Genomic DNA, 57,446 nt, shown 5'->3' on the forward strand with positions numbered 1-57,446 from the left:
TTTTGTTTTTGGTGGTCTTGTGTGTCGGCGGGGGCGGGGCCCCGGTTTTTTTTTTTGGCCTCGCCGGGGGGGGCGGGGGGGGGGGGGGGGGGGGGGGGGCCGCCGGGGGCCCCCCCGCCGCCGGCCGCGCAGCCTGCTCACCGGGCTGCCGGGAACGGCGGCCCGGTGAGCACGGGCGCACGCCCTACCACCAGTGGCGCACGACCAGACGCGGCGCGCGGCGCACGAGCCACGCGCTCAGCAGGCCGATCGCGGCCCCCGCGGCGACGTCGGTCGGGTAGTGGGCGCCCGACTGGACCCGCTCGACGGCCACCGCGGCCGCCGGAACGGCGCAGACCGCGCCCGCGACCGGCCACGTCGGCGCGATGGCCGCCGTGAAGGAAACCGCGGCCGCGGTGTGACCGGAAGGGAACGAGGAGGAGTCCGGGCGGTCCTCGACCTCGTCGTGCGGGATCCACTCCTCGGGCGGCCTCGGACGGTCGGCGAGCTGCTTGCACAGGCCGTTCGAGACCAGCTGCGCCAGCACCATGGCCCCCAGCCCCGCCGCCGCCGCCCTGCGCCCCCGCCAGCCGCCCAGCGCTGCCATCACGACCGCGGCCCCGCACCACAGCTTCGTACTCTCCGCGGCCTCCTCCACCGCCGACAGCACCTCGGCAACCCCCGGCGGCGTACGGGAAGCCGCCCGCTGGGTCAGTACTCGATCAGCTTCGAACAAGCCCATCAGCAACCTCATGAACTGCGAATATCCAAACAGGACGAAGTGAAGCGCCCGAACCGGGCCGGACGTGACCGGCGCCACGGGCGGTCATGCCCCGTCCAGCCGGCGCACGTCCTTCTCGGTCCACTTCCTGGTGTCGCGCGGCTCGGTGTAGGGCTCCTTGGCCGGGGGCAGGCCGCCCGCGACCGCCCGCTGCCGCACGATCTCCGCGTCGAACTCCAGGCCGAGAAGAACGGCCAGGTTGCCGATCCACAGCCAGAGCAGGAAGACGATGACGCCGGCCATCGTGCCGTAGGTCCGGTTGTACGAGGCGAAATGGGTCACGTAGAACGCGAAGGCCGCCGAGGCGAGCAGCCCGATCACCAGGGCGAGGAAGCTGCCGGGTGTGATCCACCGGAAGCCCTTCACCCGGGCGTTGGGAGTGGCCCAGTACAGCAGCGCGATCATGATCGTCATCAGGACCACCAGGACGGGCCACTTGGCGATGGACCACACCGTCAGCGCCGTGTCGCCGACCCCCAGGGCCGTGCCCGCCCGGCGGGCCAGAGCGCCGGTGAAGACGACGATCAGGGCGCTGAGGACGGCGAGCACCATCAGCGCGACCGTGAGCCCGACCCGCACGGGCAGGATCTTCCACACCGGACGGCCCTCCGGCATGTCGTAGACCCGGTTGGCCGCGCGGATGAACGCCGCCACGTACCCGGAGGACGACCACACCGCCAGGACGATGCCCACGACGGCCATGACCGACCCGATGCCGGCGTTGTCCTGCAACTGCGTGACCGCTCCGGTGATGATGTCGCGGGCGGAGCCGGGAGCGAACTGCCGGAGATCGTCCATCAGCGCGTCCGTCGTGGATCTGCCGGTGAGACCCAGCAGCGACACCAGGACCAGCAGGGCCGGGAAGAGCGACAGCAGGCCGTAGTACGTCAGCGCGGCCGCCCGGTCGGTCAGTTCGTCGTCGCCGAACTCGCGCAGACTGCCCTTCAGCACCGCCGCCCACGCCCGCCTCGGCAGCCTCGTCGGCCTGTCCGGCGCGCGCCGCTCGACCGCGGGCCCGGGTCCCACCTCCTCGGGTGGCGGAATCTCGCGTTCCGCGCTCCGGTGGCCGCCGTGACTCTCGTCCCGCCCGGGAAGACGCCGCTTCATCCCCGCCGGGTACCCGCGGACCCCCGTCCAACCGTGCCCGCAGGCGGTGTCAGGCCGCCTCGCCGTGCCGCGCCGAATGCCGCGCGGAACGGCGCCCGGCCGCGGGCCGGCCGCCGCTGCCGTGGATCAGGCGCAGATGGCGTCTGCGGGCGTGGCGGGCCGCACGCGGCCGCGCCGACAACCGGTCCTCGATGCGGTCCATGGCGTACAGCAGCACGCACAGGGCCGGCAGCAGCAGCACGGCGACAGCGATCACGGCCCCGTTCCCCTCCGGTCGGCGACCCCCTCCGGGTGCCCAGCAGGGGCCGGCTCGCAGCGCGGGGATGTGAGGGTCCGGTGACCACCGGGTGCAGGCGGCGTGCGGCCTGCGGCTCCGCGCACCGTCCGGGCATGGAACGCCGCGGACGAAGCATCCGACAGGGCATGGAGTGCGCGATCTACCGACAGCAGACCGGCGAACACGAGACGATCGACTGCCGGGGGGAGGACGGCGGGTGCGGGGCCACCCTCGACCGCCTGGCCGTGCTGAAGCCCGACGAGTTCGCCTGGATCCGGATGGACGATCCCGACCCCGGCGAACTGAAGCGGCTGGGGGAGTACCTGGACCTGCACCCCCTGGCGGTCGAGGACGCCGTCCAGGCGCACCAGCGGCCGAAGCAGGAGCGCTACGGCGACGTGCTGGCGGTCGCCCTGAAGACGCTGTGGTTCGTGGAGCGCACCGCGGACGTGGAGACCGGCGAAGTGATGATCTTCCTCGGACCGTCCTACGCCCTGACCGTCCGGCACGGCGCCGACGACCCGACGGTGGAGGCGGCCCGGCGGCTGGCCGACGCCCCGCAGATGGCGGAGCTCGGACCGGCGAGCGTCCTGCACGCGGTCACCGACGTCATCGTCGACGCCTACGCGCAGGCCGCCGCCCAGGTCCGCGCTGACCTCACCGACCTGGAACGGTGCGTCTTCTCGCCCGCCCGGGACGACCTGACCGAACAGATCTACTCGCTCAAGCGTGAAGTGGTGGAGTTCCGCGACGCCGTCCAGCCCCTGGTCCCCGTCCTGCACGACTTCACCACCCCCGGCGACGCCTGGCCGCGGCAGCTCGTGCCCTACTTCCGTGATGTCGCCGACCACGTCACCCGCACCGACACCGAGGTGCGCGCGCTGGACGATCTGCTCGGCTCCGTCCTCGACGCCCACCTGGCGAAGGTGAGCACCTGGCAGAACGACGACATGCGCCGCATCAGCGCCTGGGCGGCCATCCTGGCCATCCCCACCATGGTGGCCGGGATCTACGGCATGAACTTCGCCGACATGCCCGAGCTGAGCTGGCGCTACGGCTATCCCTGCGCGCTGGCCGTGATGGCCCTCGGCGCGGGACTGCTGTACCGGGCCTTCCGCCGCAACGGCTGGCTGTGACACCGGGACGCTGCCGTGGGTCGCTCCGCCTCACGTCCCTCACGAGGCTTCGTGCGAGGCGGAGGACCGCCAGAACGCGCGCAACGCGCCGACGAGCGCCTCGGGCGCGTCCTCGGCGATGTGATGACCGGACTCGATGGGGCCGCCCTCCAGCCGGTCACCGGCCCAGTCGCGCCACACGCCCGGCACGTCGCCGTACAGGTCCGCCATGTCGTCACCGGTGGCCCACAGCACCTGCAGCGGACAGGCGATGCGCCGGCCGGCCTGCCGGTCGGCCTCGTCGTGCTCCCGGTCGACACCGAGGCCGGCTCGGTAGTCCTCGCACATCCCGTGCACGGTGGCCGGATCGCGGATCGCGCGCCGGTAGTCCTCGTACGCCTCCGCGCCCATCTGCTCCGCGCTGCCCAGATACCAGGCGTCGGGGTCCGCGTTGATGAGGCGTTCGGCGGGCTTCTCCGTCTGGCCGAGGAAGAACCAGTGCCACCAGCTCGCCGCGAACGTCGCGTCACAGCGCCGCAGTGCCTCCCCGATGGGAACGGCGTCCATCACGGTGAGGGCGGACACGGACTCCGGGTGGTCCAGGGCGAGCCGGGTCGCCACGTACGCGCCCCGGTCGTGCCCGACGACGGCGAACCGGTCGTGCCCCAGCCGGCGCATGACCGCCAGGCAGTCGCCTGCCATGGCGCGCTTGGAATAGGGCGTGTGCCGCTCGTCGGTCGGGGGCTTGTCGGACGCTCCGTAGCCCCGCAGGTCGGGGCAGACCACCGTGTGACCGGCCGCGGCCAGCAGAGGGGCGACGCGATGCCAGGTCGCGTGGGTGCGCGGATGGCCGTGCAGGAGCAGGACGGGTGGGCCGCTGCCGCCGTGCCGCACCCTCAGGTGAACGCCGTCTCCCTCGCACCGTGCCACCTCGAACCCGTCGAACACGTGCCCTCCCGCGTCTCGGCGTCGCGGCACGTCTGCCCCGAAGGGCTCCCTCCACACGCCGGGAGGGCGGGAACCCCTCCATCGCCTCGCGCCGGTCACTCCACGGACGCCGCTCGTTGCCCCGTGCACCGCAGGACGTCCTCGGCCGCCATGCCCTGTGACCAGGCCGCGCTGTACTGCGCGGGGTCCAGTACCGCGCGCACCCGTGCCTCGGCGGCGACGTGCGCCTCGTGGAACGGGCGCAGGCCGATCAGCGCCACGCCCGTGTCGCGGCGCATGCGGTGGGCGGCGCCCAGCAGCCAAGCCGCCCGGGTCGCGTCACCGGTGGCCGCCACCGCCCAGGCCAGCGTCTCCAGACCCCACACCGGTCCCCAGCTGTCCCCGATACCGTGCTGCCGCACCAGAGCGGCCTGCAGCGGAGCCAGCGCCTTCTCCGCCTCTCCGTGCCGCAGTTCCACCAGCCCCGTGCACCACTGGGCCCAGGTGCGGGCCCACTCGGCTCCGCTCGCCTCGGCCTCGGCGACGTAGACGTCCCGAGCCGCCGACGCCGAGGCCCGGGTGCCGAGGAAGGCCTCCGCCATGGCCCACAGCATCGTCGCCATGTGCGCGTCGCCGGCCTGGCCGAGCGCGTGGAACCGGTCCCGTGCCTCGGACAGCAGCGCGATGCCGGCCGGGTCACCGCGGACGAGCAGGGCGTGCGCCCCCTCGATGTACGTCACCGCCGCCGCCGAAGGGGCGTCCGCCGACTCCCGGGCGGCCGAACGGCATTCGGACAGGAAGGTCTCCGCCGTGGGATTGTCGCCCTGGCACAGCGCGATCCAGGCCTTCATCGCCAGCGCGCCGACGACCGGCGCGGGATCCCGCGAGGGGCGAGGTCCGTCCGGGCCGGTGGCGAGCAGCCGTTCCAGCCAGTGCCGCCCCTCTCCCAGGGTGCTGCTGAAGAACCAGCACCGGGTGCGGGCCAGGTTGACGGCGATCTCCACCCCGGCCGCCACGAGGTCCCGCCGGCTCGCGCAATGGTCCAGGGCGGTGCGGAGGTTGGGCAGTTCGGTGCGCAGCCGGAGCAGCCAGTCCACCTCGTCCGGCCCGCACCACTCGCGGCCCGCCCGCACCGCCGTCAGCCGGTAGAACTCGGTGTGCCGGACCCGCAGTCGCGCCGTGTCACCCTTGTCCCCGAGCCGCTGCCCGCCGTACTGGCGGAGGGTCTCCAGCATGCTGTACCGGGCGCGGTCACCGTGGTGACTGACCGCCACGATCGACTTGTCGACCAACCCGGCCAGCAGGTCGAGGACCTCCTCACGGGCCACGCCCTCGCCCGCGCAGACCGCTTCCGCCGCCTCCAGGTCGAAGCCGCCGGAGAACACGGACAGCCGGTTCCACAGCAGCCGTTCGCCCTCGGTGCACAGGTCGTAGCTCCAGTCGACGACGCCGCGCAGGGTGTGCAGGTAACGGGCGGAGGTACGCGGCCGCGGCACGGACAGCAGGCGGAACCTGTCGTCGAGGCGCTCCAGGATCTCCTCGGCTGTCATCGCGCTGAGCCGCACCGCGGCGAGTTCGATCGCGAGCGGGATGCCGTCGAGCCGCAGGCACAGCTGGGCCACCGCCCGGCGGTTGCGGGAGGTGAGCCGGAAGGCGGGGGCGGAACCGGCGGCACGGTCCATGAGGAGCCGCACGGCCTCGGAGCGCAGCAGCGGGTCTTCCGTCCCGGCTCCGGCCGGGGCGCCGGGCGCGGCCGCGGACCGGGCCGGGACCGCGGTCCCGGCTGCGGGCTCGGTGCCCGTCAGCGCCGTGGTCCCGGCCGGGCCCGCGCCCCCGGCGCCCGTTCGCGCCACGGTTCCGGGCTCGGCCCGAGCTGTGCCGCCCGCTCGGTCGTCGACGTCCGGCAGGGTGAGCGACGGCACGGTCAGCACGTGCTCGCCGGGTGCTCCCAGGCGCTGTCGGCTCGTGGCCAGAACGCGCAGTCCGGGCGCGGCTCGCGCCAGCCTCACCACGAGAGCGGCCACGTGTTCCACGAGGTGTTCGCAGTTGTCCAGGACGAGCAGCAGGCGGCGGTCGCGCAGATGGCCGGCGATGGCGTCCGCGGCGGGCCGCGCGGACTGGTCGCGCAGGCCGAGCGCCTCCGACACGGCGCGGTCGAGCAGGTCCGGGTCGCTCAGCGGGGCGAGGTCGGCCAGCCGCACACCGTCGGCGAAGGCGGGCGCGATGTCCGCGGCGACCCGCAGCGCGAGCCGCGTCTTGCCCACCCCGCCCACTCCCGTGAGCGTGACGAGCCGGGCCGCCCCCAGCAGGCGCCGCACCTCGGCCGACTCCGCTTCCCGGCCCACGAACGTGGTCATCTCCACCGGCAGATCCCCGCCCCGCGATGCCGGAACGGCCCGCACCTCCCGTCCGTCGCCGAGGTCCGGGGCGGCCGCCAGCAGTCGCCGGTGGACCTCCCTCAACTCGGCCCCGGGTGCGACGCCCAGTTGGTCGGCGAGGAGCGCGGCGACCTCCCGGTAGCTCTCCAGCGCTTCGCCCTGCCGTCCGCAGTCGAAGAGCGCCAGCATCCGCTGGGCCCAGAAGTGCTCGCGCAGCGGATAGGCGTCGATGAGGCCGCGGAGTTCCGGCAGCACCCCGGCGGCCCGGCCCAGGGCCAGGTCCGCGTCGATCCGCAACTCCAGAGCGTCCAGGCGCTGTTCGTCCAGCGAGGCCACGACGCCCTGGAGCAGGTGCGCGGGCAGGTCGGACAGCGGCTCCCCGCGCCACAGCCCAAGGGCCTCGCACAGCAGGGGCGCGGCCCGTACGGCCGCGCCCTCCTCCAGGGCCGCACGCCCCTCGCGGACCAGGGCGGTGAAACGGTGCAGGTCGAGGGTGTCCGGCGCGGCTTCGATCAGATAGCCGTGCGGCCGGGTCAGCACGGGAGCGCCGCCCGCCGCGCAGCCCAGGGCACGGCGCAGACGCAGGACGTAGTTCTGCAGGGTGTTGCGGGCGCGGCCGGGCGGGCTGTCGCCCCACAGCCGGTGCACCAGCGTCTCCACGGTGACCACGTGGTTGGCGTCGGCGAGCAGAGCCGCCAGCAGCAGCCGGACCTTGGCCGCGTCGATGCGCAAGGGCCGCCCGTCACGCAGGACTTCGAGAGGCCCGAGGACCTTGAACTCGTACCGCGTGCTCACCGTTCCCCCGGTCGTTCGCCCCGGACGGCCGACGCGACATACGAGAAGTGACCGTCCAGGTACACATGGTAGCCATCGAGTGACCGGCGAGTGACCGGGCGGAGGCCCGGCACGGGGACGGTGGGACCAGCGTTCACGGCACACCGTCCTGGAGTCCGCACCATGGCCCTGAGCAATGTCCGACACCCGTACGACGCCCTCGGCGGGGGCACCCCGGCATCGGCGGGCTCCCGCGTGACTCTGGGCGAGCACCTGCGAGGCCAGGTGCGCCGCCTGTGCGAGGCGGCCGGCTTCGCGCCGCCGGCAGGTCCGTCCGGTTCGCCTCTGCTGGAGCTGCTCGACCTGCTCGGTCCCGCGGCCCTCCGCCCCCTCGGGGCCGGCCCGCCCTCGCCCTCGTTCGTGTGCGACGACCATTCCCCCGCCGAGATCTCCCTCGCGTGCTCCGCCGGGCGGCCGGTGGCCGTGCGCCTTCTGGTGGAGCCGGGCTGTGCGGCGGGCTCGCTGGAGGAGAACGCCCGCCAGGGCCTCGCGGCTCTCGGCGGGCTGGCCGGCCGCCGTGGCTTCTCGACCGAACCGGTGCGCCGGGTCGAGGACCTGTTCCTCCCGCCGGTGATGCACGGCCCGTTCGCGCTGTGGTGCGCGACGGAGCAGCGGCGGGAGCCGGGCGCGCCCGGGGGCGTCAAGGTCTACCTCAACCCGCGCGCACACGGGCGGGCGGCGGCCGCCCGGGTCACCGAGGAGGCGCTGCGCCGGTTCGGATTCGGCCGGGCCTGGGCCGCGCTCCGGGAGCGCGTTCTGCCGCGCGGCCCCGAGCGGGACGAGATCCGCTTCTTCGCCCTGGACCTGGGTGACTGGCACACCCCCCGGATCAAGGTCTACGTCGCGCACCACGACGCCACCGCGTCGCAGCTCAGGGACGTCGCACGCGTACTGCCCGGAGCGGCCGCCGAGCGGGCGGGCGCGTTCTGCCGCTCGGTGGGAGGCGACCCGGGGCGCTTCTCGCGCCGGCCGCTGGTGTCCTGCCTGGCGTTCACCGATCGGGACGCGGAAGGCCCCGGTGGCCACACCGTGCACGTACCGGTCCGTGACTACGCGCGGGACGACGGGGTCGCCCGGGAACGGGCCACCACCGCCCTGCGGCGCCTCGGCGTGGACGCCGGCGTCCTGGACGGCGCGCTGGCCGCGATGACGTCCCGGCGGCTGTCCGACGGTGTGGGGCTCATCGCCTACGTCTCCCTGGTGCAGAGCACCTGGGAACCGCCGCGCGTGAACGTCTACCTGTCGCCGGAGGCCTACACGGTCCGCCGTCCGCGCACCGCCGGCCGGAAGACGGGAGGACCGCGGTGATGGAGCCCTACCGGATCAAGGTCGTCGAACCGATCCCGGTGACGACGCGCGCCCAGCGTGAGCAGGCCCTGCGACGGGTGCACTACAACCTGTTCGGGCTGCGCGCCGACGAGGTCACCGTCGATCTCCTCACGGACTCCGGTACGGGCGCCCTGTCGGCGGCACAGTGGGCCGCAGGTGTGGCCGGTGACGAGTCGTACGCCGGTTCACGGTCCTTCTACCACTTCCGCGACGTGGTCCAGGACCTCACCTCCTACCCCTGTGTCCTGCCCGTCCATCAGGGCCGGGCGGCGGAACGCGTCCTCTTCTCCGCGCTGCTCACGCCGGGCCGGATCACCCTGAGCAACACCCACTTCGACACCACCCGCGCCAACGTGGAGCTCGCCGGCTGCCGGGCGGTGGACCTGCCCTGTGCGCAGGCCAGGGACCTGGACAGCGCAGAGCCGTTCAAGGGCGACATCGATCTGCGCGGACTGGATCAAGCCCTGCGGGGACCCGACGCCGGCCGGATCGCCCTGGTCATCATGACGCTCACCAACAACGGCGAGGCCGGACAGCCGGTGTCCATGGACAATCTGACCCGGGCCGCGGCCCTGTGCCGGAAGCACTCCGTCCCGCTCTTCCTCGACGCCGCCCGGTTCGCCGAGAACGCCTGGCTGGTCACCCAGCGCGAGGACGGGTACCGCCACCTGAGTCCACGCCAGGTCGCCGAGCAGGCGTTCAGGCTGGCCGACGGCTGTCTCATGAGCGCGAAGAAGGACGGCATCGTCCACATCGGTGGCTTCCTCGGCCTGCGTGACGCGTCCCTGGCCGAGCGATGCGAACTGCTGCTCATCGCCACGGAGGGCTTCCCCACCTACGGAGGACTGGCCGGCCGGGACCTCGACATGATCGCCCGGGGGCTGACCGAGGTCACCGATCCGCGCTACCTCCAGGCCCGTGCCGACGCGGCCCGGCACCTTGCCGGGCTCGCCCGCGACGCGGGCGTCGACATCGTCGAGCCCCCGGGCCTGCACGCCCTCTACCTCAACGCGGGGCGGCTCCTTCCGCACATCGCCGCGCACCGCTTTCCCGGGCACGCGCTCGCCTGCCAGCTCTACCTCGAAGGCGGCATCCGCTCGGTGGAGCTCGGCTCCCTCTACCTGGGCCGCGAGGACGAGAACGGCGACCCGGTGACCACGGCGCCCCACGAACTGGTCCGGCTCGCACTGCCCCGCCGGACGTACGGCCTCAGTCACCTGAACCACGTCGGCGAAGTCCTGGCGGCGACCGTCAGGATCAAGGACCGGATCCCCGGCTACCGGCTGACCGAGCAGCCCCCGCTCCTCCGCCACTTCCGCGGCAAGCTGGAACCCGTCGCCCTGCCGGACCGGCATAAAACTTGAGCCTTGCATTGTCAATGATCTGCGAGGTATAGGAGAAGTCCGGGGGCAGGTCATCAGATCGACGGGAGGTGTTCTCCGGTGATCACCGAGATCGCTGTCGAGCGGGTCGAGTTCACCTGTGGCTCGTGCTGGCACCGCTGGAGCGTCGACTACGACGTGCAGCGCCACCGGGACGCCCTGGACGCCGAATGGGAGTACTTCTACCGCGACAACCTGCCGGTTCCCTCGCCCTACACCCCCGATGGCGCACCGCCCTGCGCGCACTGCGGCCGCCACTGGGTCGGGCGCCTGGTGGCCCGTCGCCCCGTCCCCCTGTCCGGCGGCGACGCGGACGCGCCGCGCAGCCGGGTCCCGGCCGAGGGCGGTCACCGGCCCGAGCGGCACAGCGCGCCGATGCTCCACGCCTCAGGTCACCCGCAGCCTCAGGCCGAACCGTCCTGAGGAAGAAACTTGAGCCCACAAGTATCAACTTCCTCCACTCCGTACTTGTCAATCAACCCACGGTGAGCTATATCAAGTAGGCGATTCCCGTACGGAGTGAAGGGAGAAGTGGGGATGCTTGCGCGCACCGGCGTTCTGGGGGACCTGGACCGGGTCACGCGACAGCTCGCGCATGCCGGGGACGGCACCGTGATCCCGGTGGACGCCTGGCGCGACGACGACGTGCTCTTCGTCCAGTTCGACCTGCCGGGCATGGACCGCTCCAGCGTCGACCTCACCGTCGAGCGGGGCACGCTCGTCCTGAGCGCCGAGCGTCCGTCCCCGATCCCGGCCGGGGCCGAGCCCGTGCTCACCGAGCGCCCCACCGGCCGGTTCACCCGCCGCCTGATCCTCTCCGACGCCCTGGACGCCGACGCCGCTCAGGCGGTCTACGACAACGGTGTGCTCACCCTGCGCCTCCCGCTGGCCGCGCACGCCAAGCCCCGTAAGATCGCCATCTCCGGTGGCGGGCCCAAGCAGGTCACCGCCTGAGGAGCCGTCCGCACCGTCCGCACCGTCCGCACCGCCTTCGCCGGAGACCGGGACGCCGTACGGCCGCCGCGCCGGACCACGACGTCCGGGAGGACCGCTACCGCTGACAGCGTCTGCGGACGAAACGCTCTGGCCGATGACCGCAGTTGCCGATACGGTCGGGCTTCCGTCCGGCCGTATCGGCGGCCGTCTCGACCAGGAGCGATCCCGTGCACACCCAGCGAGCGACCACGACCCTGTGGCGTCCCACCGGTCCCAAGGAGCTGGATCTGGTGCGTGAGCTGGACTGGCGCGCCTGGCCGCCCCGGCTTCCCGAGCAGCCGATCTTCTACCCCGTGCTCGACGAGGACTACGCGGTGCGGATCGCGCGGGACTGGAACGTCAAGCACGACGGCGCCGGCTATGTCACGCGCTTCGAGGTCGAGTCCGCCTTCCTGCGCAGGTATCCGGTCCAGCAGGCCGGCGGGCGGACGATTCTCGAGCTGTGGGTGCCGGCCGAGGAGCTCGACGAGTTCAACGCGCACATCGTCGGCATGATCGAACTCGTCCACGAGTTCCACTGAGCCGAGCGGATCCACGGCGGTGGGCGCACCCGGAGGGCGGCGCGGCCCCGCCCTCCGGCCCTTCCTGCTCCGGTCCTACCTGCTCCGGTCCTACCTGCTCCGGTACGCCCGCAGGAAGGTCCTCACCCCCTCCACGATGAGCGTGCGGACGCGGCTGTCCTCCGCGGCGTTCGCCGAACCGAGCCGGTCCAGGGCGACGCCGAAGGTCAGTGCGATGAACTGGTCGGCCGCCAGCCGGGGATCGGGGACGTCCAGCAGTCCCGCCTCCCCGAGCGCGGCGAACCGCTCGGCGATGGCCTCGTCGGGCGTGTCGGCCATGGTGTTGTAGCCCTGGTGCGGCAGGTGGCCGGACTCCGCCCGGACCAGCCGCTGCAGCGTCGTGTACTCCGCCGAACCGAGCATGTCCGTGGCGATGCGCAGGCAGAACGCGACCAACGCGTCTTCCAGGCCGCCGTCCTCAGCGTCCTCGGCGAGTTCGACGAGCGTCTCGTCGAGGGTGCGCCGGATCGTGGTGATCAATGACTGGCCGATGGCGTCGACGACCGCCTGCAGCAAGGTCTGCTTGTCGCCGAAGTAGTCGTAGACCGTCCGCTTGGACACCTCGGCCCGGGCCGCGATCGCGTCGACGCTGGACCGGTCGAAACCGTCGGTGAGGAACAGTTCCCGGGCTGCCTGGAGGATGGCGGCCCGCTTCAGCGCGGACCCCTCGCGCAGTGTCTTCGTGGTCGGCATGGCGTCATCGTAACCGTTCTACACTGCACGGTGTAGTGTAGCCATGTCCGAGGCTCCTCCTCGGTGTGCCGTGCTGTCGGCGAAAGACGGAAAGGACCTCCATGACCACAACGTCGGCTCCTCCGATCCGCATCGGCAAGGCCGCTGTGGGTGCCCTCGGCGTACTGGCCGTCGCCACCGGTGCCCTGGAGTCGGTGGTGGCGCCGACCCTCCCGCTCCTGCAACGCGAACTGCGCATCACCCCGGCCGAAGGGGCGCTGCTCAGCATCGTGCTCCTCATCACCGGAGCGCTCGTCACTCCGGTCGCGGGCAAGTTAGGCGACCGCTACGGCGGAAAACGGGTCCTGATCCGGCTGATGGCGGTGGTCTGCGCCGGTGGCCTGGTGTCGGCCCTGGCGCCGAACCTGCCCGTGCTGCTGCTCGGTCAGGTACTGCAGGGGGCGATGGTGGGCGCGCTGCCGCTGTCGTTCATCCTGGTGCGCTCCCACCTCCCCGCCGGGGAGTCGAAGGTGGCCATCGGGGTGGTCAGCGGACTCTTCGTGGCGGGCGGCATGGCCGGGACGCTGTCGGCCGGACCCGTGGCGGAAAACCTGTCCCGGCACTGGATGTTCGCCCTTCCGACGTGCGCGGTCATCGGGGGCACCCTGCTCGTGAACCGGCTGATGCCCCACGACCCGCCGACCCGGGCGGACGGTGCCGGCATCGACTGGCCGGGCCTGCTGCTGCTGAGCGGGGCGCTCGTCACGCTCATGCTCGTGCTCGCTGTGGCCCCCGACATGACGGAGATGCCCTTCGTGCTCGGCGCCCTCCTGCTGGTCCTGGCCGGCTTCGTGACCGCCTGGACCGCGGTCGAGCGCCGGGCGGCGGCGCCGATGGTCGATCTGCGCATGCTGGCACGGCCCACGCTGTGGAAGTCGTGCGTGCTGACGTTCCTGACCTGCCTCGGCACCTCGCTGGCCGTGTACCTCGTCCCGCAACTGTTCGCGGTGCCCTCCGACGCGTACGGCTTCGGGGCCGGAGCCACCGAAACCGGCTTCTATCTGCTGCCCGGCGCCGTGGCCGCCGCACTGGCCGGACCGCTCGGCGGCATGGGGGCGCGGCGCTTCGGCTCGCGCGCCGTGGTCACCGCCGGCATCGCCCTCCTGGCCCTCGCCCTGCTCGCCCTGGCCCTCGCGCACGCGGAGATCTGGCACCTCGTCACCGCCAAGGTCCTGATCTCACTCGCCAGCGGCCTGTGCGTCACGGCGCTGGTGACCACCACCGCCACGTCCGTCGACAAGGGCGACACCGGCATCGCCACCAGCCTGGTCCTGGTCACGCGCGTGGTCGGCTACGCCGTGGGGGCGCAGCTCGGCGGTGCGCTCCTGACCGCCGCGACCCCGGCCGGGTCGGACGTCCCGGCCGAATCGGCCTTCGTCACCGGCTTCGTCGTCGCCGGCGCCGTCGCGGCGCTGTCCCTGCTCGTCAGCCGGACCATGAGCAAAGGAGTAGAGGAATGACCCGAACCGATCAGCCGCGGCACGGCCGCACCACGCGCAGACGCGACGTCCTGATCTCCGGGGCCAGTGTCGCGGGGCCCGCCCTCGCGTACTGGCTGAACCGCCACGGATACGCGGTCACGGTCGTCGAGAAGGCGGGATCGCTCCGGCACGGCGGCTATCCCGTCGACGTACGCGGCACCGCGGTCGAGGTCGTGCGCAGGATGGGGATCCTGCCGCGCCTGCGCGACGCCCACGTCGACCTGCGCCGGCTCACCTTCCTCGACGAGGACGGCGACGAGGTGGCCTCGGTCAGCCCGCACACCGTCAGCGGCGGCGCCGCGGGGCGGGATGTGGAGATACGGCGCGGAGACCTGACCGCCGCTCTCCACGCGGCGGTCCGAGACGACGTGGAGTTCCTGTTCGGCGACTCGATCGAGACCCTCGACCGGTCCGGATCCGGAGTCGACGTCACTTTCCGCCGGGGGAGCAGGCGTACCTTCGACCTGGTGATCGGCGCGGACGGCGTGCACTCACACACACGCGCGATGCTGTTCGGGCCCGAGGAGCGGTTCCACCGGTACCTCGGCTACTGCTTCGCCGTGTTCACCATGCGCAACACCCTCGGGCTCTCCCACGAGACCGTGATGTGGAACAGCCCCGGCCGGGCCGCGGCCCTGTACGCCGTGGGGGACGGCGACGAGGTGCACGCCTTCCTCAACTTCGCCCGCCCGGAGCCGCCGTTCGGCGCGTTCGGCGACCCGCGGGCCCAACGGGCGCTGGTCGAGGAGGTGTTCGCCGGCGCCGGATGGGAGGTTCCGGGCATGCTCGCCGCCCTGCGCGAGGCGGACGACCTGTTCTTCGACGGTGTGAGCCAGATCCGTATGCCCCGCTGGTCGAGCGGCAGGGTCGCCCTGGTGGGCGACGCGGCGTACGCCCCCTCGTTCCTCACCGGACAGGGCACCAGTCTCGCACTCGTCGGCGCGTACACGCTCGCCGCGTCCCTCGCCGGCGCGGCTCACGCCGAGGGCTTCGCCGCCTACGAACGCACCACCCGGGAGTTCGTGACGCTGAACCAGGACCTGGTGGGCCAGGGGGAGGCCACGCTGTTCCCCACCACCGCACGGGCCCTGCGGCAGCGCAACGAGATGCTGCGCGGTCTGCGTTCCCTGCCCTCGGCGGAGGGACGACCGGCCCACTCGGCCCTCACCCTGCCGGAACTCCCGCGCCGGGAGTGAGCCGCGTGACCCGGGGGCGCCGGGCACCGTCACCGCACCCGTCGCATACTGAACGGAGGTCGGACGGGGCGGGGAGCGGAAATGGACTGGTCGGCAGCGCTGCTCGCCCTCACAGCGGGCGCCCTCATCGCGCTGGTCACCGCGCCGGTCGGCGTCTCGGGCGCCGTGTTCCTGCTGCCCGTCCAGCTCAGCGTCCTCGGCGTCCCCAGCCCCGCCGTCACTCCCACCAACCTGCTCTACAACGTCGTCGCCGGACCCGGCGCGCTCCTGCGCTACCGGCACGACGGAAGCCTCTACGGCCCGCTGACCCGCCGTCTGATCGCGGGCACCCTGCCCGGCGTCGTCCTCGGTGCCCTCATCCGCGTCTTCGCCGTCCCCGGGCCGGCGGTCTTCCGGCTCCTGGTCGCCGTGCTGCTGCTCCCGCTCGGGCTCTGGCTGATCAGCCGCACGCTCCGCACACCGGCCGGGCCCCCACCGCACGAGCCCTCGCCGCGCACCGTCACCGCCCTGGCCCTGGCCGTCGGCACGATCGGCGGCGTCTACGGCATCGGCGGCGGCTCCGTCCTCGGCCCCCTCCTGGTCGGCCGGGGCATGCCCGTCGCCCAGGTCGCCCCGGCCGCCCTCGCCTCCACCTTCCTGACCTCCCTGGCCGGCGCCGGCACCTACGGGCTGCTCGCCCTCACCGGGGGCGACGACATCGCCCCCGACTGGCTCCTCGGACTGACCTGCGGACTGGGCGGACTGACCGGCGGCTACCTGGGAGCCCGCCTCCAGCGCCACCTGCCCGAAGGCTTCCTGCGTCTCCTACTGGGCACCCTCGCCGCCACGATCGGCGCCCTGTACGCGGTCCAGACGCTCACCTAGGGGGGCGGCGGACCCGCTCTCGCGGCGTGATCAGGAACGGTTCACGCCGCCCTCGCTAGACGCGCCGCGCCGCGACCACCGCAGAACTGGTCGGAGTCGTGAGTACTTCAGTGGCCTCCAGGGCGGGATGAGTGAGGTAGAACAGGCGGAGCTCATCCACTGCGCCGCCGAAACGAGGCGGCCAGTGGGGCGACGGGGTGAAGTCGTCCAGCACGAGAAGGCCACCGGGAGCAAGCAGCTCGACGACACCCTCGGGGTCGTCACGCTTGCCTCCGCCGTCGCAGAAGAAGACGTCGAAGGGCGCGTGCCGCTCGAGCAGCCGCCAGTCGCCGGTGAGCACGCTGACGCGGTCGTCGTCCGCGAAGACCTCAGCCGCTCGACGGGCCAGCTCCTCGTCACGCTCCACGGTGACCAGGCGGGCACCCGCGCCCAGCCCACTGTGCAGCCAGGCGGTACCCACACCCGAACCGGTGCCGCTCTCCGCGATGACTCCGACGGGTTTCGCAGCGGCCGCCAGCCTGAGCAGCCTGCCCACCTCAGGGATGCAGCTCTTCTTGAAACCCGCCGCGGAGGCGATACGCTCCGCGGCCACCACGCGAGGCGGGACCACACGCTCTGCCATGATCACGAATCCCCCTTCGTCGTGAGCATGACGTTACCGCCCGTCACTGGCGTCCGTACGGAGTTCGGCCTGTCCGATCACGGCGAACCTCCCCGGTCGGACACCCCTCCAGCGAGGAGCCCGCCGGGACGCCGGGCGGGCGCGGACCCGTGGACGGGTGACCGGCGGCCGAGCGCGTGCCGTCGGGTCAGCGGCCGGCGAGGAGGTGCAGCGTGTCGATCACGCGGTTCGAGAAGCCCCACTCGTTGTCGTACCAGGCGACCACCTTGACGTGGCGGCCGTCGACGCGGGTGAGGGCCGAGTCGAAGATGGACGAGGCGGGGTTGCCGGTGATGTCGGACGACACCAGCGGGTCCTCCGAGTACTCCAGGACGCCGGCCAGCGGCCCCTCCGCAGCGGCCCGGTAGGCGGCCAGCACGTCGTCGCGCGTCACGTCGCGGGCGACCGTCGTGTTGAGTTCGACGATCGAGCCCACCGGCACCGGCACGCGGATCGAGTCACCCGACAGCTTGCCGTCGAGGCCCGGCAGCACCAGGCCGATCGCCTTGGCGGCACCCGTCGTGGTCGGCACGATGTTGACGCCGGCGGCCCGGGCCCGGCGCGGGTCGCGGTGCGGCCCGTCCTGGAGGTTCTGCTCCTGCGTGTAGGCGTGCACCGTCGTCATGAACCCGTGCTCGACACCGGCGAGGTCGTCGAGGACCTTGGCCAGCGGCGCCAGGGCGTTGGTGGTGCAGGAGGCGTTCGAGACGACCGTGTGCAGCGCCGGGTCGTAGGCCTCGGTGTTGACCCCGTACGCGAGCGTGACGTCGGCACCGTCCGACGGCGCGCTCACCAGCACCTTGCGCGCCCCGGCGTCGAGGTGCGCCCGGGCGGCCTTCGCCGAGGTGAAGCGGCCGGTGGCCTCCAGGACGATGTCGACGCCGAGTGCGGCCCACGGCAGCTGCGCCGGTTCGCGTTCGGCCAGCACCGTGATGCGGCGGCCGTCGACGACGAGGGTGTTCCCGTCGACGGTCACCGGGCGCCCGAGCCGGCCGGCGGTGCTGTCGTAGGCGAGCAGCCGGGCCAGAGTGGCGGGCTCCGTCAGGTCGTTGACGGCCACGACCTCCAGGGCGCTGTCGCGCTCCAGCAGGGCGCGCAGCACGTTGCGTCCGATGCGGCCGAAACCGTTGATGGCGATGCGAGTCATGAGTGATGTCCCTTCCCTTCGCCACCAGGCTCGCCCGCCGCCCGCCCCCCGGACAGTGGCGACAACGCCACGGTTCAAAAGGATCCCGCCAGCCGTCCCGTCCGCCGTCCGGCCGGTCGTCCCCAGTCGCCCGGCCGGCCACCCGCCGGGCGGTGCCGGCGGGTCACTCGCCGCGGGTGAAGGTGCGCCGGTACTCGCTCGGCGTGGTGCCGAGGATGCGCTGGAAGTGCAGACGCAGGTTCGCGCCGGTGCCGAGACCCACGTCGTCGGCGATCTGCTCCACGCTGCGCTCGGAACGCTCCAGCAGTTCGCGGGCCAGGTCGACGCGGGCGCGCATCACCCACTGCATCGGGGTGTAGCCGGTCTCCTCCACGAAACGCCGGGAGAACGTACGGGCCGACACCCCGGCCTGCTGCGCCAGCAGATCCAGGGTGAGGGGCTCGCCGAGCCGGTGCAGCGCCCACTCGCGGGTGGCGGCGAACCGTTCGCCGAGCGGTTCCGGCACGCTGCGCGGCACGTATTGGGCCTGGCCGCCGCTGCGGTAGGGAGCGGCCACCAGACGCCGGGCGGCGTGGTTGGACGCGGCCACTCCGAGGTCGCCGCGCAGGATGTGCAGGCACAGGTCGATGCCGGAGGCGGCGCCGGCCGAGGTGAGCACGCTGCCCTCGTCGACGAACAGCACGTTCTCGTCGACCCGGACGAGCGGATGCCTCGCCGCCAGCGCCCGCGCGTAGTGCCAGTGCGTCGTGGCGCGTCTGCCGTCGAGCAACCCCGTGGCGGCGAGCGCGAAGGCACCCGTGGAGATGGCTGCGAGCCGCGCGCCCCGGTCGTGGGCGGCGACCAGCGCCTCGACGACGGCCCGCGGCGGGTCCTCGCGGTCCGGGAACCGGTAGCCGGGGACGAAGACGATGTCGGCCCACGCGAGCGCGTCGAGGCCGTGGTCGACGGAGTAGGCCAGCCCGTCGCCGCCGGTCACGAGACCGGGTGCCGCCCCGCACACCCGGACCTCGTACGGCATGCTCGCCCGGGTCGTGAAGACCTGCGCGGGGATGCCGACGTCGAGCGGTTTGGCACCCTCCAGCACGAGGACGGCGACGCGATGCAGGCGGGTGGCTGACACAGGGGGCAGGCTACGCGGCGTCAGGCGTCCGCGCGCACGGGCAGGGCGGCCGCCACCACGTCGCGGTCCTTGCGCCCGAGCAGCGGGAACACGATCCTCAAGCCCTGGCCGTCGCCCGGCGCGGACACGACGAAGGAGGAGTTGAGCACGCGCTCCTTGACGGGGGTGCGGACCAGTCCCGCACGCGAGAACGTCATCAGATGCTCCCGCGGCTTGGCGAACGTCGGGTCCGCCCGGAAGACGAAGAAGCGGCGGTCGGTCATGGCCAGGTACATCGGCGCCGGCACCGGGACGACCGCCATCGCCCCCGCGCTCACGAGCGCCGAGGCCACCGCGAAGGCGGCGGTCCGACCCACCGAGACGGAGCTCAGATTCACGAGGGTCGCCACCTGGACCTGCTCGCCGGGTTCGAGCAGGGGGTCGACGGCCGCCAACAGCATGCGCCGGCGCTTTGCGTTCACGAGGTGCTCCTGGATTCGGTAGGGCGGAAAGGGACGACGCGGGGCGGGGAAGACCGCCCGGCACCGGCAGACCGGCAGCGGGCCGCCGGCGCACCCTGCCCGGCCCTGAAACCCCAGGTCGGGCGCCGTGCGCGCACAGCCGCCGTGAGCGGTCGGCCTACCTTGCCACACCCCGTACGGCCCGGTCGGCGCGGGTCGGCCCTCCGCCGCCGTCTCACACGGGCAGTGCCGTCCGGAACACCGTCACCGCCGTGCCGCTGACGCAGACCAGGAGAGCGCCGTCGTCCCCCGGCTCCACGCACACCTCCACGTCTCCGGGCCGCCCCATGGCCACGCCCTGACGCCCGGTGAAGCAGACGCGGCCCTGGGGTGCCCGGACGAGACCGTGCCGGACCAGGTACGCCCCGAGGGGGCCGTGGCCGTTGCCCGTGACGGGGTCCTCGAGGATCCCGATCGCCGGGGCGAACATCCGGGACCACGTCAGCAGGCGCTCGTCGCCGGTGGCCCGGGTGAAGACGAAGTAGCCGTTGCAGCCGAGGTCGTGGCTGAGGGCGGTGAGCGCGGCCGCGTCCGGCCGGAGCGCGTCCACGGCGGCGCGGTCGCGCAGCTCGACCAGTACCTTGGCGTGTCCCGTGGAGACGATCTGGACCGGGCCGTGGTCCGCGAGGTCACGGGGTGCGGCGCCCAGGGCGCGCAGCAGACGGCCGACCTGCCCACCGTCCAGCTCGGGTCCGAAGACGGCCGCCCCCTGGTGCATGCCGATCCGTGTCCGGCCGCCGTCGCGGTGGACCCGTACGCGTTGCAGCAGTCCGCCTCCCGTCTTCTGCACCAGTGACCCGTCCGGCAGCCCGCACTCGGCGGCGCGGGCGAAGTGGGCGGCCACGGTGGCGTGCCCGCAGGTGGGCACCTCGGTCGTCGGAGTGAAGAACCGGACCCGCACGTCGTGGTCGGCGCCGTCCGCCGGCAGGACGAAAGCCGTCTCGGAGTTGTTCAGTTCACGGGCGACGGCGAGCATCTGCGCGTCCGTCAGGCCGTCCGCGTCCAGCACCACGCCGGCCGGGTTGCCGCTGAAGGGGGTGGAGGTGAACACGTCCACCTGATGGACGACTCTCACCGGCCTTCCCCTTCCCGGAAGGCGGGCAGGAGGGCGCTGCGTCCGCCGCCGGAGCCGGTCGCCGCGTTCTCGGCGAGCCGGACCAGGGTGCGCACCGCGCAGCCGGTGCCACCCTCGGGGGTGTAGCCGTGCGGCGGACCCTCGTTGAAGGCCGGCCCGGCGATGTCCAGGTGTGCCCACGGGACACCGGCCGGCACGAACTCCCGCAGGAAGAGGCCCGCCACCAGGCCACCGCCCATCCGTGCGCCGTAGTTGGAGAGGTCGGCCACCCGTGAGCGCAGACCGGCGCGCAGCTGTGGTGGCAGCGGCATGGGCCAGGCATCCTCCCCGGCCTCCCGGGCGGCCGCCAGCACCTGCTCGCGCAGGCCGTCGTCGCCCATCACCGCGTAGACGTGGTCCCCGAGGCCGAAACGGGTCGCGGCGGTCAGGGTGGCCACGTCCACGAGGGCGTCGGGCCGTTCCTCGGACGCGCGTACGAGGGCATCGGCCAGCACCAGGCGTCCCTCGGCATCGGTGTTCAGCACCTCGACGGTCCGGCCGCCGTACATTCGCAGGACGTCACCGGGCCGCAGGGCGGACCCGGACGGCATGTTCTCGGCCAGCGCGAGCCAGCCGGTGACGTTGACCGGCAGGTCGAGCCGCCTCGCCGCCAGGACGGCCGCGCACACGGCCGCCGCGCCCGACATGTCGCGCTTCATGATCTCGTTGGCTCCGACGGGTTTCAGCGAGATGCCGCCCGAGTCGTAGGTGATGCCCTTGCCGACGAAGGCGAGCGTCGTGGTGGCGTCGGCGTGGCGGTGGGCCAGCCGGACCAGCCGCGGTGGGCGTACGGATCCCTGCCCCACTCCGAGAAGGCCCCCGAAGCCGCTCGCGGCGAGGGCCGCCTCGTCGCTCACGTCCACCGTCGCGCCGTGGCTGCGGGCCGCCGCGGCCACGGCCGTGGCGAAGCTGTCCGGGTAGAGGTCGTTGGCCGGGGTGTTGATCAGGTCGCGGGCGCGGTTCACCTCCTCCCCGAGCGTGCGCGCCCGCCGCAGCGCGGCCTCCGCGCGGTCCTGCGTGCCGGGTGCCACGAGGATCGTCGCCGCGCGGAGGGGCCGCGCCGCTGCGGTGGTGCGGTAGGGGGTGAAGGCGTAGGCCCCGAGCAGGACGCCCAGCGCCGTCGCCTCGACGGCCCCGGCGGTTGCGGCCGGCAGGGCCAGGGCGGCCGTGGCGGCACCGGCCAGGGTCCGGGCGGCCACGCCCGCGGCGCGGCGCAGCGTCTCGGCGTCGTGCGCGGTGCCGTCGCCCGCGGGGCCCAGGCCGACCGCCAGCAGCAGTTCGGCCCGGATGCCGTGAGGCGCGGGGAGCTTGATCGCCTCGCCCTCGGCGCCGGTCGCCCCGAGGCCGGCGAGGAGCCGGGCGAGGCCGGACCCGAGCGCTCCGGCCGGGTCCGTGCCGAGGGCCGGCACGGGCCCCTCGGCGCCCTGGGTGACGCCGACGACGAGCCAGTCGGCGGACACCGTCGTCGCGGACGCGGCGGTCACGGTCAGCGCTGTCACGGTCGTACTCCTCCTCCTTGCCGGGACGGGCCCGGCGTCGGTTCTTCGTCGGCGGTGTCCGCCCGCCCCGGCCCGGGCACCCGCCGGCGGGCCAGCCCCACCCCGGCGAGCACGACCGCCATGCCCAGGGCGGTCCGGAGGCCGAAGTCCTCGCCGAGCAGGACGACTCCGAGCGCCACCGAGACCACCGGGAGCAGGTAGCCGACCGTCGCGGTGCTCGTGGCGCCCTCGGCGGCGACGGTGCGGTAGGTGAGATGGAAGGAGAGGCCCGTGGAGACGACGCCCAGCAGGACGACGGCGAGCAGTTCCTTCAGATCGACGCCGTCCGGCGCCGGTCCTCCCACGGCCAGGGCCGGCGCGGTGAGGACCGTGGCCGCGACGAGCTGTGCCGCGGACAGGGACACGGTCGGAACTCCCCGTCCCACCAGGAAGCGGCTCATGTACGCGAAACCGGCCGCATAGCTCGCCGCCGCGACGACGACGGCGGCCACGCCCCACCCGCTCGCCCGCGTGGCCTGCCACGGCGCGAGGATCAGCACGACCCCGGCGAAACCGAGGGCGAGCCCGGTCAGCCGGGACGGGTGGGGGCGTTCGGTGCCCGTGCCCACGCCGATCAGCAGCGACCACAGCGGCGTCGTCGCGTTCAGGACGCCGGCGACTCCCGAGTCGATGCTCTGCTGCCCGAAGCTGAACAGGGTGAACGGCAGGGCGTTGCAGAGGAAGGCCGCCACGGTGACCCGGCCCCACACCCCCCGCCCGCCGGGCAACCGCCGGCCCGAGCCCAGGCAGGCCGCCAGCAGCGTGACGGCGCCCAGTACGCAGCGGCTGAAGGTCACCTGCACGGGGGAGAGGGCCCCGAGCGCCACCTCGATCCACAGGAACGTCGATCCCCACACGAGGGCGAGCGCGCCGATGCGCGCCCGAGCCCAACTCCTGTCCCCGCTCACCGTCTTCTCCTTCGTCAGCCCCGACGAACGGTGCCCCGTCAGGCTGTTGAAGGACAAGCGAAAAGTTCTGCACCACCATTAAGTTGGGCTACATGCTCGATGTGAGACGCATGCAGGTGCTGCGCGCCGTGATCACCAGCGGCTCGGTGACCGCCGCGGCGGCACACCTCGGATACACGCCCTCCGCCATCAGCCAGCAGGTCTCGGCGCTGGAGAAGGAGACCGGGACCGTGCTGCTGGAACGCGTCGGCCGGGGCGTCGCCCCGACCGCGGCCGGCCTGCTGCTCACCCGGTACGCGGACGTCATCAGCAGGCACCTGGCCGAGGCCGAGACCGCGCTGGCCGATCTGCGCGCGGGACGCGCGGGCAGACTGTCCCTGCGCTACTTCGCCTCGGTCGGCCCGACCCTGCTGGCGCCCGCGCTGGCCCGGGTGCGCCGCGAGCACCCGGGGGTGGCGATCGATCCCAGGCTGGCCGATCCGGACGACGCCCTCGCGGAGGTGGCGCGGGGCGACGCCGACCTGGCCGTGGTCGTCCGGCGGCCGGACGAGGCCCGGCATCCGGGCATCCGGGTGGTGCACCTGAGTGACGACGCGTACCGGGCGGTCCTGCCCTCCGGACACCCGCTCGCCGCCGGCCGCGTGATCGATCTGGCCGATCTCGCCGGGGAACCGTGGGTCGGCAGCGAACCCCCCGGCCCCTGTCTCACCCCTATCGTCGACGCCTGCGCCGCGGCGGGTTTCAGTCCGGACTTCGTCACCACGTCGGAGGACTACGCCACCGCTCAGGGCTTCGTCGCCGCCGGTCTCGGTGTGAGCCTCATTCCCCGGCTGGGGCTGAGCGCCCGCCACCCCGGTGTCGCCGTCCGCCGGGTCCGGCGCCCGGAGCCCGTCCGGGCGATCCACGCCGTGGTCCGTGCGAGCGCCCTGGACCAGCCGGCCCTGCGCACCCTCGTCGAGGCGCTCCGGGCGTCGGCAGGGCAGTAGCCACCGCGGGGGTGCCTCGTGGCCGTCGGCGTGCGACGGGGGGTGTCTCCCGGCTCGCGATGTGGGCAGGCGTATGGGGAGCAGACGTAACCTCACGATGGAGAGCCGGTGATGACGACTTCCCGAGCGCAACGGTCCCTGCCGGAGGCAGGGGAGGATGCCGCGCCGACGCATCTGGAGCGGGAGAACGCCCAGTTGCGGCAGGCGGTGGATTCCCATGCGACGGTCGACCAGGCCATCGGCGTCCTCGTCGCGGTCCACCGGCTCGCGCCCACCACCGGGTTCGAGGTGCTGCGTGAGGTCTCCCAGCACGCCAACGTCAAACTGCACGCCGTGGCGGAGACGGTGATCGAGTGGGCGCTCGGCGGGCCCCTGCCGTCCCCGGTGGGCCGGGAGCTGGACGCGGCCGTGCAGCGGTGCCTGAGCGTGGAGGGCGGGCCCGGGCGGCCCGAAGAGGCCCACGGCGGGCCCTGAGGGCAGGGTGGGCGGCGGCACGCGCCCGGCACACGGACGCGCGACGGCCCGGTCCCACCATGGGGCGTCGGTGGTACCGGGCCGTCGGGGCTCCCGCCTCGCACGCCCCCGCGTGGGCGGCGTCCTCAGGCGATGGACGCGGAGATGACGGCGGAGACGGCGAGGTTGCAGGACGCCGTCACCCACACCGCCGGGTGGGGCTCCGTCTCGACCAGCGTCGCGCCCAGGCGCCCCGGCGTGATCAGGTCCACCACCAGGAACGCCACGGCCATCATCACGAGTCCGAGCAGACCGAACACCGCGGTCGAGACCAGGCCCTTGCCGAAGTCCTCGTACGTCGTCCAGATCGAGGTGAACACGATGGCGCCGATGCCGAGCAGCGCCGAGCTGAGGACCACGGCGGCGTTGCGGTTGCGCTCTTCCCAGATCTGTCGGCCGAGCTTGCCGGGCGTCAGCACGTCGACCAGGACGATGCCGAGGACCAGCAGGACCAGTCCCAGGCCGCCGTAAGCGGTGGCCCGCCCGAGTCCGTTGACGATGTCGCTCATGGGATTGCCGGCTCCGTGGTGTGAGAGATCGTGAGTGATCGCGGTCAAGGAAAGGCAAAAGGTAGCGCACCCGTTCGGCCGGCTGGGCGGCGCCCGGGACTTCCCCGTGCGCGGGCGGAGGGAGCCTGGCACCCGGCGGCCTACGCCCGGTGCGTCCTCGCCGCGGGCACCGCGCACGCCGGTGTCCCCCCGGGCAGCCGTCCGCGGTGGCGGGCCACGAGACGGTAGACGCCGTGGGCGACCCAGCGCACGGGCGGCAGGACGAGCACCGCTCCGGCGACGGACCACGCCCCGCCCGCGCTCAGCAGGATCTTCGCCACCGCCCGCACACCGCCGTAGACCTGTCCGGCCGGTGTCACCCACAGGGCCTCGTACCGAGCCCGCTCCTCGGTGACGCCGAGCGACGCGAGATCCGCGTGCTGCCAGGCCACCGTCTCGCACCGCGGTCGCACCAGACGCCGGACGACGTCCACCGACGAGGTGCAGAAACCGCAGTCCCCGTCGAAGACCAGCACTGGTCGCGTCCGCATCCTCCCATCCTGCCGCACACGGGCCCGGACCGGCGCGGGGCCCACGGGCCGGGCGGGCCCGCCGGTGCGGAAGGGGGGCTGGTGGCCGCCGCCACCAGCCCCTGCTCTCTCCCGCGGTGTCCGTCCCCGCCGGCCGTCGGCGGGGACGGCGGCCGCCTACAGGGGGCGCACCGTGATGTTGCGGAAGCGGACCTTGTTGCCGTGGTCCTGCAGCCGTATCGCCCCGGCCGCCGGTGACTCGGCCCGGCCCGAGGCGGTGGGCCCGTCGAGGACGACGTCGTCGTGGACCTTCCGGCCGTTCCACACCACCGTCACCCGGGCGTCGGCGGTCTTGTCGCCGTCCTCGTCGAAGCGGGCCGCGCGGAAGACGACGTCGTAGCTCTGCCAGGTCTCCGGCTTCGTCGCCATGTTCGCGTCGGGTGCCCTCTTCAGGTAGATCGCCCCGGCCTCGTCGGTGTCCGGGGAGGTGTCCCCGTAGGAGTCGAGGATCTGCAGCTCGTAGCGGTCCTGGAGGAAGATGCCGCTGTTGCCCCGGTCCTGGCCGGTGACGTCCGGCGGGAGCTGCGGGACCCGGAACTCCAGGTGCAGCGCGAAGTCCTGGTAGGCGTCCTTGCTGCGGATGTCGCCGCAGCACACCTCCATCGACTCCTCCTCCGCAAGCGGCCAGGACACCTTCCGCCCGTCCGTGTGCTGCCACTGCGCCTGCGAACCGGCGGTGCCGTCGAAGAGCGCGACCTCGGCGCCGCGCGGACGCACGGTGATCAGGTCGAGGTTGACGTGGCCGGTGTCGCCGGCGTCGAACCGGTAGGAGATCGCGTTCCGTCCGGCCCGCAGGGTCAGCTGTTCGGTGCGGGTGGACCAGGAGTCCCAGTCCCCGGTGGAGGGCAGCAGCGTCTGCCGGACCTTCTTGCCGTTGGCGTAAAGGGAGAGGGACTTGGTGCCGGCGAAGGGGTTCGGGCCGTTGGAGTAGCGCAGGTTCACGTCGTACGTGCCGCTCTTCGGGACGGTCACCTCGAACGTCGTGGCGGCCTTGCCCTCGGTGGCGTACCGGTCGACGAAACCGCTCCCGGAGTAGCCCGGGTGGTCGGTGTTGATCCCGGCCGTACCGGTCAGCACGGCCTCCTCCGCCTCGTACAGGATGGCGGCCGGCGGCTGCTTCCCGGGCAGGGCGTTGAGGGTGTACCAGGCCTCGGTGCTCCACAGCGCCTCACCGGAGGCCGAGGTGAAGGGGCGCGGGGAGCGCACGTGCACCACATGGCCGGGCTTGAGACCGTCGGTCCGCAGCCGGACCGTGCGGCCGTCGCCGGAGAGCGTCGCCGATCGCACGGCCAGTCTCTCCTCGCCGATCTTCGGGCCGCCGTAGTCCTTGGTCGGGGTGTAGCGCCACTGCTCGACCTGGTAGCGCGCGGCGAGTTGTGCGGCGGTCTGCTCGGAGACGGGCTGGGTGTAGGTCAGGTCGAAGCCGCCCGGGACGGCGCGCATGGTCTTGATGTCGAAGGTGTTGCCGCCGTTGGGCGTCAGCTTCTGCAGCCCGAAGCGGAGTTTGCCCTCCTGCCCCCAGTTGCCGTCGGCGCCGAGCCCGCCGGCGTAGACGGCGCCGTCGGGACCGAGGGTGAGGCGGTTGATGCCGGCCTCCAGACCCTGGGTGTAGCGGAAGACGGCACCCTGGTACTGGCCCTTCACCTTCTCCAGGTAGGCGCGCTGGAGGCCGCCGTAGGTCACGTCACCGATCAGCATCTGGCCCGCGAACTGCCCCTTCTTCAAGTACAGCGGGGTCGAGGGCGAGTTGGCGATCTCGTTCTGCGGCAGCCAGAGGACCGGCGCGGTGACGGGGGAGGACTCGAAGGGCCCTGCGGGCTCGGTGTAGTGGTTGAAGAAGCGGCCCTGCTTGATCTGGACCAGCTTCGACGAGGGGAGCCAGCCGCCCTGGTTGTCGGTGGTGAACAGGCCGCCCTCCGGGCCCCAGCCGATCCCGTTGGGTGTGCGCAGTCCGCCCGCGACCGGGCTGATCCGGCCGGTCTTCTTGCTGATCTTGTACGTGGTTCCGCGGTTCGGGGCGGGCTGCGGGGTGGTGGTCGCGCCGCCGTAGTCGATGGCGACGGACAGGTTCACGTAGAAGTACCCGTCGCGGTAGAGCAGGCCGACCGCGAACTCGTGGAAGTTGCCGCCGTAGGGCCAGGTGGCGACCGTGCGGTAGGTGTCGGTGACGTCGTCGCCGTCCTCGTCGACCAGCCGGGTCAGCTCGTGCTTCTGCGACACGTACAGCGAACCGTCGACGTACTTGATGCCCATGGGCTCGCGCAGCCCTTCGGCCACCTTCGTGACGGTCACCTTGTCGCGGCTGGTCTTCCCCGTGACGTTGCCGAGCAGGTACACCTCACCGGCAACGTTGTCAGTGCCGCCCCAGGTGCTGATGGCCAGCCGCCCGTCGGGCAGCCAGTCCATGCCGGTCACCTGCGGCTCGAATCCCTCGGGGCGCAGGTCCGTGAGGTCGAGGTCGGGGCGTACGGAGGTGAGGGGCAGCCCGTCGCCGGGGGAGTCCCCGCTCGCCTCGCACTCCTTGCGGCCCGGCGCCGTCACCCGGACCACGTCGGCGTCGGTGCTCAGTGCCTCGCGCGGCACGACGGTGAACTCGTCCTCGCCGGGCGGCTTCCAGGCCAGCTGCACCTGCTGCCCGCCGTCCCGTTCGAAGTGGTCGACGCGCAACGGGTGGGAGCCGGCGGTGAGATGGACGGTGCCGTCCTTCGGCTCCGCGCCGTGCAGACCGTCGTGGTCGATCACCGTCGAGCCGTCGAGGGACAGCCGGGATCCGTCGTCGCTGGTGAGACGGAACACGTACGAACCGTCGCGGGGCGCGATCAGATAGCCGGTCGCCTCGGAGACGAACCGGTCCTCGAAACCGCCGAAGTCGGCGGCCGTGGACCAGTCGACGGTGGGCATGAGCTTGTCGTGGTTGGGGGTCTGCCCCGGCTTGAGGGTGCACAGCTTGCTGAGCGGAGCCTGGACGTCGTAGACGCGCAGGGTGACTCCGGGCTCCTGCGGCGGCAGGTCGGCGGCGGCCGCCGGGGAAGAGCCGGTGGCCGCCGGAGCGGGGTCGGCCGCGGCCGGGGCGGCCAGGACGCCGCCGGCCAGCAGGGCGGAGGCGAGTGCCGCGACGAGGTGTCTTCGGGGTCGGCGCAAGGGCCGTCGGCGCAGGGGTCGTTGGCGCATTGGTCCTCCTGTGCTGGGGACCGGAGCGTGCCGGATCGTTCCGGTCTTTCACGGGGTGGATCGCGGGTTGCGCCGCAAAGGTAGGAGACTTTCGCTTGTCATGTCCATACTTTGTCATCAGTGTGTTCAAAGTCGGTCCGCGCGATCTGGCGGCCCGTCAGGGCCGTCCCGCGTGTGCCCCGCGGACAACGGGGGTTCGGCAGTGCCCCGATCGTGGAACTGATCATGGGTGGGCAGCACGTGGTCCCCGGGCACGTTCCGCGAACGCACCCGGGGGAGAGGCGGTGAGGGCGAGTGGGCGAGCAGGGCGGCCGTGACTGGGTGCGCATGACTCCGGACGACTTCGACCGTGAGGCGCCGCCGCGCCCGGAGGTGGACGGGCGGATCCCGGCCGAGCTGGACGAGTGCGGCACGGCTCCGCTCTTCGGCGACGAACCGGCTCCGGCGGGCGGAGGCCGCCCGGCTCCGCGCTCCGCCCGACAGGCCTGCCAGGAACGGCTGTTCTGAGACTCCGGGGCGACCGGTCGCCCCCCGACGAGATCAGCCGGCCCGGCGGTGAACCGCGGGCGGGGTGGTCGTCGAGGGAGCGCGCCGGTCGTCCCCGGCCAAGGCGGCAAGGCCGTCCGGGCGGGGCAGGACGCGGGCCGCGTCCAGTGCCGCAGCGAGACCGGCGAGATGGGCGGCCTGGTCCGACCGGCCGCCGGGGCCGGGCGCCCGGTGCGGTCGAGGCGCTCCCGGTGACACCTGCGTCAGTCGCCCGACCGTGACGGAGCGGGGGAGCACCCACATCGGCGCAGCCGTCATGGGTCCCCCCTCCTCGGCGGCGTCGCGGTCGCGTGCCCGCTGCACGCCCGCGCGCCGCGCCGTCCAGGCCTTCACCGGCCCGGCCGTGCCTCGGCGGCACGGACGTCCGCCAGGGTGGTGGCCAGCGCCTTCCAGATGTGGGCCGCCAGGTCGAGGTTCCGGGTCTCCGTCGCCTGCTGCCCGAGCCGTTCCAGGACGGCGATGCCCTGGTCGGCGCGGCCCGACAGGATCTTCAGCCGGCCGTCGAGGACGGACAGCCGCACCCGGTCCCGGTACGACAGGCGCAGATCCGCCTCGCCGAGCAGGTCCTCGCTGAGGGTCCGGGCGTCGTCCAGCCGGCCTTGGTGGAAGGCGAGCTGGGCCTGGAGCGCGCGCATCTCCTGGAGTTGCAGCGGCGTGCCGATCAGCCGCAGCACGGAAGCCGCCTCGGTCAGCCAGCGCTCGGCGGCGGCCACGCGGGGCGGTGACATCTGCAGCGCGGCGGCGGTGGCGGCGGCGCGCAGCCGCGCCCACAGGGTCAGGTCGTCCCTGCTGTGCAGCAGCCCCAGGGCCCGGTCCAGCCGGGCCCGTGCCGTCTCGTCGTCGCCCTCGCGGTTGCTGACGACGGCGGCCGTCCACAGCGCCTCGGCCGCCTGGGCCGCTGACGCCCGGGGCAGCAGGTCCCGCTCCAGTTCGGCGACGTGCCGCCCGGCCGCCTCCAGCCGGCCCAGCTCCGTCTCGACGCTGATCAGCACCATCAGGGCGGCCAGCGTGTCGGGCACGCGCACCCGGGCGTCGCGGGCGACCGACATCGCCTCCACGGCCGCCGGTTCCGCGGCGCGCATGTCGCCCAGGGCCCGGGTGCAGCGGGCGTACCGGACGCGCGACCGGGTCCGCAGCTCCGGGTCCTCCAACCGGTCGCTCAGCTCGATGAGTTCACGCAGCCGGGTGCGTTCGAGCTCATAGTCGCCATCGCGTCCGGCGGCCCGGCTCAGCAGCCACAGAGCCTGCCAGCGGGCGGCGGGATCGGCCCCCGCGTCCTCCTCGACCGCACGGCCGAGCGCCGCCGTCTCGTCCGTGCCGGGTGGCGCCGAAGCCGCCGCGGCGAGGACGCCGGTCAGGGACCTGCCGTCCGAAGGGCCGGTCAGGGCGGAGGCGTCGACACCGAGCCGGTCGGCGAGATAGGACACGGCCCGCTCGGTGGGGCGACGCTCCCCGGACTCCAGGCGGGACAGGTACCCCGTCGACATGCCGTCGCCGACGAGGGCGGCCTGGCTCAGCCCCCGGGCCAGCCGGAGCCTCTTCAGCCGACGGCCGAAATGCGGCTGTTCGAGCATCTCCCCCTCCGGTTCAACGGCGCGATCGGCGAGGTGCCGCGACCCCGAGGGCGACGCGGCCGTACAGCGCTCCGGTCCTCGCCTGCCCGGTCGGGCGCGCCTGAGCTGTCAACACTCTAGGAAGCCGGGCAAGGGGCGACAACTTGTTGAGCGCAGGTCAACCGGCCATTGCCGGGATGGTCCCCAGCCTCACCGACGATGGCCGAATCGCGGCCTCCGGTGCCCGAAAGACGCCCGTATGTAAAGGAGTTGACAGGTAGCCGACGTCACCTGGCAAAGCCTTGCCACCGCGATTGACGCCCCTTAGGCTCGAAGGTGATCCCCTGCTGCGATCCCATTTTCGTCATGTGGAGGTTGTCGTGCTGCGCAGCTCCCGAACCGGCCCCCGGCGCAGGCTGGACGTACGGCCCGCCGGTCCGCCCGGAGGCTTCACGCCGGGAACGGACACCGAGATCGAATGGCCGTGACAACGTTTTCCACGGCAGTCAGACGCCGGCCGCCTCGGCGCCGCCTCCTCTGCCCATCCTGACCGCCCCCGGGACTCCGGCGCCTCGCCGCCGGCCATCCGGGACGACGCGGGCACCCGGCCCGGCCGCCGACGTGGCGGCCCGCGCCGGGCGGGACGTTCGCCGACACCCAGGCACAGCGCATCCGTCCGTCCGCGTCCGCACACCCTTCCCAGCCCCCCACGCGCAGGAAGAAGGACGGTACGTCCGTGGCGACCACGAGTTTCCCCGACGCCTCGCCCCGCAAGAAGAACGCCGCCGCTCCGGCCGCACCCGCCCGCCGCGACGCGACCGGCGGCGAAGCGCCGGGCGGTGACACCCCGGTACGCGCCTGTACGGCCCACGTGTCCCCCGGGGACCTGGCCGTCACGGCCGCGGAACCGGAATTCGCCCGCCAATTCGGCCTCAGCGTAGAGGAGATATGCGGGTACGGAATGCTGGACCTTCTCCGATCACCCGCCACCGCACGCCTGCGGGAACAGTTCACGGCACTTTCCACGGGCCGGTGCCGGCGATTCAGGGAAAGGGTGACGGGCCGCGACGGCGCCGGCCGGGAATTCCCGGCGGACATCACCGCGGTCGCCGTCGGGAAACCCTCCGGCGAAACCGCCGGGCTCGTCGTCTTCCTCCGCCGGTCCGGCAGCGCGATTCCCGGCGGGCCGTTGCTCAGCGCCCTCGACGCGCAAGTCCTCGAAGGGGTGGCGAGTGGCGAGTCCACGGTGCAGATGGCCTCCCGTCTGTATCTGAGCCGTCAGGGGATCGAGTACCGCGTGGGGCAGATGCTGCGCCGCTTCGACGCGCCCAACCGCCCCGCTCTCGTGGCGCGGGCGCACGCGCTCGGCATGTTCGCCACGGGCGTGTGGCCCCCGCGCGTCCTCCCGGAGCACGTGCGGTAGCGGGCGGCGGGACCGGGCACGTCCCGGGCGAGGCGGCCGTGGCGGTGACGTACCGTCACGGCCGCCCGTGCGTGGGTCCGGTCCGGGGCGCCGGCGCCGGACTCACGCCGCCGACGGCTGCCACGCCTCCTGGAACCGGCGGCGGGCGCGGAAGAGACGGGAGCGGACGGTGCCCACGGGCAGGGCGAGCACCTGGGCCATCTCCTCCTCGTTGAGCCCGTAGGCGCGCAGGGTGAGGACCTGCCGGTGTGCCTGGGACAGACGGTCCAGCACGTCGCTGATGTGCACCGCGTCCAGCGGGTTCGCGTCCTGCTGCGACTCCACCTCCGAGCAGCAGCTCTCCTCGCCGTAGCGCCGCGCGGTGCGGACGGCCTCGCGGACCGTCACCGAGCGCACCCAGCCGTAGAACGCCGCCGGCTCGCGCAGGGAACGCAGGCCGCGGTAGATGGCCAGCAGCGCCTCCTGCGTCGCGTCGGCGCCGTCGTCGTGGGTGATGGACCTGCAGATGCGTGCCACGTAGGGGGTGATGCCGGTCAGCAGGTGGTTCATCGCGTGCTCGTCGCCCGCCTGGGCTCGGGGGAGCAGCGTCAGGGGAGAGGGGAGTTCGCTGACGGTGGTCATGTCGGGCAGTGCTTCCTTACGGCGGCCGGGCGGGGGTGAGGGGAAGGAGGAAGGAGCCGTGGTCAGCCGGTGGTCGCGGGGGCGGGACGGGTGTCCGCCGCGGTCGCGAAGCTGAGGAGCCCGGCGCGCACGTCGTCGCGGAACGCCCGCATGAACGACGGGCTGAAACAGGCGGTGAAGTGCGGGAACTCGATGGACAGCCGGCCGTCGAAGGAGACGACGCACGCCATGACGGGGCTGCGGCCCGCCTGCGGGAAGTAGTGCTCGCGGGCCGGCGCCAGCCGCACGTCGGCCGCCCGCAGCCCCTCCGGCAGCCGCGGCCCGGGGACGACGCCCATGTTCGTGACGATGACCGTGGCCAGTTGCAGAGCCGGGTTCCGGGGGATCTCGGGCGTGATGCGCATCTCGTGGACGTGATCGCCGCGGGCGAGGAAGTCGCCCAGGCGTCCGTGCACGGTCCGGGCCAGCTCCAGCGGCTCGGAGGCCTCGGACACCTCCACGGTCTGCAGATGGGTGGTGACCGCGGGCACCAGGGCGGCGGTGGGCACCGGCGGGGACAGCCGGGAACGCAGGTCGACGGGGGAGAGGCAGCCGAGGGTGCGGGCGCCCTCGCCGCCCAGCCGCCGCCGGGCGGTGGCCAGCAGCGTCGCGGCGATCAGGGCGTGCACGGAGACGCCCGCGTCGCGCGCCGCCCGCCGCAGCCGTGAGGTCGTCTCCGCCTCCAGGGTCAGTCGGCGGACCTCGATGTGCCCCTGCGCGCCGGCCCCTTCGCCGGTGGCGGCGTCGTAGGGCACCAGCTCGGCCGGGTTCCGCCGGACCGCCTCCAGGCGGCTGTCGAGGTACTTCGCCGTTTCGGCGTCGTCGGCCGGCGGCAGCAGGCCGCTGACGGGCTCGGGCCAGCGCGGCGCACCGTCCTCGGAGGCCCCGGCCGCCGGGTGCCCCTCGACCAGCGCCCGGTAGCGGTCCCACAGGGCGTTGTGCAGCGCGATGCTGCTGTGACCGTCGGTCACGGTGTGGTCCACCGCCAGCACGAACAGGTGGCGCTCGCCGTCCGCCGCGCTGACCAGGACGGCCCGGCTCAGCGGCCCCCCGACCGGCAGGGGCCTGTTGAGTTCGGCCGCGTACGCCTCGTCCTCGTCGTCGCCGGTGCGCGTGATCAGCCGCGGCCGCTCGTCCTCACCGAGCAGGCGCAGCACATGTCCCGCGCCGTCCTGCGCGATACGGGACCGCAGGGGCGGGTTGGCCTCCGTCATGGCGTCGAAGGCGGCGGACAGGGCGGCGACGTCGACGGGTCCGCGCAGGGTGCAGGACAGCACGGCCCGGCTTCTCTGGCCCACGTAGAGCGTCTCGACCGGACACAGCACACGGTGCATGGCGTCAGCCTTCTTTCCGTCATACATTTCGGGTTCACGGCCCGTCATCGGTTGTCCGCCGCTGCTGTCCGCGGGGCGTCAGGGGCCTTTCGAGAGTGCACGGCACCACGCGTCGGAATCCAGCCGGGAACCCGGCGCCGAGGGAAATCACGTGATTTCCCTAGAAGTTCGAACGGCGCACACGATCCCCGGATTCGCATTCTTCAGGGAAAACCCTGAATCGGGGCCCCGCGGCCCGATTCCGCTTGACCCGGCCGCTTCCGTTGCCCCACCGTGCTGTGCCGTGAGACGGGCGGGTGACGTGATGACGTCCGCCCGCGGCGTGCGGCCTCTCCTTCGCCCTGTGGCCCGGCCCGGCGCGTAACCCCCCACGCGCGGGCCGCACGAGGCGGTGGCCCCGCCCCTCGCATCCGGCCGGGCCTTCTCCGTCCGGGACGTTACGGCTTGCCACGTGAGGGTTGTGCTATGTCACTGCAGGAGGACGAACGCCGGCCGCTGTCCGGAGCCCAGGAGGGCCTCTGGTACGCCGGGCGGCTCGCACCGGACAGCGCCGCGTACAACACCGCGGAGGCGGTGGAGGTCCACGGCCCCCTGGACACCGACCTGTTCGAAACCGCGCTGCGCCGCACCGTCGCCGAGGCCGACACCTTCGCCCTGCGCTTCGCCGACGGCGACGACGGCCCCCACTGCCGGCTCGCCCCCGACGCGGACGACTGGACCCTGCACCGCGTGGACGTCAGCGGTGCGCCCGACCCCGAGGCCGCCGCCTGGGCCCACGTCCGCGCCGATCACGCGACGCCCGTGGACCTGGAGAAGGGACCGCTGTTCGCGCACACCCTGCTCACCCTGGCCCCCGACCGCTTCCTGTGGCTGCTGAGGGCCCATCACCTGCTGCTCGACGGCTACAGCTACAAGCTCCTCGGGCGGCGCCTGGCCGAGACGTACAACGCCCTGGCCGAGCGGCGCGACCCCGGCCCCTCCGGCTTCGCGCCGGTGAGCCGACTGCAGGAGGAGGAGGCGGCCTACCGCGCCTCCGAGCGGTACACCCGCGACCGCGACCACTGGGCGCGGCGCCTGGCCGGCCTGCCGGAACCCGCCCGGCTCACCGCGCGCACGGCCGCCCCCACCGCGCCCTTCCTGCGCCGCACGGCCGAACTGACACCCGGCGAGACCGCTGCCCTCGACAACGCCGCCGCCCGCCTCGGCGTCCGGCGGACCGACCTGCTGACCGCGGCCACCGCCGCCTACCTGCACCGGATGACCGGCGCCCGTGACCTGGTGCTCGGCCTCGCCACCATGAGCCGCCTCGGCGGTGCCGCGCTGCGCACCCCCGGCACCGCCTCCGACGTCCTGCCGCTGCGCGTGGCCGCCGCCCCCGACACACCCGTGGCGCAGCTGGCGCGGACCGTCGCCGGCGAACTGGAGGCCCTGCGCCGCCACCAGCGCTACCGGGGCGAGTTCCTCCGCCGCCACCTGGGCCTGCTGGGCACCGGACGCCGGCTGTACGGGCCGGTGCTCAACATCGTTCCGTTCGACGAGGACCCGGTCTTCGGCGGACACCGGACCACCTGGCACCACCTGTCCGGCGGAGCCGTCGACGACCTGCAGATCTCGGTGCGGCCCGGCGCGCGTCCCGGCGGCCTGTGGCTGGCCTTCGACGCCAACCCGGCCCTGTACGAGGAGGACGAACTCGCCCTGCACCGCGACCGGTTCCTCACCGTGCTGCACCGGCTCGCCGAGGCGGAGCCGGAGACACCGCTGGGCGGCCTGGACGTCCTGCTGCCCGGAGAGCACCCCCGCGACACGCCCGTCCACACGTATCCGGTCGAACGGACTCTCACCGAACTGTTCGAGGAGCGGGCGGCGGCCGGGCCCGAGCGGACCGCCGTCACCTGCGGGGACGAACAGCTCACCTACGCCGAGCTCAACGCCGAGGCCAACCGGCTCGCCCGGCTGCTGACCGAACACGGCGCGGGTCCCGGACAGGTCGTGGCCCTGGCCCTGGAGCGCGGCATCCGGCTGCTGCCCGCCCTGCTGGCCGTCCTCAAGACCGGCGCCGCCTACCTGCCCCTGGACCCCGGTCACCCGGCCGAGCGGCTGCGGCTGGTCGTCGAGGACGCGGCCCCCGTCGTCCTCGTCACCGAGCACGCCCACGCGCACCTCGCCCAGGACGCCCTGCCCGTCGTCCGCCTGGACGACGAGGAGACCATCGCCGGCCTGGCCCGCCGCCCCGCCACCGACCTGACCGACGCCGACCGGCACGGACCGGCAGGCCCGGCCGACACCGCGTACATCATCCACACCTCCGGTTCCACCGGACGCCCCAAGGGCGTGCCCGTCCCGCACGCGAACGTCGTGCGCCTCTTCACCGCCGCCGCCGGGCACTTCGACTTCCGGGACGACGACGTGTGGACGCTGTTCCACTCCTACGCCTTCGACTTCTCCGTCTGGGAGATCTGGGGCGCCCTGCTGCACGGCGGCCGGGTCGTCGTCGTCCCGTACGCCGTCAGCCGCTCCCCGCGCGCGTTCCTGGACCTGCTGCACCGCGAGGGCGTGACCGTCCTCAACCAGACGCCCTCCGCGTTCGAGCAGCTCGCCGACGCCGACCTCGAACGGGGCGGCGGCACCGGGGCGCTGCGGTACGTCGTCTTCGGCGGCGAGGCCCTGCGCCCGGCGCGGCTGCGCCCCTGGGCCGACCGGCACGGCCTGGACCGCCCGGCGCTGGTGAACATGTACGGCATCACCGAGACCACCGTGCACGTCACCCACCACCGCCTCACCCGCGCCGACCTGGACGACCCGCGCCGCGGCAGCGTCATCGGCAGCCCCCTCGCCGATCTGCGCGTGCACCTGCTGGACGGCGAGGGCCGCCCGGTGCCGCCCGGCGCGACCGGCGAGATGTACGTCTCGGGCGCCGGCGTCGCCACGGGGTACCTGAACCGGCCCGGCCTGACCGCCGAACGGTTCCTCGACGACCCCTACGGCCCGCCCGGCACCCGCATGTACCGCTCGGGCGACCTGGCCCGGCGCCGCCCCGACGGCACCCTCGACTACCTCGGCCGCGCCGACGCCCAGGTCCAGCTGCGCGGCTTCCGCGTCGAACCCGGCGAGATCGAGGCCGTCCTCGCCGCCCACCCGGGCGTCACCCGTGCCGCCGTCGTCCCCCGCCGGGCCGCCAACGGCGCCCTGCACCTCGTCGCGTACACCGTCCCGTCCGACACCCCGGTGAGCCCCGCCGAGCTGCGCGCCCACACCGCCGCGCACCTGCCCGAGCACATGGTCCCGGCCGCCGTCGTCCCCGTGGCGGCGCTGCCGCTGACCGCGAACGGCAAGCTCGACGTCCAGGCCCTGCCCGCCCCGGACTTCGCCGCCGCCGCGACCGGCACCCGCCCCGGCACGCCCCAGCAGGTGCTGGTGTGCGCCCTGTTCGAGGACGTGCTGAAGCTCCCGCGCGACTCGGTGGGCGTGGACGCCGGCTTCTTCGACCTGGGCGGCGACTCGCTGCTCGCCACCCGCCTGCTGGCCCGGCTGCGGCACGAGACCGGCGCCGAGATCCCCATCACCGCCCTGTTCGAGACACCGACCCCGGCCGCCCTCGCCCAGCGGCTCGCCGTACAGGACGCCGCCCTGCCCCGGCCGGCCCTCGGCGACGCCGTACGGCCGCAGCGGGTGCCGCTGTCGTACGCCCAGGAACGCATGTGGTTCCTCAACCGGCTCGACGGGGGAGCGGCCACCTACAACATCCCGCTCCTCGTCACCCTGGACGCCGACGTCGACACCGGCGCGCTGCGGGCCGCCCTCGGCGACCTCGCCGACCGGCACGAGATCCTGCGGACGGTCGTCGCCGAGCACGACGGGACGCCGTACCAGCGCGTCCTGCCGCCGGGCGAACTGCGCCCCGCCCTGCGGCACGTGGACTGCCCCGCCGCGGAGACCGCCGCGCACGTCACCGCCGCGCTGCGGCACCGCTTCGACCTCACCGCCGAAAGCCCCCTCGCCGTCTGGCTGGTGGGCTCCACCCTGCTGTTCGTCCTGCACCACAGCGCCGCCGACGGCTGGTCGCTGCGTCCCTTCGCCGACGACCTGAGCACCGCCTACGCGGCCCGCCGCGCCGGCCGGGCACCCGACTGGGCCCCGCTGCCGGCGCAGTACGCCGACTACGCGCTGTGGCAGCGCGCCCTGCTGGCTCCCGGCCCGGACGGCCCCGGGCGGCTGGAGCGGCTCACCGCCCACTGGCGTACCGCCCTGGACGGAGTGCCCGAGGAATGCACCCTGCCCGGCGACCGGCCCCGCCCCACCGCCCCGCGCGGCGGCGGAGCACACGTCGAGACCGCCGTCGGCGCCGACCTGCACCACGCGCTGCTGCGTCTCGCCGACCGTGAGAACGCCAGCCTGTTCATGGTGCTGCACGCCGCCGTCAGTGCCCTGCTCACCCGCTGCGGCGCCGGCGAGGACATCGTCCTCGGCACCCCCGTCGCGGGCCGTACCGAACCCGCCCTCGACCCCCTGATCGGCCTGCTCACCAACACCCTGGTGCTGCGCGCCGACACCTCGGGCGACCCCGCCTTCCGTGACCTGCTCGCCCGGCTGCGCACCGCCGACCTCGCCGCGCTGGACCACCAGGACCTCCCCTTCGACCGGCTGGTGGACGACCTCAACCCGCCCCGCACGCCCGGCCGGCACCCCCTGTTCCAGGTGATGCTGGCCCTCCAGAACAACGAGCCCGCCGTCCTCCGGCTGGACGGCACCCGCGCCGAGCTGCGGCCCACCGCGACCGGCACCGCCAAGTTCGACCTCTTCGTCGACGTCCTGGAACGCCGGACCGCGCAGGGCGCGCCCGACGGCCTGACCCTGCACGTCGAGTACGCCACCGACCTGTACGAGGCCGCCACCGCCGAGGCGTTCGCCGAGGCCCTGCACGACGTGCTGCGCGCGGTGAGCGCCGATGCGACGGTCCGCCTCGGCGACCTGCCCGCGCTGCCCGAGCGCACCCCCGCCCCGGCCGCGACCGATCCGGCGGCACTGGCGGACGCGGCCCTGTCCGTGCCCGGCATCCGCGACGCCCACGCCCTGCCCGGCACCGACGGCGCCCCGCCCCGTCTGTACGTGGTGCCCGGACGGGCGGACGCCGCCGAACGCGCCGAGGAACTCCTCGACCGGGCGGGCCACGGCACCGTCCGCGTCACCGCGGTCAACGCGCTGCCCCGCACCGGGCACGGCACCGTCGACACCGCCGCCCTGCGCGCCCTGCCCGCCGTCGACCGCACCGCCGCCGACGCCTGGCGCGACCGTCTGACCCGGGTGCCCGGTGTCACCACGGCCGACGTGACGGTGGAGAACACCCCCGAGGAACTCGACCGCCGCCACACCGGCCTGCCCGGCCGCACCACCGGACCCGCCCCCGCCGGCCGCACCGGAACGTCCACCGCCGCACCGGCCCTCAGCGAAGGCCCCGCCCATACCGAACCGTCCGTGACCGGCTGGGCCCAGGCCCTGCGCCGCGCCGCCGCACAGGACCGGGGCGACATCGTCCACGTCCACGCCGACGGCAGTGAACACCGGCGCAGCTACGGCTCCCTGATCCCCGAGGCCTCCCGGGTCCTGGCCGGACTGCGCCGGGCGGGCCTGCGCCCCGGCGACCAGGTCATCCTCCAGTGTGACGCCACCGAGGACTTCCTCGCCGTGCTGTGGGGCTGCGTCCTCGGCGGCTTCGTCGCCGTACCCCTGACCGTCCCCGCCTCCTACGACACCCCCTCGGCGGCCCTGACCAAACTGGAGGGCATCTGGCGGATGCTCGGGCGGCCCTGGATCGTGTGCTCCGCCGGCCGCGAGGCCGGGGTGCGCGCGGTCGCCGCCCGGCAGGACTGGCCCGGCCTGCGGCTCACCACGGCCGACGCGCTGCGCGAGGCACCCGAGGACCACGACTGGCACCCCGCCGCACCGGACGACCTCATGCTGATGCTCATGACGTCCGGCAGCACGGGCCTGCCCAAGGCGGTGCGCCTCACCCACCGCAACGTCCTGACCCGCTCCGCCGCGACCGAGCAGACGAACGGCCTCGGCCCGGACGACGTCACCCTGAACTGGATCCCGCTCGACCACGTCACCGGGGTGGTGATGTTCCACCTGCGGGATGTGTATCTGGGCTGCCGTCAGATCCACGCGCCGACCTCCTGGGTCCTGCAGGACCCGCTGCGCTGGATGGACCTGGCCGACCGGCACCGGGTCACCGTCACCTGGGCGCCCAACTTCGCCTTCGGGCTCCTCGCCGAGCAGTCCGGCCGCTTCACCGACCGCGCCTGGGACCTGTCGCCGATGCGGCTGGTGATGAACGCCGGCGAGGTCGTCGTGGCCTCGGCCGCCCGCCGGTTCCTGCACGCGCTGAAGCCGTTCGGCCTGCCGCAGGACGTGATGCACCCCGGCTGGGGCATGTCCGAGACCTGCTCCGTCGTCACCGACGCCGTCCTGCCCGGAGAACCCGTCGCGGGCGAGGGGACGTTCGTCAGCTGCGGCCTGCCCTACCCCGGGTTCGCCATGCGGATCGTGGACGAGCAGGGCAGGCTCCTCAACGAGGGTGAGGCGGGCCGGTTCCAGGTCCGCGGCACCTCCGTGACCGGCGGCTACCACGACAACCCGGCCGCCAACGCGGAGGCGTTCACCGAGGACGGCTGGTTCGACACCGGCGACCTGGCCTTCCTGCGCGACGGTGAGCTGTACATCACCGGCCGCGCCAAGGACGTCATCATCGTCAACGGCGTCAACCACTACAGCCACGAGATCGAGGCGTGCGTCGAGGAACTGCCCTACGTGGAGCGCAGTTTCACCGCCGCCGTCGCCGTGCGCTCCGACCCGGCCTCGCCCACCGACGAACTCGCCCTCTTCTTCCACCTCCCCTCCGAGGTCACCGCCGGGGCCCTGCGCGAGATCGCCGGGAAGGTCACCCGGGAGATCGGCGTCAGCCCCGCCTACCTCATCCCCGTCGAGCGGGACACGATCCCCAAGACCGAGATCGGCAAGATCCAGCGCACCAGACTGCGCAAGAGCTTCGAGGCGGGCGCCTTCGACGACACCGTCCGCGAGACCCAGCTCCTGCTGGGCACCGCCGCGACCGTCCCGGACTGGTTCCTGCGTCCGGTGTGGCAGCGGACGGAACGCCCGGAGACCCCCGCGGCGCATCCCGGCCGGCACACCCTCGTCCTCGCGGGCGGCGACCCCCGGGTCCGTCGGCTCGCGGAACGGCTCGCCGACGTCCTGCGGGCCGGCGGCGGCCGGTGCACGCTGGCCGTCGAAGGGCCCTCGTACGCCCGGCTCGACGCCGCGCACCACCGCGTGCGGCCCGCCGAGGAGACCGACTACGCGACGCTGCTGCAGCGGACGGAGGAGGACCAGCGGCCGGTCGACGCCGTCCTGCACCTCGCCGGACTGCGCGGCGCGGGCGGCCCGGAGACGGCGCCGGACGACACGACCGGACCGGAGGACCTGCTCGCCTTCGCCCGTGCCCTCGCCGCACGGCCCGGCCCGCAGCGGCCCGTCGACCTCGTGTACGTGACGGCGGGCGCCCAGGACGTGCTCCCCGGCGATCGCCCCGACCCGGCGCACGCCATGGCGGGCGCGCTGCTGAAGTCGCTGGCCGAGGAGTCCGGCCGGCTGCGCGGCACGCACCTCGACCTGCCCCCGGACGACGCCACGGACCCGCTGCCCCTGCTGACGGCCGAGGCGACGGTCACCGCGGACGGCACGGAGGTGGCGTACCGCGACGGACACCGGTACGTGCGCCGCCTCACCGCCCTGCCCGACGCCCCGCCCCGCGTCGAGCCGCCCGCGCGGGACGGCTTCACCCTGCTCACCGGCGGCCTGGGCGGCGTCGGCACCGAACTCGCCGCCCATCTGCTGCGCACCCCCGGCACCCGGCTGCTGATCACCGGCCGCACACCGGAGGAGCAGACCGAAGGGCTGTCCCGGCTGCGCGAACTGGGCGAGGTCCGGTACGCCCGCGCCGACGTCACCGACGAAGGCCAGGTCCGGGCCGCCGTGGAGGCCGCCGCGCAGGAGTGGGGCGCGCCCCTGGCGTCGGTGCTGCACCTGGCGGGGGCACTGGTGGAACGCCCCGTCGGCGAACTGGACACCGCCACCTGGCGCCGGGCCCTAGCCGCGAAGACGCGCGGCGCGTGGACGCTGCACCGGCTCACCGCCGACCACCCGGTCACCTCCTTCGTCACCTTCTCCTCGCTCAACGGCTTCTTCGGCGGCGCCATGAACGCCGCGTACGCCGCCGCAAACGCCTACCTGGACGCGCTCGCCCGGTACCGCCGCGGCCTCGGCCTGCCCGGGCAGTCGCTGGCGTGGAGCATGTGGCGCGAGCGGGGCATGAGCGACGGCTACCGGCTCACGGCGCTCACGGAGGCGCGCGGCTACCGGCTGCTCGACGTCCCCGCCGCGCTGCGCTCGTTCGACCTCGCCCGCACCCTGGACGAACCGCACCTGCTGATCGGCGCCGACCGCACCGCCCCCTGGGTCCGCAGCCACGTCGTCGCGCCCGTGCGCCAGACGCGGCGCCTGGCCGCACGCGTCGGCCTGGAGGACGGCACCGATCTCGGCGCCCTGTACCGGGCGGCGGCCGACGCGGCACGTGCCGCCGGGCTCCCGGAGGACGCGTGGACGCTGCGCTCGGCGGGCACCGGCCCCCGCCCGGAGGAGGCGGAGGCGGGGGAGGAGCTGCGACGGCTGGAGAGCCGGCTCGCCGAGGTGTGGTGCGGCGTCCTCGGACGCGACCGGGTGGGCCGGGACGACAACTTCTTCGACCTGGGCGGCAACTCGCTGCTCCTCGTCACCGCACAGACCGCCGTCAACCGCGCCTTCGGCACCGACCTGTCGGTGGTCGACCTGTTCGCCCACCCCACCGTCCGGGACCTGGCCCGCCACCTGTCGGCCACCGGCGCGCAGCCGCCGGCGGCCGGCGGACCGTCGCCCCGGCCCGAGACCGACGGCCTGGACCGCGCCAGGGAACAGGCCCGCCGCCAACGCGCGGCCCGCTCCCGCCGGTCCGCCCGCCAGGGCAGGGACCGCGGCCGTGCCTGACCGCGCGGACACCACGCAGCACACCACCGAGCCCGGAGAGGACGAGGCACACGCCGTGCACGACCCCAGCGCATCCCACGACGAGGAGTTCCCCGCCGTCGCCGTCATCGGCATGGCGGGCCGCTTCCCCGGCGCCGACGACCTCGACGCCTTCTGGGAGAACATCGCGGCCGGCCGGGAGGCCATCCGGCCCGTGTCGGACGAGGAGTTCCTGGCCGCGGGCGGCGACCCGCGCGACCTCGACGACCCGGCACTGATCCGGATGGTGTCGGCCGTCGAGGGCATCGACCGCTTCGACTCCGGCTTCTTCGGCTACAGCCCCGCCGAGGCCGCCGTCGTCGACCCGCAGCAGCGGCTGCTTCTGGAGACGGCCTACCACGCCCTGGAGGACGCCGGCTGCCTCACCGGCGACCGCACGGCCGGGGCGTTCGGCGTCTACGCGGGCGCCGGTGACAGCCGCTACTACCCGGCCCACGTGTACCCGCGCTTCGCCGGGCAGCCCGGCTCGGTGGAGCTGGTCCACGCGGCCACCGCCAACTCCCTCGGCACCCTCGCCACCCGCGTCTCCTACGAACTCGGCCTCACCGGGCCCAGCGTGTCCCTGCAGACCGCGTGCTCGACCGCGCTGGTGGCCGTGCACACCGCCTGCCAGGACCTGCTGGATCACCGCTGCGACACCGCGCTCGCCGCCGCCGTCTCCCTCAACCCCTCGGCCGCGCTCGGCTACCGCCACGTGCCCGACGGGCCGTTCTCGCCCGACGGCCACTGCCGCGCCTTCGCCGCGGACGCCGCCGGGACCTCCTCCGGCGACGGCGTGGGAGCCGTCGTCCTCAAGCGGCTGGAGGACGCCCTCGCCGACGGCGACCGCGTCCGCGCCGTCATCCGCGGCACCGCCGTCAACAACGACGGCCGCCGCAAGGTCGGCTTCAGCGCGCCGAGCGCCGCCGGGCAGACCGAGGTGATCCTCGCCGCGCAGGCCCAGGCCGAGGTCGACGCCGGCAGCATCGGTCTGGTCGAGGCGCACGGCACCGCCACCAAACTCGGCGACCCGATCGAGGTGTCCGCGCTGACGGAGGCCTTCCGGCACAGCACGGAACGCACCGGGTTCTGCGCCCTCGGATCGGTCAAGACCAACATCGGCCACCTCGGCGCCGCCGCCGGCATCGCCGGACTCATCAAGGCGGTCCTGGCCCTGGAACACCGGCAGATCCCGCCGAGCCTGCACTTCGACCGGCCCAACCCCCTCATCGACTTCGACGCGAGCCCCTTCCGCGTGCCCACCGCGCTGGAGGACTGGCCCGCCGGCGACCACCCCCGCCGCGCCGCCGTCAGCGCCTTCGGCATCGGCGGCACCAACGCCCACGTCGTCCTGGAGGAGGCCCCGCCCGCGGCCCCCGCGGCGCCCCGACCGCCCGAGGACGGCCGCCGCCTGGTGCTGCCCCTGTCCGCACGCACCGCCGGCGCCCTGCGCGGCCAGGCCGAGGCACTCGCCGGGCACCTGGAACGGCGGCCGGAGCTGCGCCTGGACGACGTGGCCCAGTCCCTGCGCACCGACCGGCCCGCGCTGCGCCACCGGCTCACCGTCACGGCGGCCACCCCGGCCGAGGCCGTCGACGCCCTGCGCGTCGCCGTCCCGTCCGTCCCGCCGCCCACCGACGACCCGGTCCGTGTGGCGTTCCTGCTGCCCGGCGGCGGCACCCAGTACCCGGGCATGGGCAAGGAGCTGTACCGCGACCACGCCTTCTACCGCGACACCGTCGACGAGTGCGCCCGCATCCTGCGGCCCGTCCTCGGCGCCGACCTGCGCACCGCCCTGTTCGAGGAGCGCCAGCCCGACGACACCTCCGCGTTCCTCGGGCTCGTCGTGACCGAGTACGCCCTGGCCCGTACCCTCATGGAGTCGGGCGTGCGCCCCGACGCGCTGATCGGCCACTCGCTCGGCGAGTACACGGCCGCCTGTCTCGCCGGCGTCATCGACCTCGCGGACATGCTGCCCCTGGTCACCGAACGCATCCGGCTCATCAGCACCGCGGGCGGCGCCACGGTCGGCGTCGCCGCCCCGGCCGAGGAGATCCGGCCGCTGCTCGGCGACGACCTGTCCCTGGCCGCCGTCAACGGCCCCGGCGCCTGCACGGTCGCCGGACACCTCGACGCCGTCGCGCGCTTCGAGGCCGAACTGACCCGCCGCGGCGTCCCGTTCCGCCGCCTGCGCATCCCCGTCGCCGCCCACTCCCACGTCCTGGACCCGGTCCTGCCTGCCTACGAGGCCCACCTGCGCCAGGTCACCCTGCGTCCGCCGCGCATCCCGTACGTCACCAACGTCACCGGCACCTGGGTCACCGACGACCAGGCCACCTCCGTACGGCACTGGCTCGACCACACCCGCGGCACCGTGCGGTTCGCCGACGGCATCGCCGCCCTGTGGGACCGGCTGCACCCGGTCCTCGTCGAGATCGGGCCGGGCGACACCCTGACCAAGCTCGCCACCGGCCGGCTCACCGACGCGACCCCGGTGACGGTGACCACCATGCGGCACGCCAAGGCCGAGGCGTCCGACGGCTTCGTCCTCGCCGAGGCTTTGGGCCGGCTGTGGAGCGCGGGCGTCGACAGCGCCCTGCCCCCGGTGCCGGGCAGCCCCCGGCGGGCACCGCTGCCGCCCTACGCCTTCGAACGCAGGCGCCACTGGATCGACGCCCCCGGCGCCCGCACCGGCTCCGGCCCGTCCGACGACACCCCGGCCACGCCGGCGAGCGCGCCCGGCCTCGCCCCGCGGCCCCGGCTGACGACCGAGCACGTACCGCCGCGCACCGACCGGGAACGCGAGGTCACCCGCCTGTGGGAGGAGACGCTCGGCATCGGCGGCATCGGCCTGCACGACAACTTCTTCGACCTCGGCGGCGACTCGATGCGCGCCGTACTGCTGGCGGGCCGGCTGCGCGGGGCCGGCGTCCTCGACATCCCCGCGGCGACCCTGCTGGCCGCGCCCACCGTGGCCGGGGTCCTCGCCACGGCCGGCGAGGCGGACGAGAAGGCGCCCGGGACCGCCCCCACCGCCCTCGGCCCGCTGCTGCCGCTGCGCTCCGAGGGCACCGCCCCGCCGCTGTTCTGCGTCCACCCCGGCGCGGGCGTCGCCTGGCGCTACACGGGCCTGCTGCCGCACCTCGGCGGTGACCAGCCCGTCTACGGCATCCAGGCGGCCGGTCTCGACGGCACCACCCCGCCCGCAGCCGACGCCGCCGCCATGGTCGCCCACTACCTGGATCTCGTGCGCCAGGTGCAGCCGCACGGCCCGTACCGGCTGCTGGGCTGGTCCTACGGCGGGTTCGTCGCGCACGCCATGGCCTGCGCCCTGCAGCGCGACGGCGAGCGGGTCGAACTCCTCGCGATGCTCGACGCCCCGCAGCCGCACGGCACCGCCCACGACGCCGGCGCCGCCGAACGCCAGGTGGCAGCCCTGCTGTCGAGGGTGGCCGGGCTCGATGTCGACGGGGCACCCGTGGAGACCGTCCTCGACCGCATCGACGCCCGGGTCGCGGCCGACCCGGCGAGCGTCCCCGTCACCCGCTCCGAGGCCGCGGCCATCGCCGCCGTCATGCGCAACAACCTGCGCATCGCACCCCAGTTCGCGCCCGGCGTCTACCGCGGTGACGTGCTGTTCTTCAGTGCCGCCGAGGAGCAGGCCACCGACTTCCCGACGGACCTCGCGGTGCTGCCCGGCAAGGCCGACAGCTGGCGGCCGTACGTCGACGGGACCCTGCACGACCACCGCGTGCCCTGCGGCCACTACGAGATGACCGAACCCGAACCGATCGCCCGTATCGGCGAAGCGGTCGCCAAGGCCCTGCGCGGCCCCGGCGACCGGGCCGCCGCAGCCCCTTCCCCGTGAACCCGCGTCGAGGAGATGCAGTGAGAGCGACCCAGGACCCTTACGAACTCGGTGACGCCCCCGAGATCGGTACCGCCCCGACGAAGATGTACGCCTCGCTCATCCGCCGTGAGCGCTACGGACAGCCCGTCGACGCCTTCCGCACGGAAGTGGTCGACGTCCCGCCCGTCGGGCGCGGACAGGTCCTGGTGAAGGTGATGGCGGCCGGCATCAACTACAACAACGTCTGGGCGGCGCTCGGTTCGCCGCTCGACGTGATCGCCGCCCGGCAGAAGGCCGGCGCCACCGAGGACTTCCACATCGGCGGCTCCGACCTGTCCGGGATCGTGTGGGCGGTCGGCGAGGACGTGCGCGGTGTGAAGCTCGGCGACGAGGTCGTCGTCCTCGCCAACCGCTGGGACGAGAAGGCCGAGGACATCCGTCTCGGCGGCGACCCCACCTGGTCCACCAGCCAGCGGGTGTGGGGCTACGAGGAGAACTACGGCTCCTTCGCCCAGTTCGCGGTCGTCGACGACTACATGCTCCACCCCAAGCCCGCCCGGCTCTCCTGGGCGGAGGCCGCCTGCTACATGGCGACCGCGGCCACCGCCTACCGCCAGCTCTTCGGCTGGCCGCCGCACACGGTGCGCCCCGGCGACCCCGTGCTCATCTGGGGCGGTGCCGGCGGCCTCGGCTGCATCGCCATCCAGCTCGTGCGGCACGTCGGCGGCATCCCCGTCGCGGTCGTCTCCAGCGAGGAGCGCGGCGAGTTCTGCCTGAAGCTGGGCGCCGAGGGCTGGATCGACCGGCGCCGGTTCGACCACTGGGGGCGGCTGCCGGACACCTCCGACGACGAGGCCATGGGCCGCTGGCTGTCCGGGGCCCGTGCCTTCGGGCGGGCCTTCTGGGACGTGCTCGGCGAGCGCCGCAGCCCGCGCATCGTGCTGGAGCACTCCGGCGCCGACACGATCCCGACGTCCCTGTACCTGTGCGACAACGGCGGCATGGTCGTCCTGTGCGGCGGCACCACCGGCTACAACGGTGACGTCGACCTGCGCTTCCTGTGGATGCGGCAGAAGCGGCTGCAGGGCTCGCACGTGGCCACCGCCCGTGAGGCCCGCGAGGTCACCCGGCTGATCGACCAGGGAATCATCGATCCGTGCCTGTCTCAGACCTTCGATTTCGACGAGATCGGCCTCGCGCACCAGCTGATCCACGACAACCGCCACCCGGCGGGCAACATGGCCGCCAGGGTCGGCGACCGCGGGTGATTCACGCCCGGCCAGAGGGGTACCTGCGGCGGGGTACGACGCACACGCACCTCCCGGAGGTACCCCCATGGGCAAGCTGGGCGACATGATGAACAAGGCCAAGCAGATGGCCAAGGGTCACCCCGACCAGGCCGACAAGGGCGTCTCGGGCGCCGAGCGCATGGTCGACGAGCGGACGGGCGACAAGTACGACGCGAAGACCGACAAGGCGGCCGACGCCGTACGCCGTTCCTACCGGGACGGCGGCACCCCGGAACGCTGACGCGCCCCCTCCTCCCGCCCCCGGTGCGCCGCACCGGGGGCGGGACAGGTCTGTTCAGGCCCGGTCGGCGACCCAGCTGAACACCCCCGCGCCGGCACGCACCACCCGCACCCGCACGGCACGGCCGGGATCGGCGCGCAGCCGGACGCACAGGCCGCCCGCGCAGGGCGAGGCCAGCAGATCCCGCAGGCCGCCCGCCGCTCCGGCCACGGCGAGGGCCTTCCACGCGGCCTCCTTGGCGGAGAACAGCTCCGTCACGGACCACCCGGCGCCCCCCTCGCACGTCACCTCCTCGCCCCGCGCCCACACGCCCTGGCCATCGGCCGACACGCCGTCGGCGACGTGAGTGCTCCCGGCGACGACCCGGGTGCTCCCGGCCGGCGGCCGCGCACCCCCGCCGTCGGCGGTTGCGCTCCCGGCAACGAGGAGTGAGCTGCGGTCGCCGGCCGGCCCGTCCTCGGTGACGGACAGCGGGGTCCCGCCGTCGGCGGTCGCGTTCTGGACGACGAGCAGCCCGCTGTGGTCGTCGGCCGGAGACTCCCCGGTGAGGGGCAGCGCGTCCCCGTCGTCGGCCGGGACGTCCTCGTCCGCGAGGAGCGTCTCCTCGTCCGCGCGCAGGATCAGGCGGGCCGCCGCCCGGGGGAGGGGACGCAGCTCCAGGTCGCACCCGAGCGGCAGGTCGCGGCCCGGGGCGCCGGCCACCGCGACGGCGATGCCGGCACTGTGCGAGATCGACGCGGCCCGGCCCGGCGGGAACACCGGCAGCCGTCCCGCACGCGGGATCTCGCCGCACTCCAGCCCCACCGCGCGCAGGGCACGGCGGGCGGCCCGCCGGCCCGCCAGGAACTCCAGCCGGCGCCCCGGCGGCATGCCCGCCGCGGCGGCCGCCTCGGCGGGCCCGGCCGGCCGCGCGCACGGCTCCCGGACGGACGCGACCCCCAGCCCCAGCCCGGCGGCGCCCAGCACCGGCGCCAGGGCCGCGAGGGAGCGTTCCACCGCCGCGGCGGGCTCCCGACCGGCACGGGCCGGCCACGACGTCTCCGTCGTGGCCGGCCCGGTCTCCACGGGGCGCCCGGTCATCGCCGTCCACCGCCCCACGCGCTCACACCCGCAGCAGCTTCTTGACGATCTTCCCGGCGGGGTTGCGCGGCACCTGCTCGATGAACTCCACCCGCCGCGGGCGCTTGTACGGCGCGAGCAGACCCGCGACGTGCGCGAGCAGCGCCGCCGCGTCCGCCCGCGCGCCGGGTTGCAGCGCGACGTACGCCAGCGGCACCTCGCCGTAGTCCGCGTCGGGCATCCCGACGACCGCCGCGTCCCGGACCGCGGGGTGGGTCATCAGGGCGCGTTCGATCTCCGAGGGGTAGACGTTCTGGCCCGCGCGGAGGATCAGGTCCTTCGTGCGGTCCACCAGGCTGATGCGGCCCTCCTCGTCCATGAAGCCGAGATCGCCCGTCTTGATCCAGCCGTCGAGGGTGATCTCACGCGTGGCCTCCGGGTCGTTCCAGTAGCCCTGCATGACACCCGGTCCACGCACCACGATCTCCCCGATCTCGCCCGGCGGCAGCTCTCGGCCGCCGGCGTCCACCGCGCGGGCGGACATCCCCGGCACGACCCGCCCGCACGGGATGCGCGCGGTGACGTCGCCGGGGGCCGGGTGCTCCTCGGGGCCGAGCGTGACGAACGGGCCGCCCACCTCGGTCATCCCGTACACCTGCCGGAAACCGCAGCCGAGCCGCTCGACCGCGTCCGCGTAGACGTCCAGCGGCATCGGGGCGGCCCCGTAGAGCACCTCCCGCAGGGAGGACAGGTCGGTGTGCCGGGACGCCTTCGCCTGGAGCATGAAGCGGAGCATCTGCGGCACCAGCCACATGTGCGTGGCCCGGTGCCGCTCCACCGCGGACAGCGCCCGCTGCGGGGTGAAGCCGGGCATCAGCACGACCGTCGCCCCGGCCGCCAGGTAGGTCAGGGACACGACCATGCTGCCGTGGTACAGGGGGCAGCAGTTGACCATGACCATGTCGTCGGTGGGGCGGGCCATCACCAGCCAGCCCAGGGCGATGGCCCGGAAGGACGCGCTGTCGACGGTGACGCCCTTGGCCTGCCCGGTGGTCGCCGAGGTGTGCAGCACGGCGATCGGGTCGGTGTCGGCGACGTCCGGCAGGTCCCGTGCGGCGGCCAGGGTGCCCAGCGCCGCGAACTCGGGCTTGTCGAAGGCCAGCCGGATCCGCACCGACGACGGCAGCCCGGCGTGCCGGTCCAGCAGCTCGGACTCGCCGAGGACCGCCACCGCGCCGACGCGCTCGACGATCCCGGCGACCTCGGACTCGGTCAGGCTGTGGTTCAGCGGCACGAACAGCGCGCCGAGCCGGGCCAGCGCGAAGTAGCTCTCCAGGACCTCGATGCGGTCCTTGGCGAGCACGGCGACCCGGTCACCCCGCTCGATGCCCAACTCGGCCAGGCCGAGCGCCAGTTCCCGGGTCCGGTCGTGCAACTCGCCCCAGGTGACGCTGCGCTCCTCGTCGACGAGGGCGGTACGGCCGGGCCGGCACTGGCGGTTGCGCTCCAGCAACTGCGTCAGCCACATCACGCACCGCCGCTCGCGCCCGCGACCGCACGCTCGGCCACGAAACGCTCGTAGTCGCCGATCGTGCGCAGCTCCTCCATGTCCTCGGCGGTGATCTCGACGCCGAGCCGCTGCTCGACCAGGAGGACGAGGCGCACCAGGTCCCCGGAGTCGATGCCGCTGGCGGCCAGGTCGACGTCGTCGCCGACCTGGCCGGCGTACTCGGCCGTACCGGTGAGTTCGACCAGCAACTCCCTGATGGTGCTCATGGATTCCCCTTTCGCCTCGGCGTGCCGGCCGCCGCGCGGTGTACGACTGTCACCCCTTCAAGAGGGGGCACCGCCCGCTCCCACTCCCCGCGCCGGCCCGTGAGCTTTGTCACGCGCCCGAACCGCGCACGCCGGGGATAGCGGGGCCGCGCGCCCGGCCTCTTACCGCAACGAAGCCACCCGCTCCGACCGGCCCCGCGCGGGCGGTCCCCAGCCGAAGGAGTGATGCGCGTGCCCAGGCAGCCGGTACGGGTCCGGACCCGGCGGCGGCGCCCGCAGCACGGCACCGCAACGGCGGTCGCCGCACACCCGGGCGGTGCCCGGTGACCGCCGCCACCGCCGCTGCCGCGGACGAGGGCGAGCTGCTCGCCCACTTCGACGCGCTCGTCGCCGGCGGCGCGACGATCGAACCGCGCGACTGGATGCCCGACGGATACCGCCGCATGCTGGTCCGCCAGATCGCCCAGCACGCCCACTCCGAGATCATCGGCATGCAGCCGGAGGGCGCCTGGCTCACCCGCGCCCCGTCCCTGCACCGCAAGTCGGTCCTCCTCGCCAAGGTCCAGGACGAGGCCGGCCACGGCCTGTACCTGTACTCCGCCGCCGAGACGCTGGGCGTGGACCGCGCCGACCTGCTGGACGCCCTGCACCACGGCCGGCAGCGCGCCTCCGCCACGTTCAACCACCCCGCCCTGACCTGGGCGGACACCGGGGCCATCGCCTGGCTGACGGACGGCGCCGCCGTCATCAACCAGGCGCCCCTGTGCCGCACCTCCTACGGTCCGTACGCCCGGGCGATGCGCCGCGTCTGCCAGGAGGAGGCCTTCCACGTGCGGCAGGGCTACGACCTGATGCGCGCCCTGTGCGAAGGCACCCCGGAACAGCGGGAGATGGCCCAGGACGCGGTGAACCGCTGGTGGCTGCCGGCCGTGGCGCTGATGTTCGGGCCGCCCGACACCGAGGCGGGCGGCGCCGACGCGCGCACCGCCGCCCTGGGCGCCGCCGTCTCCCGCCGCGCGATCGCCTGGGGCATCAAGCGCCACACCAACGACGAGCTGCGCCAGCGTTTCGTCGACACCTGCGTGCCACAGGCCGAGCGCCTCGGCCTGACGCTGCCCGACCCGGCCATCCGCTGGAACGAGGAGCGCGGCCACTACGACTTCACACCGGTCGACTGGGACACCTACCGGACGGCGCTGGGCGACGACACCCACTGGGCGCGGCAGCGCATCGCCAACCGCCGCGCCGCGCACGAGGACGGCGCCTGGGTCCGCCGGGCCGCCGCCGCGTACGCCGCCCGGAACGACGAGCCGACGGGAGGGGACGCATGAGCGGGAACCCGGAGGGCGCGCCGGCGTCCTGGGAGGTCTTCCTGCGGGCCCGGCGGGGCCTGGCCCACCAGCACGTGGGGTCGGTGCGCGCCGCCGGCCCGGACGCGGCGCTGGCCGCCGCCCGAGACCTGTACACCCGCCGGGGCGAGCCCCTGTCGCTGTGGGTGGTGCGCTCCGACGCCGTCCACGCCGCCTCCCCCGACGAACGCGACCCCTACTTCGCGGGCGCCCGGAACAAGCCGTACCGCTACCCCGAGCACTTCGCACCGCTGACCGAGAAAGGCCCCGAAGGTGAGCACCACGCGTGACGTCCCGGCGGTGCGCCCGGGCGCCCTGGCGGGCGAAGGGACCGGCCCCGACCTGGCCCGGCACCTGCTGCGCCTCGGCGACGACGCCCTGATCCTCGGGCAGCGCCTGTGCCAGTGGATCACACGTGCGCCGACCGTCGACGAGGACCTGGCCCTGTCCAACATCGCCCTCGACCTGATCGGCCACGCCCGCGCCCTGTTCACCCGGGCCGGCCATCTCGACGGGACCGGCCGCACCGAGGACGACCTCGCCTACACCCGCTCGGCACGCGAGTTCACCAACACCCTGCTCACCGAACTCCCCAACGGGGACTTCGCGGTGACCGTGGCGCGGCAGCTCGCCTACACGCACTACGCCGTCCTGTACTACGAGGCGCTCGCGCACTGCCCCGACCCCGAACTCGCCGGGTTCGGAGCGCGCGCCGCCAAGGAGGTCGCCTTCCACCGGCTGCACGCGGACCGCTGGACGGTGACGCTGGGGCGGGGCACCGAGGAGAGCGCCCGCCGCATGCGGCACGGCCTGGAGCGGGTGTGGCCCTACACCGGCGAACTCTTCGAGGAGGACGAGGTCCTGCGCCGCCTGGCGGCGTCCGGTGCGGTGCCCTCCCCGGCGCCGCTGCGCGAGACATGGCTGGAACGCGTCACCGGCGTCCTCACGGAAGCGGGCCTCGCCGTGCCCGCCCCCACCTGGTCGGCCACCGGCGGCCGCTCGGGCCTGCACACTGAGGAGTTCGGGCCGCTCATCGCCGAACTGCAGTCGGTGCGGCGGCAGTTCCCCGGAGGCACCTGGTGAGCGCGAGCGCGGCCGGCACCCCCCGCAGCACCGCGCGGGAGGTACGTGAGCGGGTGGCGGCACTCCCGGACCCGGAGCTGCCCGTGATCGGTCTGGGCGACCTCGGCGTGGTCGGCACCGTCGCCCCGGCCGCCGACGGCGTGCTCGAAGTGGAGATCACCCCCACCTACCTGGGCTGCCCGGCGCTGGAGGAGATCACCGCGTCGGTCCGGGACGTCCTGGCCGCCTGCGGCCACCCGGACGGGCGCGTCCGGCAGGTCCTCACCCCGCCCTGGACGACCGACCGCATCACCCCGGAGGGGCGGCGCAAGCTCGCCGCGCACGGCATCGCCCCACCCCTGTCCCCGGCCCCCGACCGCCCGGTCACCGTCGCACTGGGTGCGGTGCCCTGCCCGCACTGCGGCTCACGCGCCACCCGCCCGCACAGCCCGTTCGGGCCCTCCCGCTGCCAGTCGGTGCTGTGGTGCACGGCGTGCCGCGAGCCCTTCCCCTACCTGACCGCACTGTGAGGCGCACGTGAACACCGCCGCCGCCCCCGCCCCGCCCGGCTCCTCCCCGCGCACCCGCTGGCACCGGCTCCGCGTCACCGACGTGCGCCGGCCGACCGCCGGCACGGTGGCCGTCACCCTGGACGTCCCCGCCGCCCTGCGGACGGTCTTCGCCCACCGCCCCGGCCGGCACGTCGTCGTCCGGCACCGCGCCGGCGACGCCGAACTCCGCCGCAGCTACTCGCTCTGCCCGCCCCCGTACGCCCCCGAGACGCTCCGCCTGGTGATCGGGCGGGGCCGTCCCGACGGCTTCGGCGCCCACGCCGCCACCCGCCTCGCACCCGGCGACCACCTCGAACTCTCCCCGCCCACCGGCTCCTTCGCCCTGCCGGACCTGCCCGGGGCCCACCACGTCCTCCTCGCGGGCGGCACCGGCATCACCCCGCTGGCCCCGATGGCCACGCACGCGCTGCGCCGGGACCCGGCCTGCCGGATCACCCTCGTCCACTCGGTGCGCACCTCAGCCGACGCCCTGCTGGCCGACGAACTCGCGCTGGTGAAGGACGAGTTCGTCGACCGGCTCGCCGTGCTGCACGTGCTGACCCGAGAGGAGCGGGGGAGCGGGGGCGGGCCGCTCGCGGGGCGGCTCGACGCCGGCGCGCTGCGCCGCCTGCTGGCCGCCGTGGACGCCCGCCCCGGCCGGAACACCACCTACGCCCTGTGCGGACCGCCCGGCCTCGTCGGCACCGCCCGGCAGGTCCTCGCCGAGGAGGGCGCCGATCCCTCACGCGTGCGCTGGGAGCTGTTCACGCCCGGCGACACCCCGTGGCAGGCCCCGCCACCGTCCGCACCCTCCACACCCGCAACGGCGACCACACCCGCAACGGCGACCGCACCGCCACCGGAGACCGCAGCCGCGGTGGCGGCCGCCCCGGCAACGGAGGCCGCATCGGCCCGGGTCACCGCCCTGCTCGACGGGCGCCGCCGGACCGCCACCGTCCTGCCCGGGGACCCGGTCCTCCTCGACGCGCTGCTGCGCGCCCACCCCGACGTGCCCTACGCCTGCCGCGAGGGCGTGTGCGGCAGTTGCCGCGCCAAGGTCCTGTCCGGGCGGGTGACGGCGGACGGCCAGCACGCCCTGGACGAGCGGGACCGCGCCGCCGGATACACCCTGGTCTGCCGCGCCCGGCCGGCCACCCCCGACCTCACCCTCGACTTCGACGCCTGACCCCCAGCCCACGCCACCCCCAGCGAAGGAGACAACGATGACCGTCACCGCCCGGCACGAGGGAAAGACCGCCCTGGTCACCGGCGGCAGCCGGGGCATCGGCAGAGCCATCAGCCACCGCCTCGCCCGTGAGGGCGCCCTGGTGGCGGTCCACTACGGCCACAACCTGACCGCCGCCGAACGCACCGTCAAGGAGATCGAAGCCGACGGCGGGCGCGCCTTCCCCGTGCACGCCGAACTCGGCGTCCCCGGCGACGCCGACACCCTGTGGTCCGCTTTCGACCGCGCCCTGGCGGAGCAGGACGCCCCGCCCGGACTCGACATCCTGGTCAACAACGCGGGCATCACCCTGCCGCGCCCGTTCGCCCAGGTCAGCGAGGCCGACTACGACCGTGTCTTCGCGATCAACACCAAGGCGCCGTTCTTCATCATCCAGCGCGGCCTGGAGCGCCTGCGGGACGGCGGCAGGATCGTCAACATCTCCTCCGTCGCGACCCGCGTCGCCTTCCCGCCGATCGTCACCTACACCATGACCAAGGCCGCCCTCGACTACCTCACGCTCTCCCTGGCCCAGGAACTCGGCCCCCGAGGCATCACCGTCAACACCGTCGCGCCCGGCTACACCGAGACGGAGATCAACCCCACCCTCGCCGTCCCGGAGATCCGCCGCCGCTACTCCGAGGCCTCGGTCTTCGGCCGGCTCGGCGACCCGGTGGACATCGCCGACGTCGTCTCCTTCGTCGCGAGCGACGACGCCCGCTGGGTGACCGGCCAGTGGATCGACGCCTCCGGCGGCGTCCACCTCGGTGTGTGACCCCTCCGCACCCCTAGGAGAAGCGATGAACGACCGCACGTCCGCTCTCGACGAGCCGGTGACGGACGACGCCCTGACCCGGCCCTTCGCGGGCGCCAGCCCCTACGACACCTATGTGCACGCGTCCGTCCTCAACTCGCTCCAGCAGCCGCTCACCGAGGCCCCGGACGAGATGGGGTTCCTCGTCACCACCCAGGTGATGGAGCTGTGGTTCACCCTGATCGTGCACGAGTGGCGCACGGCCCGCGTGGCCTTCGCCAAGGACGACCTGCCCGCCGCCGTGGACGCCCTGACGCGCAGCCGCCGCGCGCTGACCGCCCTGGCCGCCTCCTGGGCGCCGATCGCCGCGCTCACCCCGGCCCAGTTCAACGGATTCCGCGCCGCGTTCGGGCAGGCGTCGGGCTTCCAGTCGGCGATGTACCGCCACATGGAGTTCCTCCTCGGCGACAAGTCCGCCGGGCTGCTGCGCGCCCACCGCGGCGACCCGGCCGTCCACGAGGCGCTCGCCGAGACCTACCGCGAACCGTCTCTGTACGACGAGGTCCTGGGATACCTGCACCGGCAGGGCCTGCCCGTCCCGCGCCACGTCCGCGAGCGGGACGTCACCAGCCCGTACACCGGGGACCCCGGGGTCGTCGAGACCTGGCGGCACGTCTACACCGGTGAGCGCAACCACCCGCACCTGGCGCTCGGCGAACTGCTCACCGACATCGCCGAACTCGTCACCCGCTGGCGCTTCGACCACGTCCTGGTGGTGCGCCGCGCCATGGGCGCCAAGCCGGGCAGCGCCGGCTCCGCCGGACTGGCCTGGCTGGAACAGCGGGCGGCCCGCCCGGTCTTCCCCGACCTGTGGGAGGTGCGCGGTGACCTCTAGGGTCATCTCCGCCTTCGCCGCCGAGGAGGAGCAGCGGGTCCTGAGCCTGAAGCCGGTGCTCGCCCCGGTGCGCGGCCGCTACGGCGACCACCCCCACCACTCCTACGAC

General features: G+C 74.1%; 47 protein-coding genes (1 of these 47 running past the window's edge). 25 read left to right on the top strand and 22 right to left on the bottom strand.

The features are described from left to right. Positions 1 to 184 precede the first annotated feature (184 nt). From ACF07N_RS29985 to ACF07N_RS29995, 3 genes are all read right to left on the bottom strand, one after another. Complete coding sequence (locus ACF07N_RS29985) at positions 185 to 733, bottom strand: phosphatase PAP2 family protein (protein WP_383586010.1); 549 nt, start codon at positions 731 to 733, stop codon at positions 185 to 187. Between the two features lie 72 nt (positions 734 to 805). Further along, positions 806 to 1,867: a YihY/virulence factor BrkB family protein gene (locus ACF07N_RS29990; RefSeq protein ID WP_392118806.1), complete on the bottom strand. Its 1,062-nt coding sequence runs from the start codon at positions 1,865 to 1,867 to the stop codon at positions 806 to 808. A 49-nt stretch (positions 1,868 to 1,916) separates the two neighbouring features. Further along, entirely contained in the window at positions 1,917 to 2,123 is a 207-nt protein-coding gene (locus ACF07N_RS29995; protein ID WP_383346120.1) for a hypothetical protein, read from the bottom strand. Between the two features lie 134 nt (positions 2,124 to 2,257). Between ACF07N_RS29995 and ACF07N_RS30000 the strand changes: the two genes are divergently transcribed. Then, positions 2,258 to 3,280, top strand: coding sequence for a magnesium and cobalt transport protein CorA (locus tag ACF07N_RS30000; RefSeq protein ID WP_383326039.1), 1,023 nt, complete (start codon positions 2,258 to 2,260; stop codon positions 3,278 to 3,280). 39 nt (positions 3,281 to 3,319) lie between these two features. On the opposite strand, the gene ACF07N_RS30005 is transcribed toward ACF07N_RS30000, so the two are convergent. Beyond that, complete coding sequence (locus tag ACF07N_RS30005) at positions 3,320 to 4,207, bottom strand: alpha/beta fold hydrolase (protein WP_392118811.1); 888 nt, start codon at positions 4,205 to 4,207, stop codon at positions 3,320 to 3,322. A gap of 95 nt (positions 4,208 to 4,302) precedes the next feature. Continuing rightward, entirely contained in the window at positions 4,303 to 7,359 is a 3,057-nt protein-coding gene (locus ACF07N_RS30010; protein WP_392118814.1) for a BTAD domain-containing putative transcriptional regulator, read from the bottom strand. Between the two features lie 162 nt (positions 7,360 to 7,521). Here ACF07N_RS30010 and ACF07N_RS30015 point away from each other — a divergent pair, with 162 nt between their 5' ends. From ACF07N_RS30015 to ACF07N_RS30035, 5 genes are all read left to right on the top strand, one after another. After that, positions 7,522 to 8,706 carry a tryptophan dimethylallyltransferase family protein gene (locus ACF07N_RS30015; protein WP_392118817.1) on the top strand — a complete coding sequence of 395 codons (1,185 nt, stop codon included), beginning with the start codon at positions 7,522 to 7,524 and terminating at the stop codon, positions 8,704 to 8,706. Continuing rightward, on the top strand, positions 8,706 to 10,091 hold the full coding sequence (locus ACF07N_RS30020) for a tryptophanase (protein WP_392118820.1): 1,386 nt from the start codon (positions 8,706 to 8,708) through the stop codon (positions 10,089 to 10,091). The genes ACF07N_RS30015 and ACF07N_RS30020 overlap by 1 nt, the downstream gene beginning before the upstream one ends. A 78-nt stretch (positions 10,092 to 10,169) precedes the next feature. Next, positions 10,170 to 10,532: a hypothetical protein gene (locus ACF07N_RS30025; RefSeq protein ID WP_392118823.1), complete on the top strand. Its 363-nt coding sequence runs from the start codon at positions 10,170 to 10,172 to the stop codon at positions 10,530 to 10,532. Between the two features lie 114 nt (positions 10,533 to 10,646). Continuing rightward, on the top strand, positions 10,647 to 11,063 hold the full coding sequence (locus ACF07N_RS30030) for an Hsp20/alpha crystallin family protein (RefSeq protein ID WP_392118826.1): 417 nt from the start codon (positions 10,647 to 10,649) through the stop codon (positions 11,061 to 11,063). A gap of 209 nt (positions 11,064 to 11,272) precedes the next feature. Further along, positions 11,273 to 11,626: a hypothetical protein gene (locus tag ACF07N_RS30035; protein ID WP_392118828.1), complete on the top strand. Its 354-nt coding sequence runs from the start codon at positions 11,273 to 11,275 to the stop codon at positions 11,624 to 11,626. Between the two features lie 90 nt (positions 11,627 to 11,716). On the opposite strand, the gene ACF07N_RS30040 is transcribed toward ACF07N_RS30035, so the two are convergent. Next, on the bottom strand, positions 11,717 to 12,358 hold the full coding sequence (locus ACF07N_RS30040; protein ID WP_392118831.1) for a TetR/AcrR family transcriptional regulator: 642 nt from the start codon (positions 12,356 to 12,358) through the stop codon (positions 11,717 to 11,719). A 101-nt stretch (positions 12,359 to 12,459) separates the two neighbouring features. Here ACF07N_RS30040 and ACF07N_RS30045 point away from each other — a divergent pair, with 101 nt between their 5' ends. From ACF07N_RS30045 to ACF07N_RS30055, 3 genes are all read left to right on the top strand, one after another. Next, entirely contained in the window at positions 12,460 to 13,857 is a 1,398-nt protein-coding gene (locus tag ACF07N_RS30045) for an MFS transporter (RefSeq protein WP_392118834.1), read from the top strand. After that, positions 13,854 to 15,074, top strand: a complete 1,221-nt coding sequence (locus ACF07N_RS30050) for an FAD-dependent monooxygenase (protein ID WP_392118837.1) — start codon at positions 13,854 to 13,856, stop codon at positions 15,072 to 15,074. The genes ACF07N_RS30045 and ACF07N_RS30050 overlap by 4 nt, the downstream gene beginning before the upstream one ends. Before the next feature lie 81 nt (positions 15,075 to 15,155). Further along, positions 15,156 to 15,938, top strand: coding sequence for a TSUP family transporter (locus ACF07N_RS30055; RefSeq protein WP_392118839.1), 783 nt, complete (start codon positions 15,156 to 15,158; stop codon positions 15,936 to 15,938). 55 nt (positions 15,939 to 15,993) lie between these two features. Here the strand turns inward: ACF07N_RS30055 and ACF07N_RS30060 are convergent, their stop codons facing one another. The 7 genes from ACF07N_RS30060 to ACF07N_RS30090 all read right to left on the bottom strand — a co-directional run bounded on the left by ACF07N_RS30060 (position 15,994) and on the right by ACF07N_RS30090 (position 22,926). Then, positions 15,994 to 16,560 carry an O-methyltransferase gene (locus tag ACF07N_RS30060; RefSeq protein ID WP_392118841.1) on the bottom strand — a complete coding sequence of 189 codons (567 nt, stop codon included), beginning with the start codon at positions 16,558 to 16,560 and terminating at the stop codon, positions 15,994 to 15,996. 187 nt (positions 16,561 to 16,747) lie between these two features. Next, positions 16,748 to 17,746: a type I glyceraldehyde-3-phosphate dehydrogenase gene (gap, locus tag ACF07N_RS30065; RefSeq protein WP_383326072.1), complete on the bottom strand. Its 999-nt coding sequence runs from the start codon at positions 17,744 to 17,746 to the stop codon at positions 16,748 to 16,750. Between the two features lie 163 nt (positions 17,747 to 17,909). Then, complete coding sequence (locus ACF07N_RS30070) at positions 17,910 to 18,866, bottom strand: GlxA family transcriptional regulator (RefSeq protein WP_383326075.1); 957 nt, start codon at positions 18,864 to 18,866, stop codon at positions 17,910 to 17,912. Between the two features lie 20 nt (positions 18,867 to 18,886). Continuing rightward, positions 18,887 to 19,327, bottom strand: a complete 441-nt coding sequence (locus ACF07N_RS30075; protein WP_392118844.1) for a hypothetical protein — start codon at positions 19,325 to 19,327, stop codon at positions 18,887 to 18,889. A 214-nt stretch (positions 19,328 to 19,541) separates the two neighbouring features. Further along, positions 19,542 to 20,441: a PhzF family phenazine biosynthesis isomerase gene (locus ACF07N_RS30080; protein WP_392118846.1), complete on the bottom strand. Its 900-nt coding sequence runs from the start codon at positions 20,439 to 20,441 to the stop codon at positions 19,542 to 19,544. Next, the gene (locus ACF07N_RS30085; protein ID WP_392118849.1) at positions 20,438 to 21,979 is read right to left on the bottom strand and encodes a leucyl aminopeptidase; all 1,542 of its coding nucleotides are present in this window, start codon (positions 21,977 to 21,979) and stop codon (positions 20,438 to 20,440) included. Before ACF07N_RS30085 ends, ACF07N_RS30080 begins: the two co-directional genes overlap by 4 nt. After that, complete coding sequence (locus ACF07N_RS30090; protein WP_392118852.1) at positions 21,976 to 22,926, bottom strand: DMT family transporter; 951 nt, start codon at positions 22,924 to 22,926, stop codon at positions 21,976 to 21,978. Before ACF07N_RS30090 ends, ACF07N_RS30085 begins: the two co-directional genes overlap by 4 nt. A gap of 92 nt (positions 22,927 to 23,018) precedes the next feature. On the opposite strand from ACF07N_RS30090, the gene ACF07N_RS30095 reads away from it, so the two are divergent. Further along, positions 23,019 to 23,912 carry a LysR family transcriptional regulator gene (locus ACF07N_RS30095; RefSeq protein ID WP_392118855.1) on the top strand — a complete coding sequence of 298 codons (894 nt, stop codon included), beginning with the start codon at positions 23,019 to 23,021 and terminating at the stop codon, positions 23,910 to 23,912. Between the two features lie 111 nt (positions 23,913 to 24,023). Continuing rightward, a complete protein-coding gene (locus ACF07N_RS30100) occupies positions 24,024 to 24,386 on the top strand; it encodes an ANTAR domain-containing protein (protein ID WP_392118858.1) in 363 nt (120 codons plus the stop codon). Positions 24,387 to 24,511: 125 nt separating this feature from the next. Here ACF07N_RS30100 and ACF07N_RS30105 read toward each other — a convergent pair whose 3' ends face one another. From ACF07N_RS30105 to ACF07N_RS30115, 3 genes are all read right to left on the bottom strand, one after another. Beyond that, positions 24,512 to 24,934 (bottom strand): DUF350 domain-containing protein, encoded by a 423-nt coding sequence (locus ACF07N_RS30105; protein ID WP_383326096.1) that lies wholly within the window; start codon positions 24,932 to 24,934, stop codon positions 24,512 to 24,514. Between the two features lie 140 nt (positions 24,935 to 25,074). Next, positions 25,075 to 25,464 (bottom strand): thiol-disulfide oxidoreductase DCC family protein, encoded by a 390-nt coding sequence (locus ACF07N_RS30110; protein WP_392118861.1) that lies wholly within the window; start codon positions 25,462 to 25,464, stop codon positions 25,075 to 25,077. 156 nt (positions 25,465 to 25,620) lie between these two features. Then, on the bottom strand, positions 25,621 to 28,674 hold the full coding sequence (locus tag ACF07N_RS30115) for a family 16 glycoside hydrolase (protein ID WP_392118864.1): 3,054 nt from the start codon (positions 28,672 to 28,674) through the stop codon (positions 25,621 to 25,623). Between the two features lie 294 nt (positions 28,675 to 28,968). On the opposite strand from ACF07N_RS30115, the gene ACF07N_RS30120 reads away from it, so the two are divergent. Then, positions 28,969 to 29,181 carry a hypothetical protein gene (locus tag ACF07N_RS30120; RefSeq protein WP_383326105.1) on the top strand — a complete coding sequence of 71 codons (213 nt, stop codon included), beginning with the start codon at positions 28,969 to 28,971 and terminating at the stop codon, positions 29,179 to 29,181. 368 nt (positions 29,182 to 29,549) lie between these two features. Here ACF07N_RS30120 and ACF07N_RS30125 read toward each other — a convergent pair whose 3' ends face one another. Then, positions 29,550 to 30,794, bottom strand: coding sequence for a helix-turn-helix domain-containing protein (locus ACF07N_RS30125; RefSeq protein WP_392118867.1), 1,245 nt, complete (start codon positions 30,792 to 30,794; stop codon positions 29,550 to 29,552). An 850-nt stretch (positions 30,795 to 31,644) separates the two neighbouring features. Between ACF07N_RS30125 and ACF07N_RS30130 the strand changes: the two genes are divergently transcribed. Continuing rightward, on the top strand, positions 31,645 to 32,196 hold the full coding sequence (locus tag ACF07N_RS30130) for a PAS domain-containing protein (RefSeq protein WP_392119499.1): 552 nt from the start codon (positions 31,645 to 31,647) through the stop codon (positions 32,194 to 32,196). A 102-nt stretch (positions 32,197 to 32,298) separates the two neighbouring features. On the opposite strand, the gene ACF07N_RS30135 is transcribed toward ACF07N_RS30130, so the two are convergent. Together ACF07N_RS30135 and ACF07N_RS30140 are read right to left on the bottom strand one after the other, a co-directional pair. Beyond that, a complete protein-coding gene (locus ACF07N_RS30135; protein ID WP_383326114.1) occupies positions 32,299 to 32,817 on the bottom strand; it encodes an RNA polymerase sigma factor in 519 nt (172 codons plus the stop codon). Between the two features lie 62 nt (positions 32,818 to 32,879). Then, a complete protein-coding gene (locus ACF07N_RS30140) occupies positions 32,880 to 34,190 on the bottom strand; it encodes a condensation domain-containing protein (RefSeq protein WP_392118870.1) in 1,311 nt (436 codons plus the stop codon). A gap of 465 nt (positions 34,191 to 34,655) precedes the next feature. Between ACF07N_RS30140 and ACF07N_RS30145 the strand changes: the two genes are divergently transcribed. From ACF07N_RS30145 to ACF07N_RS30160, 4 genes are all read left to right on the top strand, one after another. Next, the gene (locus ACF07N_RS30145) at positions 34,656 to 43,268 is read left to right on the top strand and encodes an amino acid adenylation domain-containing protein (RefSeq protein WP_392118873.1); all 8,613 of its coding nucleotides are present in this window, start codon (positions 34,656 to 34,658) and stop codon (positions 43,266 to 43,268) included. Next, positions 43,261 to 47,154: a type I polyketide synthase gene (locus ACF07N_RS30150; RefSeq protein ID WP_392118876.1), complete on the top strand. Its 3,894-nt coding sequence runs from the start codon at positions 43,261 to 43,263 to the stop codon at positions 47,152 to 47,154. Before ACF07N_RS30145 ends, ACF07N_RS30150 begins: the two co-directional genes overlap by 8 nt. An 86-nt stretch (positions 47,155 to 47,240) precedes the next feature. Then, complete coding sequence (gene ccrA / locus ACF07N_RS30155; RefSeq protein ID WP_392119501.1) at positions 47,241 to 48,404, top strand: crotonyl-CoA carboxylase/reductase; 1,164 nt, start codon at positions 47,241 to 47,243, stop codon at positions 48,402 to 48,404. A gap of 67 nt (positions 48,405 to 48,471) precedes the next feature. Further along, positions 48,472 to 48,666, top strand: a complete 195-nt coding sequence (locus ACF07N_RS30160) for an antitoxin (protein WP_365090152.1) — start codon at positions 48,472 to 48,474, stop codon at positions 48,664 to 48,666. A 54-nt stretch (positions 48,667 to 48,720) separates the two neighbouring features. Here ACF07N_RS30160 and ACF07N_RS30165 read toward each other — a convergent pair whose 3' ends face one another. The 3 genes from ACF07N_RS30165 to ACF07N_RS30175 are packed head-to-tail and all read right to left on the bottom strand — an operon-like array spanning position 48,721 to position 51,501. Then, positions 48,721 to 49,746 carry a hypothetical protein gene (locus ACF07N_RS30165; RefSeq protein WP_392118879.1) on the bottom strand — a complete coding sequence of 342 codons (1,026 nt, stop codon included), beginning with the start codon at positions 49,744 to 49,746 and terminating at the stop codon, positions 48,721 to 48,723. A gap of 22 nt (positions 49,747 to 49,768) precedes the next feature. After that, the gene (locus tag ACF07N_RS30170) at positions 49,769 to 51,253 is read right to left on the bottom strand and encodes a class I adenylate-forming enzyme family protein (RefSeq protein WP_392119504.1); all 1,485 of its coding nucleotides are present in this window, start codon (positions 51,251 to 51,253) and stop codon (positions 49,769 to 49,771) included. Further along, positions 51,253 to 51,501 carry an acyl carrier protein gene (locus ACF07N_RS30175; RefSeq protein WP_383326134.1) on the bottom strand — a complete coding sequence of 83 codons (249 nt, stop codon included), beginning with the start codon at positions 51,499 to 51,501 and terminating at the stop codon, positions 51,253 to 51,255. Before ACF07N_RS30175 ends, ACF07N_RS30170 begins: the two co-directional genes overlap by 1 nt. Before the next feature lie 323 nt (positions 51,502 to 51,824). Between ACF07N_RS30175 and paaA the strand changes: the two genes are divergently transcribed. The 8 genes in view from paaA to ACF07N_RS30215 are tightly spaced (at most 37 nt apart) and all read left to right on the top strand, a layout consistent with a single transcriptional unit that may run on beyond the window. After that, positions 51,825 to 52,832 carry a 1,2-phenylacetyl-CoA epoxidase subunit PaaA gene (paaA, locus tag ACF07N_RS30180; RefSeq protein WP_392118882.1) on the top strand — a complete coding sequence of 336 codons (1,008 nt, stop codon included), beginning with the start codon at positions 51,825 to 51,827 and terminating at the stop codon, positions 52,830 to 52,832. After that, positions 52,829 to 53,140 carry a 1,2-phenylacetyl-CoA epoxidase subunit PaaB gene (paaB, locus tag ACF07N_RS30185; protein ID WP_383326140.1) on the top strand — a complete coding sequence of 104 codons (312 nt, stop codon included), beginning with the start codon at positions 52,829 to 52,831 and terminating at the stop codon, positions 53,138 to 53,140. The genes paaA and paaB overlap by 4 nt, the downstream gene beginning before the upstream one ends. After that, positions 53,124 to 53,933, top strand: coding sequence for a 1,2-phenylacetyl-CoA epoxidase subunit PaaC (paaC, locus tag ACF07N_RS30190; protein WP_392118885.1), 810 nt, complete (start codon positions 53,124 to 53,126; stop codon positions 53,931 to 53,933). The genes paaB and paaC overlap by 17 nt, the downstream gene beginning before the upstream one ends. After that, complete coding sequence (paaD, locus tag ACF07N_RS30195) at positions 53,930 to 54,442, top strand: 1,2-phenylacetyl-CoA epoxidase subunit PaaD (RefSeq protein ID WP_392118888.1); 513 nt, start codon at positions 53,930 to 53,932, stop codon at positions 54,440 to 54,442. The genes paaC and paaD overlap by 4 nt, the downstream gene beginning before the upstream one ends. A 7-nt stretch (positions 54,443 to 54,449) precedes the next feature. Next, positions 54,450 to 55,649: a 2Fe-2S iron-sulfur cluster-binding protein gene (locus tag ACF07N_RS30200; RefSeq protein ID WP_392118890.1), complete on the top strand. Its 1,200-nt coding sequence runs from the start codon at positions 54,450 to 54,452 to the stop codon at positions 55,647 to 55,649. Between the two features lie 37 nt (positions 55,650 to 55,686). Then, complete coding sequence (locus ACF07N_RS30205; protein WP_392118893.1) at positions 55,687 to 56,463, top strand: SDR family oxidoreductase; 777 nt, start codon at positions 55,687 to 55,689, stop codon at positions 56,461 to 56,463. A 25-nt stretch (positions 56,464 to 56,488) separates the two neighbouring features. After that, the gene (locus ACF07N_RS30210; protein WP_392118896.1) at positions 56,489 to 57,337 is read left to right on the top strand and encodes a tryptophan 2,3-dioxygenase; all 849 of its coding nucleotides are present in this window, start codon (positions 56,489 to 56,491) and stop codon (positions 57,335 to 57,337) included. Further along, a protein-coding gene (locus ACF07N_RS30215; RefSeq protein WP_392118899.1) for an alpha/beta hydrolase family protein crosses the window boundary here: on the top strand, positions 57,327 to 57,446 show its 5' portion. 729 nt of this gene lie beyond the right edge of the window; 120 of the gene's 849 nt are visible here — the first part of the coding sequence; its start codon is at positions 57,327 to 57,329; the stop codon falls past the right edge of the window. Before ACF07N_RS30210 ends, ACF07N_RS30215 begins: the two co-directional genes overlap by 11 nt.

This window comes from Streptomyces sp. NPDC015242 (assembly GCF_043079125.1).
Classification (GTDB): Bacteria; Actinomycetota; Actinomycetes; order Streptomycetales; family Streptomycetaceae; genus Streptomyces.

Excerpts from the sequence above, each read along its gene's own strand:
- ACF07N_RS29985 (WP_383586010.1), bottom strand. The coding sequence starts at position 733 with ATGAGGTTGCTGATGGGCTTGTTCGAAGCTGATCGAGTACTGACCCAG.
- ACF07N_RS29990 (WP_392118806.1), bottom strand. The coding sequence starts at position 1,867 with ATGAAGCGGCGTCTTCCCGGGCGGGACGAGAGTCACGGCGGCCACCGG.
- ACF07N_RS30000 (WP_383326039.1), top strand. The coding sequence starts at position 2,258 with ATGGAACGCCGCGGACGAAGCATCCGACAGGGCATGGAGTGCGCGATC.
- ACF07N_RS30015 (WP_392118817.1), top strand. The coding sequence starts at position 7,522 with ATGGCCCTGAGCAATGTCCGACACCCGTACGACGCCCTCGGCGGGGGC.
- ACF07N_RS30020 (WP_392118820.1), top strand. The coding sequence starts at position 8,706 with ATGGAGCCCTACCGGATCAAGGTCGTCGAACCGATCCCGGTGACGACG.
- ACF07N_RS30030 (WP_392118826.1), top strand. The coding sequence starts at position 10,647 with ATGCTTGCGCGCACCGGCGTTCTGGGGGACCTGGACCGGGTCACGCGA.
- ACF07N_RS30040 (WP_392118831.1), bottom strand. The coding sequence starts at position 12,358 with ATGCCGACCACGAAGACACTGCGCGAGGGGTCCGCGCTGAAGCGGGCC.
- ACF07N_RS30045 (WP_392118834.1), top strand. The coding sequence starts at position 12,460 with ATGACCACAACGTCGGCTCCTCCGATCCGCATCGGCAAGGCCGCTGTG.
- ACF07N_RS30050 (WP_392118837.1), top strand. The coding sequence starts at position 13,854 with ATGACCCGAACCGATCAGCCGCGGCACGGCCGCACCACGCGCAGACGC.
- ACF07N_RS30055 (WP_392118839.1), top strand. The coding sequence starts at position 15,156 with ATGGACTGGTCGGCAGCGCTGCTCGCCCTCACAGCGGGCGCCCTCATC.
- ACF07N_RS30060 (WP_392118841.1), bottom strand. The coding sequence starts at position 16,560 with ATGGCAGAGCGTGTGGTCCCGCCTCGCGTGGTGGCCGCGGAGCGTATC.
- gap (WP_383326072.1), bottom strand. The coding sequence starts at position 17,746 with ATGACTCGCATCGCCATCAACGGTTTCGGCCGCATCGGACGCAACGTG.
- ACF07N_RS30095 (WP_392118855.1), top strand. The coding sequence starts at position 23,019 with ATGCTCGATGTGAGACGCATGCAGGTGCTGCGCGCCGTGATCACCAGC.
- ACF07N_RS30100 (WP_392118858.1), top strand. The coding sequence starts at position 24,024 with ATGACGACTTCCCGAGCGCAACGGTCCCTGCCGGAGGCAGGGGAGGAT.
- ACF07N_RS30105 (WP_383326096.1), bottom strand. The coding sequence starts at position 24,934 with ATGAGCGACATCGTCAACGGACTCGGGCGGGCCACCGCTTACGGCGGC.
- ACF07N_RS30110 (WP_392118861.1), bottom strand. The coding sequence starts at position 25,464 with ATGCGGACGCGACCAGTGCTGGTCTTCGACGGGGACTGCGGTTTCTGC.
- ACF07N_RS30115 (WP_392118864.1), bottom strand. The coding sequence starts at position 28,674 with ATGCGCCAACGACCCCTGCGCCGACGGCCCTTGCGCCGACCCCGAAGA.
- ACF07N_RS30125 (WP_392118867.1), bottom strand. The coding sequence starts at position 30,794 with ATGCTCGAACAGCCGCATTTCGGCCGTCGGCTGAAGAGGCTCCGGCTG.
- ACF07N_RS30135 (WP_383326114.1), bottom strand. The coding sequence starts at position 32,817 with ATGACCACCGTCAGCGAACTCCCCTCTCCCCTGACGCTGCTCCCCCGA.
- ACF07N_RS30140 (WP_392118870.1), bottom strand. The coding sequence starts at position 34,190 with ATGCACCGTGTGCTGTGTCCGGTCGAGACGCTCTACGTGGGCCAGAGA.
- ACF07N_RS30145 (WP_392118873.1), top strand. The coding sequence starts at position 34,656 with ATGTCACTGCAGGAGGACGAACGCCGGCCGCTGTCCGGAGCCCAGGAG.
- ccrA (WP_392119501.1), top strand. The coding sequence starts at position 47,241 with ATGTACGCCTCGCTCATCCGCCGTGAGCGCTACGGACAGCCCGTCGAC.
- ACF07N_RS30160 (WP_365090152.1), top strand. The coding sequence starts at position 48,472 with ATGGGCAAGCTGGGCGACATGATGAACAAGGCCAAGCAGATGGCCAAG.
- ACF07N_RS30165 (WP_392118879.1), bottom strand. The coding sequence starts at position 49,746 with ATGACCGGGCGCCCCGTGGAGACCGGGCCGGCCACGACGGAGACGTCG.
- ACF07N_RS30170 (WP_392119504.1), bottom strand. The coding sequence starts at position 51,253 with ATGTGGCTGACGCAGTTGCTGGAGCGCAACCGCCAGTGCCGGCCCGGC.
- ACF07N_RS30175 (WP_383326134.1), bottom strand. The coding sequence starts at position 51,501 with ATGAGCACCATCAGGGAGTTGCTGGTCGAACTCACCGGTACGGCCGAG.
- paaB (WP_383326140.1), top strand. The coding sequence starts at position 52,829 with ATGAGCGGGAACCCGGAGGGCGCGCCGGCGTCCTGGGAGGTCTTCCTG.
- ACF07N_RS30205 (WP_392118893.1), top strand. The coding sequence starts at position 55,687 with ATGACCGTCACCGCCCGGCACGAGGGAAAGACCGCCCTGGTCACCGGC.
- ACF07N_RS30210 (WP_392118896.1), top strand. The coding sequence starts at position 56,489 with ATGAACGACCGCACGTCCGCTCTCGACGAGCCGGTGACGGACGACGCC.